Raw genomic sequence first — 55215 nt, forward strand, 5'->3', positions numbered from 1 at the left:
GGCGGCCCTGCTCAGGCCCGACGGCCTGCTGGCGGTGGTGACGCCGGCTTCAGCCCAGGCTGGCCAGGGCTGAGTCCACGTCCGCCTCGATGGCGAAGATGCTGGAAAAGCCCGAGATGTCGAACACCTCGCGCACCGAGTCCGAGAGGCCGGACAGCACCAGCCGATGGCCCTTGCTCCGTGCCGCCTTGGCGCCGATTAGCAGCACCCGCAGGCCGGCGGAGCTGACGTAGGGCGTCTCGACGAGGCTCAGGACGATCTTCTCGTTGTCCTGGACGCGGGCGGGCAGCACCGCCTCCAGGTCGCCGGCCGTGCCGGAATCCAGCCGGCCGGACACCGAGAGCAGGAGCACGCCGCCGCGGTTTTCTTCCTTGATCTGCATCTGGGGCGCCTCGCGTTCCCGCCGTCGCCGCGGCCGTTGAGATAATTCGCCGCGCGACTAGACTGGCAACCGTGAGTCCCCGCAAGGCCCCGGATCGGGCGAGCGATATGGAAGCCGACTTCTCCTATTCGCTCCCGGATGGCGGCGCGGGCCTCTCCGCGCTCCTCGACGCGTTCGAGGCGGCGCTGGCGGCGCGGGACGTGCCGCCCGCGGTCGCCAGTTCCATCCTGATCGCCGCCGACGAGATCGTCAGCAACGTGGTGGGCCATGGCGGCGCGTCCGCGGTGGAGGTCTCGGTCAGGATCGCCGGCGGCCAGGTCAGCGTCAGCGTCGTCGACGACGGCCCGCCCTTCGATCCGCTGGCGGCCGAGGCGCCCGACACCACCCTGTCGATCGAGGCGCGCGAGATCGGGGGGCTGGGGATTCACCTGGTTCGCAAGCTGATGGACCACGTCGACTATCGGCGCGACGGTAAGCACAATCGTTTGCGGTTTTCGAAGAGCTTTGCGCCACCCTCTCGACAGAGCGCCGACGAGCCATCCTAGGGCCCCATGCCGACACCCGCTGAATCTTCCCACGCCGGCGTACAGCCGGACGACACGCTGCAGGTCTGCGACACCGATTCCGAATACGGGCTCGGCGTGCGCACGCTGGTCCCGCGGCGCAAGGGCGAGGTGATCCACCGCTTCACCGGCGTGATCGGGCCCGAGCTCAAACAGCACAGCCTCCAGGTCAGCCCCGGACTGCACATCTACGACACTGAGATCATCGGCTTCCTGTCGCACAGCTGCGCGCCGGACTGCCGGCTGGACATGGCCGCCTCGCAGGTCGTGGCCCTGCGCGACATCCGCGCCGGAGACCTCCTGACCATCGACTACGCCGAGACCGAGGACGTGCTCTACCGCCAGTTCGCCTGCCATTGCGGCGCGCCCACCTGCCGCCACTGGATCACCGGGCGGGCCGAGGCGCCCAACGCGGAAGGCCGCACCTATCTCGCCGCGTTGAAGCCATGAGCGCCGCGCCGGCCGTGGCGGCGTCCGGGTTCTGGTGGACGCGGGACGACCTGGCCTATCGCGACGGGCGGCTTCACCTGGCCGGACGCGACCTGGCCGCCCTGGCGGCGACCGCTTCGGGACCGCTGCATGTCTACAGTGAGGCGCGGGTGCATGCGAGCCTCGCCCGGCTCCAGGCCGCCCTGGCGCAGACCGGCCTGCCGACCCGGATCTACTACGCCATGAAGGCCAACCGGTTCGAGCCGCTGCTGCAGAGCCTGGCCCGCGCCGGCCGCTGCGGCGTCGATGTCTGTTCGCCGGCCGAGATGGAGCGCGCCCTGGCCTGCGGCTTTGCGGCGGCGGACATCAGCTTCACCGGCACGGCGGTGTCGAACCGCGACCTGGACCGCCTGCTGGCCCAGCCGGACCTCACCATCAACTGCGACTCGGTGGGCCAGATCCGCCGCATCGGCGCGCGCGCGCCCGGCCGCGCCATCGGCGTGCGGGTGAATCCGGAGCGGGGGACGGGCTACGCCGGCGCCGAGAAGCTGACCTACGCGGGCGAGGCGGCCACCAAGTTCGGGATCTACCGCCAGCAGTGGCCGGAGGCCCTGGCCATGGCGAAGGCGCACGGCCTTTCCATCACCAGCCTGCACTTCCACGTGGGCTGCGGCTACCTCACCCGCGAGCTCGACGCCTGGGACGCGGCGGTGGGGGCGGGCCTGGCCTTTCTGGACGATCTGCCCGACGTGCGCACGGTGAACGTGGGCGGTGGCCTGGGCCTCCCGCACCGCGCGGGCGATGCGCCGCTAGACCTGTCGCGATGGGCGGCGATCCTCGCGCGCCGCTTTGCGGGCCGGGGCGTCACCGTCGCGGTCGAGCCGGGGGACTACCTCGTCAAGGACGCGGGCGTCCTGCTGCTGGGCGTGGTGGAGGTGGAGCGCAAGCGCGACGTCACCTTCGTCAGCGTGGACGGCGGCTTCAACCTCGCCCCCGAGCCCGCCTACTACGGCCTGCCCTGCGAGCCGGTGGCCTGCGCGCCCCGCAGCTTCGACGTCTCGACCTGGCGGCCCGTCACCGTGGCCGGCAACATCAACGAGGCCCTCGACGTCTGGGCCGCCGACCACCCCATGCCCGAGCTGCGCGAAGGCGACGCCATCGCCCTGATCAACGCCGGCGGCTATGGCGCGTCCATGAGCTCGAACCACTGCATGCGCGGCGACTTCACCGAGATGCTGCTTCCGGCCTGACGCCAAGCTCCCGTTAAGTGAATCGCGTGCTCATTGGCGCCCGGATTTCCCAAGGATCAGGCATGACCCTCCGCACCGCGCTCTTCGCTGCCGCCGCGCTCGCCCTCGCCGGCCCCGCCGCAGCCCAGGCAGCGCCGAGCTTCGAGTTCAACCTCGGCGTCGCCAGCGACTATGTGTTCCGGGGCGTGAGCCAGACCGACGAGGATTCGCAGGTGTTCGGCGGCGCCGACGTCTCGGCCGGGCAATTCTACGCCGGCGTCTGGGCCTCCAACGTCGACTTCGGCGACTCCACGGACCTGGAGTTCGACCTCTACGCCGGCTTCACCCCGACCCTGGGCGTGGTCTCGCTGGACCTGGGCGTCCTCTACTACGGCTACACCGACCAGGGCCCGGGGGCGGACCTCGACTACGTCGAGTTCAAGGCCGCCGGCAGCGTGCCCCTCGGCCCGGCGACACTGGGCGCCCAGGCCTACTATTCGCCGAACTATTACGGGGGCGTCGACCACGCCCTCTACTATGAGGTCAACGGCTCGTACTCGCCGACCATCAAGGTCTCGTTCAGCGCCGCCCTCGGCCGCCAGCAGGTGGACGGCGCCGGCGACTACACCACCTGGAACGTCGGCGTGGGCTATGCGCTCACCGATCACCTCGGCCTTGATCTGCGCTATCACGACACCGACAAGCACCGCTTCGGCGACATCTACGGCAGCCGGGCCGTGGTCAGCCTGAAAGCTGTGTTCTAGCGCCAAGGTCCAAACCCCATGTCGACCGAGACCCTCGCCCAGATCGTCGCCACGGTCGGCAAGGAGATCGCCGACGCGCACCGGGGCGAGGGCAAGGTCGCCGACTACATCCCCGCTCTGGCCAGGGTGGACGCCAACCGCTTCGGCCTGGCGGTGATCACCTGCGACGGGGAGATGGCCGAATACGGCGACGCCTGGCTGCCGTTCTCCATCCAGAGCATCTCCAAGGTCTTCACCCTGACCATGGCGCTCCAGCGGATGGGCGAGAGCCTGTGGGTGCGGGTGGGGCGCGAGCCGTCGGGATCCCGCTTCAACTCCATCGTCCAGCTGGAGGCGGAGGGTGGCGTGCCCCGCAATCCCTTCATCAACGCCGGCGCCATCGTGGTGACCGACGCGGTGCTGGCCGGCCGCACCCTGGGCGAGGCGGTGGACGACATCCGCGACACCCTGCGCCGCCTGGCCGGCGCCGACACCATCGATGTCGACAAGGAGGTGGCCACGTCCGAGGCCGCCACCGGCTATCGCAACTACAGCCTCGCCAACTTCATGAAGGGGTTCGACAACCTGCACAGTCCGGTGGAGGACGTGCTGCAGACCTACTTCCACCAATGCTCCCTGCGGATCACCTGCCGCCAGCTCGCCCGCGCAGGCCTGTTCCTGGCCAAGGAGGGCGTCGATCCCCTCACCGGCGAGGTGGTGATCAGCCCAGAGCATGCGCGGCGGATCAACGCCATCATGATGACCTGCGGCCACTACGACGCCTCGGGCGAGTTCGCCTTCCAGGTGGGCCTGCCGGGCAAGAGCGGCGTCGGCGGCGGCATCCTCACCATCGTCCCCGACGTCGCCGCCGTGGCGGTCTGGTCGCCCGGCCTCAACGCCGTCGGCAACTCCCAGGTCGGAACCCTGGCCCTGGAGCGCCTCGCCGCCCGCATGCGCTGGTCGGTGTTCTGAAGGCGCCTCATCCTGATCGTCATCCCGGGCGTAGCGCTCGCCAGAGCGCGGAGACCCGGGATGACGGAGGTGAGGTGCGAGGGTTGGCGTCCGCCGACGGTCGGTTTCGCCAGGTGGCTCTCGGCCTAGTAGCTGACATCCAACCTTGGACCCCGATGCGGACGTTCGCAACGTCGGGCCGGGGTGGACAGCGGGCCTTACGATATCCCGTTCACGTCTCTCGGGCTGACCCAACCGGGGCCGCAGCTACGTTGCGCTCGATTGAATGCTTCAAGGTCGTCATCCCGAAGCGTAACGGCGCCGTCACTGAACACGAATGGGATCGGTTGTGGAAATCCAACCCCTCCAACTTCTTCCGCATAGCCGCAGACCACCCCGTCTGCTCCGCCTTGAACCAGTGTCCTGACGGCAAACGTTGAGGCAGACCGCTCGCTCAAGCGTGCCTCAATCTGTTGTGCAACGTCGCTCTGATGGCGCTCTTTGGGCGTGCAGCCGCCAAAGCAGAGCAGGGCCGCAGTTCCGAAGAGGACCATTCGCATAAGCCCAAGCTAGCAGCAAACAGCCTGCCGCCAAGGAGACCTTGCCAACGTCTTCGGAGGGTCGAAAGCACCCACTGGCAGGACGTCCCGAAGCGACGGACACTTGGCCGGAAATGGACCACGCCCCGGGCCCCGGATGACGATTGCCGGGCCGCGCACACCTGAGCTCGCCCCCGCCCGCACCTGATCGTCCGACGGCCAGACTTCCAACGATGGTCGGGCAGGATGCCTTCATCGCGGTCTACATCCTGGCGAGCCGCCGGAACGGAACGCTCTACACCCGCCCGCCAACCGAGGTTGTGAACGTCAGAGACGGATGGCTTATGGACTTCGCCGCTTAGGCGCTACGCAAATCGCGGCGCACCCAAACGATACAACGCGCGCGGACCGAGACGTCGGCGTGACCGTCGAGCTCAAACACCATGAGATCCCGCTCAGGCATACCGGCTTCCCTCACCTGCTTGCCGACGATCGAACCCAATTCCGTCGCGCTGCGGTCTGCCGCGATAAACACAAATGAACCTGGCTGAGCGGGATAGTCACCGCGTTCGCTAGCCCAGTGATCGTCAATCTCAATACGCAGATTGGCGCCCTCGGAGCTGACGCGAAGCACGGTTGCCTCACGCAACCTTCCATAGATACTGAGCCAAGTGTCGCTCGTGGGCACATAGCCAGACGCGCCATAGGCTTCGAGGGCGGCGCGCAGTTCCTCATGGGGGAATGGCGTATGGTCGTACTCATCGACGAAGAGGCCAAACTCCTCTTCGAGAATCTGCGCGATCCGGGCCGCAGTTGTGGAGTCTTCCGCAACGACCCCATCAAGCAGGATGCCTTTTGAGCCATCGTCGTAAGTGACAACCGACCACACCAACATGGCGGACGGCATTCCGAGCTCTTCAAGCTCCGCTGACGTCATCGGCAGCTCCAGACATCCGCCATCAGCAGGCAGCTCCGGAATGTCCACATCTCCGTTTGCACAGCCCCAAGCGTCACCGGGGGACGAAAATATCGGCATGTCGATGCGAACCCGCATCCCAAGATGATCCGGGCGCTGGGTGAACGGTCCGCTAAGGCTCGAGCTACGTCACCGGCGCCGCCCCCCGAACCGGACCTTCGGCAGGTTGCCTGAGAGCGGACATCATAGATGGCCTTGGAGGGTGGATTGCGGTCGCTCACTGCGCCACTCTCACGGCGCACGGGGGACCATGATGAGCGAGATTTCCACGCCTTCCGGCGGTCGGTGGCGTTGGCAGAGTGCGGGCCTCAGCCTCCTTGGTGCTTGGGCTGGTGCTGGGCTGGCAGGTAAATGGTGCTACTGGCGAGGTCGTGCTTTGGACGGCCAACTTCCCTACCGTCTTCAGGCATACGCACCTGAGAACGCCCCTTACTACTGGTTCCAGCTGGTTGTGGCGCTGGTTTGGCTCTTGCTATGGGCGCGGTTCGTCTACACTCAGAGCAATGCTCAGTGGATCGCGTCGGCGATCCCATTTGCTTTCTTCGGCTTCTTCCTCTGGCAGCAACTGGGCGCGGCCCATGCGTGCTCGTTCTGACGACCGCTACCTTCTGAACGTCCGCTAAGGGTCGAAAGCACGTCTTGGCCCAGGCGCCGATCTCGGACGTTCAGGTCGCGACGGCGAGCCTTCGCCTCCGGACATCCGCCCTGGGATGACGAGCCCTACAAGCGCCTGGACGTGAACGCGCTCAGCGCCCCGTGAACACCGGCTCGCGTTTCTCGACGAAGGCCTTGGCCGCTTCCTTGTGGTCGGCGGTCTGGCCGCAGTGGACGTGGTGGGTGGCTTCCAGGTCCAGGCAGTCGTCCACGTCGCCGGCCATGGCGCGGTTCAGGTTCTCCTTCATGTAGCGGTAGGCGATGGTCGGCCCGTTTGCGAGCCGTCGGGCGATCTCCTGGGCGCGGGCCTGCAGCTCGTCGAACTCGCAGACCCAGTTGGTCAGCCCTAGCCGCAGGGCCTCGTCCGCCCCGATCCGGTCCGACAGGTAGTAGAGCTCCCGCGCCTTGGCCGAACCCACCAGCTGGGTCAGGAAATAGGTCCCGCCGTAGTCGCCCGAGAAGCCGACCTTGGCGAAGGCGGTGGTCATGATCGCGCTGGAGGCCATGATCCGCAGGTCGCAGGCCAGGGCCAGGCTGAAGCCCGCGCCGGCCGCCGCGCCGGGCAGGGCTGCCAGGGTCGGCTTGGGCATCTTGAACAGCTTTCCCGCGGTGGCGCGCTGGTTCACCCGCTGGCGGTGGATGGCCGCGTCGATCCCACCCCCATCGCCGCCGCCCTCGTTGCGGCTGTTCATGCCTTTCACGTCACCGCCGGCGCAGAACCCCTTGCCGGCGCCCGTCAGCACGATGGCCTTCACCGCCCCGTCCAGCTCGGCCCAGGCCAGGGTCTTGGCCAGGGCGTCGTTCATCTCGCCGGACATGGCGTTCCGCGCATCCGGCCGGTTGAGCATCAGCGTCAGCACCCCGCCGTCCAGGGTGGCGAGCAGGTCGGTCGTGCCGGTGTCGATGTCGGCCATGGCGGGGTCCCTCCGTTGTTGGTTGGCGCAGACGATAGGGCCTGGCCGCTTGACCGTCATCCGGGCGGCGCCTCTAGTTCGCGCCAACGAAAAGCGGGAGGACGACGATGCGGCTTCGGCAGATCGCCCTGGTGGGCCAGGACCTGGAGGCCGCGCGGGCGGAGATCGTGGACGTGCTGGGGCTGGGCGCCGCCTACGCCGATCCGGGCGTCGGCAAGTACGGCCTGCACAACGCCGTCTGGCCGGTGGGCGACACCTTCCTGGAGGTGGTCTCCCCGACCCGTGAGGGCACGACCGCCGGCCGGCTGCTGGAAAAGCGCCAGGGCGACGGCGGCTACATGGTGATCCTGCAGACCGACGACCTAGCGGGCGCGCGGGCCCGCGTGGCGGAGAAGGGCGTCCGGATCGCCGACCAGTTCGACGGCAAGGGGGTCTCCTTCACCCATCTGCATCCCAAGGACGTGGGCGGCGCCATCGTCTCGGTGGACTGGATGGAGCCGCGCGAGCGGTGGGAATGGGGCGGCCCCGACTGGCAGGCCAATGTGAACACCGACACCTCGCTGGAGATCGTCGGCGCCGAGGTCCAGGCGGACGATCCGCCCGCCATGGCCATGCGCTGGGGCGAGGTCCTGGGGCTGCCGGCGCGGCCGGACGGCCTCAGCCTTGCCCTCGACGGCGGCGAGATCCGCTTCGTGAAGGCTGAGGACGGCCGCGGCGAGGGCCTGCGCGCCTTCGACGTGAAGGTTCGCGACCCCGTGGCCGTCTTCGCCCGCGCCCAGGCCCGCGGCGCCGTGGACGCCGATGGCGAGGTGGTCCTCTGCGGGACCCGCGTGCGGCTCGTCGAGGGCTAGCAGGCTAGAGGAAGCGCGTGGCAGCGCGGACCTGGGCATGATTCGCGCCTTCGCAGCTCTCCAGACGCTGCTCCCCCGCATCTAGCGGGATGCCCGTGCGACCGAGCCCCTTTCCACGAGTTCGAAGTCGAGGGAAATATCCGTCGCCGCCTGAAATCCCGTAGGGTCCAGCAGCAGGGACACGGCAGCGGCGGCCATCTCGGCAATGGGCTGGCGCACCGTGGTCAGCCCCGGTCGCACGAGGGCGGCCGAGGGGCTGTCGTCGAAGCCCGCGACCGACAGGTCGGCGGGCACGCCCAGCCCAAGCTCGGCGGCGACGGCCATGACGCCCAGCGCCATGTCGTCGTTCGCTGCGAAGATCGCCGTCGGCGGTTCCTGCAGCGCCAGGAGCTGCGCGGCCGCCGCCTCACCGGACTGGAAGGTGAAGTCGCCCTCCGCCTCGAGCCGCGCGTCGCGCGCGACGCCGGCTGCTTGAAGCGCCTGCAAATGTCCCTCCCGCCGACGACGCGACGCCGGCCAATCGGGAGCGCCGACGAACCCGATCCTCCGATGGCCGAGCTCAAGAAGCCGTTGCGTCATCGCAAACGCCGCGCCGCGATCGTCCATGCGTACTGTCGCGCCCGGGGTGTCGCCCACTTCGGGCGAGATGAGGACGTAAGGGATGTCCTGTGCGGCCAGGGCAGCGATCGCCTGTGAACTGCGCGACAGGGGCGGCGGCAAGACGACCCCAGCGACACGCAGGGAGCGCAGCCGCAGCGCCACCTCTTCGCCGCGACCTTCCGGGATTTCGTCCACGATCAGGCTGTAGCCGGCCTCGCGGCAACGGCCCAGAGCGCCCTCCATGGCGGCCGCGATGTAGGCGTGCGACGTTCGCAGCTGTGGCGACGCGCGGACGGCGAAGCCCACCAGGAAGGTGCGTTGCCCGGAGAGCTGGCGCGCCATCAGGTTGGGGACGTAACCCACCATCTTCATCGCGCGATGGACCGCCTCGCGCTTCTCGGGTCGGACACCGCTCTCGCCGTTCACCACCCGCGCCACGGTCTTGAAGGAAACGCCCGCCAGCTTGGCCACTTCGATGATCGTCGGTGGTCTGTCGCGACGGGCTCTCGATGGCATGCGTCGGCTCTCTCCAGCGGGTCGCGGCCTACCTAATGGTGGGTAGTACCACCGCTGTCATCTCGCAATGTCGCACTCTCGGCGCGACCCCGTTGACAACGTTGTCTATTCGTTCGTACGCCGGCGGCCGCTACGAGGTGCGCCTGGCCCGCGACGCGACCGATCCCGGCGCGACGGCTTCCCCGACGCTCAAGGGCCGGTTGATCCGCGATCCCGGCGTCGCCTCACGCCCACGCTAGCCCCGGCTGTCAGCGGTTGCGGCCGGAGTTTCGGAGCGGAAAGTAGCGCCGCCCCGCCTTTTCGGCTTCGACCTTCTCTCGCGTGTCCGGAAACAGCCCGTGCATGATGTCCGGCGCGTCGCCTTTGCGGAGCCATTCGGCCGGGAAGTCGGCGGCCTCGCGGCCCTGCAGGTTCCGGAACACCTGACCCTGGGCATACTTCTCGGTGTAGGGCACCACGTGCTGGCCCTTGTTGTTCGCGAGGGCCGCGAACAGCCGCTTGCGCAGCTCCACCTTCTGCTCGAGGTAGGCCGGATCGTCGATGAGGTTGTTCATCTCGAGCGGATCCTTCTCGAGGTCGTACAACTCCTCGATGTCCCAGATCCCGTGGTACTGGATGTACTTCACCCGCCCGCGCTCGATCGCGAAGGTCGTGGGCGTCATCGGGAACGTCCATTCCCAGTAGTACTCGTAGATGAAATCGTTTTCCTTCCAGTCGCCCGGCTTGACCTTGCCGGTCATGACCGGAGCGACGCTTTGGCCCTCGAACTGCGGCGGCCGCGGGGCGCCGGCGAGCTCCAGGAAGGTGGGCGCGAGATCCAGGTTGCTGACCCGAACCGGGTTGACCACGCCCTTGGGCACGAGCCCCGGCGCATAGGCCACCATCGGCACCTTGATCGACCCCTCGTAGGCGTTGCGCTTGTCGATCAGGCCGTGGTCGCCGAACAGGAAGCCGTTGTCGCTGTAGAAGACCACGATGGTGTTCTTCTCGAGTCCGCTCTTGCGCAGGAACGCAAGGATCCGGCCCATGCTGTCGTCGACGCCCGTGACCGTGCGGTAGTACTCGCGCAGATACTCCCTGAACGGCGTGTCGCGGTTGTAGGCGAAGTCGACACCGTGCCAGCTGTTGCGCTGGTTGCGCACCCACATCGGCTTGCCGCGGTTGTTCTCCGGCGTGTCGGCCGCGCTGGCCGGCAATCTGATGTCGAGGTCCTTGTAGAGTTCTGCGTTGCGGTCGGGCCCCCGCGTGTCCGAGTGGACCGCCTTGTGCGACAGGTAGAGGAAGAACGGTTTCGACCTGTCACGGCCGTTCTCCATCCAGTCGATGGCGTAGTCCGTCAGCTCATCGGTGATGTAGCCCTTTTGCGGGACCGGCTTGCCGTCGACGTTCAGCGTCTGCCGCACGCCCGCGGCGACCTCCTCCTTCGAAAGGCCATCCGTGGGCAGGTAGCTGCCCTGGCCGAGGAAGCTCACCCAACGGTCGAAGCCGGGCCGCGGCGCGTCGCTGGACTGGCCCATGTGCCACTTGCCCACGAAGGCCGTCTGGTAGTTCGTGCCCTGCAGGTGCTTCGGGAAGAAGGTCAGCGCGGCTTCGGACGAATTGTTGTTGTCCACGACGCCGTGGTTGCGCGTCGTCTGCCCGGTCAGGATGGTGGCGCGGCTGGGCGAGCACAGCGCCGAGGTCACCACCGCGTTCGGGAAGTACGTTCCGTTCTTCGCCATGAAGTCGATATTCGGCGTCTTCAGGCCAGGCGTCAGGAAGCCCAGTGCGTCGTAGCGTAGGTCGTCGACCAGCACGAAGATCATGTTTGGGGGCTTCGCCGGCGGCGTTTGGGCCTTTGCATCGCCCCACCCCAGCGCCAAGGCCATTGCGAGCGACGCCGCGCCCGCCATGCGCCGCCATCCGCACGTTCGCCCGTCTGTCATTCCGCCTCCAGAGTGGTCGCGCGCCCGACGGAACCTGTTGTTCCCACCGCGACAGCCGCTCAGGAATACGAAATGAGACAACGTTGTCAAATCAACTATATTCGCGCTGGCGGTGGCGGGCCGCTCAGGCCAGGCGCTTGCGCCGAACCGCGTCAGGCTCTTTTCTCCGGATCCCCATTCCACAAGGCCGCGATGTCCCTGCTGTCCAGACCGAAGCCGCCCCGCCGCTCCAAGCTTGCGGGCATGAAGCTCCTCCGCGGCGGCGGCTTCACCATGGGGTCGGAAAGCCACTACCCTGAGGAGCGGCCGCGTCGACGCGCCGAGGTGGGCGATTTCTGGATCGACGAGCATCCGGTCACGAACCGCCAGTTTGCGGCCTTCGTCGCCGCCACCGGCTATCGCACCTTCGCCGAGATCGCGCCTGAGCCGCGCGACTATCCCGGCATGCCGCCCGAGATGGCGGTCGCCGGCTCGGCGGTCTTCATGCCCCCCGATCCGCCCACGGGGACCGACGATCCGTCACGCTGGTGGACCTTCGTCTTCGGCGCCGACTGGCGTCGCCCGCTGGGGCCGGACAGCGGCGTCGACGACATCCTCGACCATCCTGTGGTCCAGGTCGCCTATGGCGATGCGCTGGCCTATGCCCGCTGGGCCGGCAAGACCCTGCCCACCGAAGCCGAATGGGAGTACGCCGCGCGCGGGGGACGCGAGGGCGAGGCATACGCCTGGGGCGACGTCTTCGAGCCGGATGGCCGGCCGCAGGCCAACTACTGGCAGGGCGGTTTCCCGAATGAGAACACGCTGGCCGACGGCTATCTCCGCACCTCGCCCGTCGGGGCCTTCCCACCCAACGGCTTCGGCCTCCACGACATGATCGGCAACGTCTGGGAGTGGACGAGGGACTGGTACTCGGACACCACCGCCGAGCCCGGACCCTCCTGTTGCGCGCCGGCCCGCGCCCGCACCGTCGCCGAGCACGAGAGCTACGACCCGGCCACGCCGCACGTGCGCATCCCGCGCAAGGTCCTGAAGGGCGGCTCGCACCTCTGCGCCGAAAACTACTGCCAGCGCTACCGGCCCGCCGCGCGCCATCCGCAGCCGATTGACAGTCCGACCTCGCACATCGGCTTCCGCTGCATCGTGCGGCGCTAGCCGCCTCCGTCCACCCGCATCGCCGGAACTTCGGGACCGGGCTTGGGCGTATCGCCGGCCCGGGCGCCCTTGGGCCCATAGGGCACGGACGTCGCGACACCCTCCGCGCGGTCGTAGTAGAGCGCGGCCCCCCCCGCGACTCGACCGTCTCACGCGGCAGCGGCGTCTTCAGCTCGGCCACGGTCCTCCTGTGGGCCGGGTCGTCGACAAGGTTGCGGCGCTCCTTGGGATCGGCTTCGAGGTCGATAAATGTCGAGCAGTTCGACCGGCGGCTTCACCACCGCCCCGGCCTTGGCCTTGCCCAGCGCGCGGATGATCACCCGCGGGAGGCGCGCCGGTTCTGGGCATGCGAATTCCCCATCAAGGGCGCGGAGGCGCCGGCGACCGTCAGCCCGACGCGCCACGACTTGGCAACGCTGTCAGAAGGACGAAGCCCCGGCTCCGCTCGGCGCCGATCGGCTGATCAACTGTGCGCAGACCCATCCGGCGTCCGCGTCGTCGATCCTTCAGATCATCGGCCGACGACCTCGCGCCGACTATTCGGTCGACGAGCCTCCCGACCGCGTCACCAACTGAACCTCAGCGCCTCCTGGCAGAGGTGGTGGGCGGCTGCGCTGCTCCCGCCACGTCCGACATGGATGTTGCCGACGATCTCGGCGCTGGCCTGCGCCAGCGTGCGGGCCTGGGCGTCGGTCAAGTCCGCCCGGGAGGTCCGCCACCGCACGACGTACGCGGCGAAGCACCTGGCGAGCAGGTGGAGCGGAGTATTGGCGGCGAGGTCGGAGATCGTTCGCTGGAGCGTAAACCATTGCATCCCCACCGCTGTGGCGTCCGCCGCGTCCCGCATGCGCCCCCAGGCCTCGTCGACTGGATCCGCCGGCGCGGCGGGCGTGTGAATGGCCCGGTCGATGAGCGCGATGTTCACGAGGCGCACCATGCGGTCGCACGCATCCACCGAGACGGCGCGCGATGCGAAGTAGGCGTGCGCCACCCGCACAGCCCCCGCCGAGCGGTCCGCGCTGGCGAGAATGCCGCCGCGGCGTCCTTTCCTGAGCCAGAGGACGCCGCCGTCCTCCAGAAGCCGAATGGCCTGGACGACTACGGGGAGGCTGGCGGCATAGTGCTCCGACATGGCGTCGAGAACGCCCGCGCCGCCGCCTTGCGCGCCGGAGAGCCACGAGTCGAGGTCCGCCTCGATCCGGGCCGCGATGCTCTCGGCCCTCACGGCGCAGTGCGGCGCCGGGGGCGGGCGCTCGTCGGTCGCCAAGCGAACGAGGACGGCGCGTGCGAATGTGGCGGCCGTTCCGCGCTCGTGCTCGAGGCCGGGCGCCAGGGCTTCGAGCGCCTCGACGGCTTGGCGGCGCGCCTCGCCGCCGGGCAGGGCGCCCACGAACGCCTCGATAGCCCGCGCTTCGTCGCCCGGGGCCACGACGTAGCCCCCGGCCTTGCCCCGTCGAGCCTCGACCGCCCCGCGGGCCAGCAGTGTGCGGCTGGCCTGGCGCATGATTCGGCCGCTTGCCGCGAATTGCCGCGAAAGCTCCCGCTCGGTTCCCAGGCGATCCCCGCCGTTCAGGCGGGAGGCCGTGATGTAGGTCTCGATCTCATCGGCGAGCTCGATGCCTCGCGAGCGGGCGCGCCCGCCGTCGCCGACGATCTCCCCGAACAGCGTCCAGGACCGCGCCTGGACGGCCTGCGGCCGAAGCGGCCGCGCCGCTTCCAGACCGCTTGCCTTTCCGTCGCTCATCGCGCCGCCCCGTCTGTTATGTCACATAACATACTCTCGTCCGCATCGGGCGCCAAACCGCTCAAAAGCGATTCCTTTTTTCCCTTCCGCCCCGACCCCAGTCTCGCTGCCAGCAAGAGTCTCGGCCCGAGCCGAGCGAGCAGACCAAGAGGGGGAAGCCCATATGCGGCTCATGCTACTCGCCGGCGTGTCGTCGGCGGCGTTCGCCGTCGCGACGGCCGCAGCGGCCCAGGATCGGGCGCCGACCGAGCTGGGGGAGATCATCGTCACCGCCCAGAAGCGCGCCCAGAACCTGCAGGACGTGCCGATCGCCATCACGGCCCTGGAAGGCGATGCGCTTGGCGGCCTGCAGATGGCCAGCGGCGCCGAGATCGCGCGGCAGTCGCCGAACCTGAACGTCTCGGTGCTGGGCAACGAGGACCAGCCGAAGTTCGCCATTCGCGGCGTGGCCCAGTCGCAGTTCCAGCTCAACGCCTCGTCGCCGACCGGCGTCTTCTACGATGAGGTGTTCGTGAGGTCGTCCTTCCTCGGCGGGGCGCAACTCTACGACATTCAGCGCGTCGAGGTGCTGCGCGGGCCGCAGGGAACCCTGTTCGGGAAGGAGACCGTCGGCGGCGCCGTCAGCTTCATCACCAAGGCGCCGGTCTTCGGGAACGAGGGTTACGTCGCGGCCGAGTATGGCGACAACCAGGACTACCGCATCGATGGCGCGCTGAACGCAGAACTGGTCCCCGGAAAGCTGGCCGCGCGCGTCGCGTTCAATCTCGCGGAGAGCGATGGGTTCGTGAAGAACCGCTTTCCCGGCGGGCGCGACAAGTCGAGCATCGACAAGACCGCGCTCCGGGCCTCGTTGCGCTACGACGACGGCGCTGGTTTCGACGCGACCCTTCGGCTCTTCCTGACCCGCAGCTCGCCGGACGCCGTAGGTCCCATCACCTACGGCTTCGGGCCGGGCGGGACGAACGCCTTCGGCGCCGATCCGCGGATCGATCCCGCCACCGGCGCCCGGCTGTCGGCGCACGAGGGGGTCTACGACCGGCAAGGCCGCATCCGGGTTCGCGGGGACGGCGCCTACCTGACGCTGAACAAGGATCTTGGCGCGGTCACCCTGACGTCAATCTCCTCATACCTGGACGGCCACTTCCTGAACGAGGTGGACGGCGACGGGACCGGCGCGCCGCTTCTGCACCTCGATTTCGTCGCCGATGCGAAGGAGTACAGCCAGGACCTGCGCCTGGCCACGAACCTCGCCGGCCCGTTCAATATGATCGCCGGCCTGTACTACTTCCGCGACGAGCTCGACAGCGTGTTCCGGATCCTGCAGTTCGGCGGCGGCTTCACGGCGAACCAGACCTTCCGCCAGGTGCGGGACAGCTATGCCGCCTATGCCGACGGCACGTTCGAGGCGACGTCGAAGCTCACGATCTACGGCGGTCTGCGCCTGACGAAGGAGAAGGGCCGGCTCGACGATTTCCAGTCGATCATCAACATCCCGGGCCTGGGAATCCCGTCCACCGACCTGCGCTACAGCGAAACCAAGCCCAGCGGGCGTCTCGGCCTGCGCTACCAGTTCAACCCCGACGTCATGGGGTACGCCCAGTATGCGCGAGGCTACCGCAGCAGCGGCTTCAATGGCGGCGCAGTGGCCTTTCCGGGCGACCTGAACGTCGCCAAGCCCGAGTTCCTGGACGCGTGGGAGGCGGGGCTGAAGACCGAGCTTCTGGATCGCCGGGTCCTGCTGAACCTCGCCGCGTTCCACTACAAGTTCACAGACCAGCAGTTCATCAACTCGATCTCGCTGACCGAGACCCAGCTGGTGAACGCCGGCAGTGCGCGGCTGAACGGGCTCGAGGCCGAACTGACGGCCCGCATCACCGATCGCGTCAAAGTGAACGCCGGCGTCGGCTTGCTGGACACGAAGTACACGAAGCTGGTGCTGTCGGGCATCGACCTCTCCGGCAACCGGCTGATCGAGTCGCCGAAGCTCAGCCTCAACGTGTCCGCCGACTACACCGCGCCCGTGGGCGATGCCGGGGAGGTCCTTTTCCACGGCGACCTGGCGCACAAGTCGGGCCAGTACTTCAGCGCCTTCAACCGGGACACGTTTCCGGAGTCGTTGCAGTACGCCAAGGCGTTCACCGAGGTGAACGCGCGCATCGCCTATCGGGACCGCGCCGGCCGCTACGAGATCGGCGTCTGGGGCAAGAACCTCACCGAGAACGAGGTTCCCACCGGGGCGGGGACCGACCAGGGGACGGCGACGTTCTTCACGACGGTCCCGTATCCGCGGCGCTTCGGCGTCGACGCCAGCCTGAAGTTCTGACGATGACGGATGGCCGGAGCGCGGGCGGCCTGCGTGGGTCGCTCGCGATGCTTGTGGCGGGCCTGATCTTCATGGCGGCAGCCCTGGCGGCGGCGGCGCGGCTGCAGGCGCCACAGGGGGTCAGCGTCGAGGCGGTGCGCTTCCAGGGCGCGTCCGGCGCGCGGATGCGCGCGCTTCTCTATCGCCCCGCCTCGGCGACGCCGGAGACGCCCGCGCCCGGCATCCTCGCGGTTCACGGCTACCTGAACTCCGCGGAAATCCAGTCGAACTTCGCCATCGAGTTCGCGCGGCGGGGATATGTCGTGCTGGCGCCGGACCAGCGGGGTCACGGGGGCAGCGACCCGGCCGCCTTCTCGGACGGCTTCGGCGGGCCGGACGCGCTCGCGTTCCTCCGGCGCCTGCCGTACGTCGACCGCGACAACATCGGCCTTGAAGGCCACAGCATGGGCGGCTGGACGGTGCTCGCCGCCGCGAAGGCCTATCCCGACGGCTATCGCGCGATGGTGCTGGAAGGCTCGAGCGTGGGGCCGCCCTTCGCGCCGCCCGGCGACACCCGGTTCCCGCGCAATCTAATGGTCGTGTTCGGCGCGTACGACGAGTTCGGCAGCTTCATGTGGGGGCCGGAAGCGCCGGTCCGCATCGGCGCAACCCGTAAGGCGATGGCCCTGTTCGGCGTGCAGGCGCCGGTGGCGCCCGGACGCGTGTACGGCGATATCGAAGCCGGAACGGCCCGCGTGCTGGAGACGCCGCAGGCGATCCACGCCGGGATGCATCAATCGCCGGCCGCGATCGGCTTCGCGCTCGCGTGGTTCGGCCGCACCCTGGAAGGGGAGCGGTCGTTGGCGTCTCGGGACCAGATCTGGCCCTACAAGGAGGCGGCCACCGCGCTCGCGCTCCTGGCGACCGCGCCGGTGCTGATCGGCCTCTTCGGCGTGCTGCTCCGCGTGGCCCCGTTCGCGCCTTTGGCGCGGGACGCCGCCGCGCCGCCGCCGCCGGCCGGCTCCGGCAAGCGATGGACCCAGTTGGCGGCGGTCGCGGCAGTTCCCGTCCTGGCGTATCTGCCGGTCATGCGCCTGGCCGAGCAATGGCTGGGCGAGAACGCGGTCTTCCGGCAGACCTTCAGCAATCAGATTGCGGTGTGGTCACTCTTCAACGCGCTGCTCGCGCTCCTGGCCCTGAAGCTGGGCGGACGCCTGGCCTCTTCCGATCTGAGAGGCTTCTGGCGCGCGTTAGGGCTGGCGATCCTGGTCGCCGGAGGTCTCTATGCCGTCATCGGCGTGGCCGATGCCGTCGGCCACGTGGATCCGCAGTTCTGGATCCTGAGCTGGCGCCCGTTGGAGCCGGGCCGGTGGCGCGACTTCCTCGTCTATCTTCCGGCCTTCCTGTTCTATGCGGTGATGACGTTGAGGATGGTCGACGCGCTGCGCCCGCTGGCGTGGGGCCCCGCCTGGCGCGCCGTCGTCTTCACGGCAGGCGTCCTCGCAGCGCCGCTCGCCCTCTTCCTCGCCCTCCAGTACGGGACCTTGCTCGCCACAGGCGCGCTGCTCTCGCCGACAGAAGGCCTGCGGGTGATCGTCGCGATCCCACTGCTCGCGGCCATGGTCCTGGTTTCTATCCTGGCGGTCGCGACGACCCGCATGACGCGCGACACGCTGCCCGGCGCGCTCCTCTGCGGCGTTCTCCTCACCTGGTTCCTGACCGCGACCCAGGCCGTCGGCGGCGGCTGAGGCTTCAGACGTCATCCAGGAACGAGCTTTCGATCATGCGCGGGCCCGCCCTATCCCACCGGCGGCTCCAACCTCTTCGCCAGCTCGATCACCCGCGCCGCAAGCCCGCCCAAAAGCTGCGCCGGCAGGGCCTCCTTCAGCGCCCAGTTCTCGTCGAAGGTGCCGTGGGCGAACGGCACCAGCACCTGCTCCGTCGCCACCACCGTCTGGATGGTCCCCAGGATCTGGCGCATGTGGGTGATACCGCGCAGACCGCCGAACGGGCTGATCGAGGCGGCCATCAACCCCGCCACCTTGCCCCGGAAGGCGCTCAACGCCACCAGGGTCTCGCCGTCGGTCGGCCGCGACGCCCAGTCGATGGCGTTCTTCAGCACGCCGCTGACCGAGCCGTTGTATTCCGGCGTGGCGATCAGGAAACCGTGGTGGGCGCGGAAGAGGGCCTTCAGCTCCCGCGCCGCAGGGGGAAAGTCGGACACCTCCAGGTCGCCGTCGTAGAGCGGCAGGGCGAAGTCCTTCAGCCTGATCTCGGTCACCTCCGCGCCGCGCGCACGCGCCTCCTTCACCGCCAGGGCGAGCAGGGCCTGGTTGAACGATCCGTTGCGGGTGCTGCCGGCAAAAGCGAGGAGCTTGACGGTCATGAGAGTTCCATCACGCGGCGGAATCCGAGGGGACGTCTTCGCCGACGTCGGCGGCGAGGTTGCGGCCGACTTGGGTGAGGGCCTTGCGCAGGACGTCGATCTCAGCCGGGGTCAGGCCGGCCAGGGCCAGGGCATTGACCTCGGCGACCGCGGGCAGCAGCACCGCCTCCAGGGCCTGGGCCTGCGAGGTCAGGAAGACATGGACCTTGCGCCGGTCCTCGACGCTCTTCTGGCGAGTGACGAAGCCCGAGCGCTCGAGGCTCTTGAGCGCGATCACGGTGGTGGGCTCGCGCATGCCGACGCGGCGGGAAAGCTCGCGCTGGGTGAGGCCATCCTCTCGCCACAGCACCCGCAGGAACCGCCACTGGCCGCTGGAGACGCCATGCGGCGCCGTACGCACCTCCAGCGCCCGGGAGAAGGCCCGGAAGGCGATGCGGGTCAGATAGCCGATGCTGTTGGTCGGGTCGGCGTAGAATTTGGTGTCGCTCATACCTCGACCATTCCACCGCGGCCCGGGCGCGGCAATCGCCACCCCGGCTTCATTGACAGGCTTGGAGCCTCTGCCTACGCAATAGATAGAATGCTAATCTTTTGGAACCCCTCATGCTGCTTCCCGGCCTGCCGCTGCTGCCCACGACCATCGTCGGCAGCTATCCCCAGCCGGATTGGCTGATCGATCGGGAGGGTCTGAAAAGCCGGCTTCCGCCACGCGTGCGGGCGCAGGAGCTCTGGCGGATCAAGGACCCGCGCGAACTGGCCGACGCGCAGGAGGCGGCGACTCTGGTGGCGATCAGCGACCAGAAGCTGGCGGGCATCGACATCGTGGGCGACGGCGAGATGCGGCGGGAGAGCTATTCGAACCGCCTGGCCACGGCCCTGGGCGGGATCGAGACGGACCCGCCGGGAATGGCCATGGATCGCACGGGCGCCATGAACCCAGTGCCGCGGGTGGCCGGGCCGATCCGGCGTCTCGGGCCCATCGAGGCTCAGGATGCGGCGTTCCTGAAGGCGCGGGCGGGCGGGCCGGTGAAGATCACCATCCCCGGCCCCTTCACCATGACCCAGCAGGCGCAGAACGATCACTATACGGACGCGCGCAGCCTGGCGCTCGACTATGCGGACGCGGTCAACGCCGAGATGCGCGACCTGTTCGCCGCCGGCTGCGACATCGTCCAGCTTGACGAGCCCTATCTGCAGGCCAAGGCCGAAGAAGCGCGCAGCTTCGCCATCGAGGCGATCAACCGGGCGGTGAAGGGCGTAGGCGGGATCACCGCCCTGCACATCTGCTTCGGCTATGCGCACGTCCACCAGGGGGCGTCCAAGCCCGGCGGCTATGCCTTCCTCGAGGAGCTGGAAGCCTCGGACGTGGACATCATCTCCATCGAGGCCGCCCAGCCGAACCTGGATCCGCAGATCCTGCGCGAACTGCCGACCAAGCACATCATGTATGGGGTCATCGACCTGAACGACCCCAACGTCGAGGGCGCCGAGACCGTGGCCCAGCGCATCCGCCGCGCGCTGCCGTATATCGACGCCGAGCGCCTGATCGTCGCCCCCGATTGCGGGATGAAGTACCAGAGCCGGGCGGTCGCGTTCGGCAAGCTGAAGGCGATGTCGGACGGCGCGGCGATAGTGCGGCGGGAGCTGGCGGGATAGGCCGCGCCAAGCCGCCTCGTCCGAATCCACTGTTACGCCGTAAAAGGAGTTCCCACGCTTCACCGGAGAACACCTTCGAATGCCCGCCTCGCGTTTCGTCCCCTTGCTGGCCCTGACGCTCGTCCTGCTGGGGCCGACGCCCGTCTTCGCCGAGACCACGGCCGATCAGATGCTGGCCACGGCCCAGAAAATTCGCGCCAGCGTCGAGCAGCTGAAGGACAAGCTGCCGGCCGAACAGCAGGCCCAGATGCTCAAGCAGGCCGACGAGATCGAGCAACAGGTGCGGGAAGGGGCCTATGCCGGCGCGACTGCGCCGCCGAGGGAGCCGAGCCTGTCGGAGCGCCTCATGGCCACGCACGGTCGCCTGGAATGGCTATCCGCCGAGGCCGCCTGCGCCGGCTATACACTGGAGAACTATTCGACCTTCCGCTTCTCCAGCGCCATCAACGAACGCGACACCCATTGCCGCAACGCCTACGGCCACTGGGCGACCTACCTTCGCGTGACCCGCAGTGGCGAGGGGGAGGAGGCGGCGGAACAGGCGCTATTCTACTACGACGCGGCGGCGCGGCGGGCGGTGACGTTCTACGGGCGGAAGTGACATGCACAAGACCTTGCTCGCCTCAGCGGCCCTGGCGTTGAGCCTCACGCTCGCCGCCCCTGCGACCGCGCAGACCGACGCAGCGCTGCGCGTGGCCATCTTGCAAGACGATCCGGGGGCCATCGCCGGGGCCATCCGGGCCGGCGCCGATCCGCGCGCCGTCGGGGAAAACGGCTCGCCGCTCGCGATCGCAGCAATGTCGGGAAAGGCGCGCGCGGTGCGCGCGCTGCTCGACCTTGGCGCCGATCCCGCGGCCCCGGGCCCGAATGGCGGGAACGCCGTGAGCGCCGCATTCTTCGCCATGAACGGCGTGGCCTTGCTCGGGCGCGACGAGGCGCCGGAACCGGCCCGGAGGGCAGCGGCGCTGGACGTGTTGCGCGCGATCGCCGCCCGGGGCGTGGGGCTTGATGTCCTGATGCGGCTGGGGCCCACCAGCATGACGCCGCTGATGCAGGCGGCCGAGGCCGGCGCCGTGGACGTGGTGCAGATCCTCCTGCAGGCCGGCGCCAATCCGAACGCCGTCAACGGCGGCCGCTATTCGGCGCTGGACTATGCCGTGGACCGGGCGCCGTCGTGGGCCGCACTGCCCCAAGATGGGCGCGCGGAGATCGTCCGCGCGCTGCTAGCGAAGGGCGCGCGCAGAGATCGGGCGGGCGCAGACGGGGTTACGCCCCTGGCCCGGGCGCGCCGGACCGGGAATGCGGAGGTGATCGCCGCGCTCGAGGGTGGTTGAGCCTCAGGCCTCTTCCATCAGCCAGGCCGCGAGCAGGCCCGGTCGGAAATCTCCTGGCCGCGGGCCTGCGGGACGTCCCGCTCGTTCAAGGCCGCCAGGGCGCGCCAGCGGGCGGCCGACAGCTCGTGCTTCTCGCGCACATTGTCCAGGACGCAGGTTTCGGCGAGCGCGGTCGCTTCGGCGGCGCGCGTGTTGTAGGCGGCCGATTTCATGTCGCGGGTAAGCATCGCGTCAGCGCCCTCCGACGGGGGCCATCCGCGCAGCAGCGCGGAGTTTTGAGGCAGGTGGGCTCATGAGACCTCGCAGCGGCGCCGCGCCGAGAGGGATCGACCGCTTGGCTGGCGGCACGCGCCCGGCGGCGCTTGTCGTAGATGGGGTGTCGCGGCCCCGGTAGCCAGGGCGCCACCAACAGCTTCGCCATGCGTTTGCAGGGGAATGGACGCCTCGCCAGCCCCCGAACGTTACGAGGCCGTCGTCGTGGGCGCGGGCCCGGGCGGGCTCACGGCCGCAACCTACCTCGGTCGGTTCCGCCGCCGCGTGCTGGTGTTGGACGGCGGCCCCTCGCGCGCCACCTGGATCCCAGAAAGCCACAACACCCCTGGCTTCCCGCGAGGCATCGGCGGGGACGAGCTGCTGGCCCGGCTGCGGGACCAGGCGGAGGAGTATGGCGCCGTCATCCGCCCCGGCCGCGTGGAACGGCTCCAGCCCATCCCCGAGGGATTTCAGCTGGAGGTCGGCGGCGTGTGGTTCGAGGCGCCCACGGCCCTGCTCGCGACGGGCGTGGTCGATCGTCTGCCCGACGTGCCGGGTCTGGAGGCTGCGATCAAAAGGGGTCAAGTCCGCATGTGTCCCATCTGCGACGCCTATGAGGCCACGGGCGCGAAGATCGCAGTACTGGGCGCCGGGCCGCTGGCCCAGAGGGAGGCGGACTTCCTGCGCACCTACAGCCCGAACGTTACGGTCCTGATCGTGGGCGAGGCCGAGGAGGCGCCTTCCGACGCAGCGCGCATCTCCCTTTCCGACCTGCAGTTCGAGGGCGACCAGGTGCGGCTATCGGACGCCGGCGGTGAAACGCGCTTCGACCACCTGTACCTGGCCCTCGGCTGTGCGAGTCAGACTGCCCTCGCCCTCGCGCTCGGCGCCGGCCAGGACGACAGGGGCGACCTTGTGGTGGACTCGCACCAGATGACGAGCGTCGACGGCCTCTATGCTGTCGGCGATGTCGTGCGGGGCCTGAACCAGATCGCGGTGGCCGCCGGCGAGGCGGCGATCGCGGCGACGGCCATGCACAACCGCCTGCGCAAGGCCTGACCGCCGCGGCCATTCAGCCCCGTTCGGCCAGCCAGGCGGCAAGCAGGCGGTTGGTGGTCTGGGGCTTTTCCAGGGTGGGCAGGTGGCCGCAGTCGGGGACCTCCTCGAAGCGGGCATTTGGAATTTCGCCGACGATTTCGTCCACGTGGGCTGGGGTGGTGATCCCGTCCTGGGCGCCGCGGATGACCAGGGTCGGGACGCGGATCGCGCTCAGCGAGGGGCGGCTGTCCGGACGGGTCATGATCGCGCGCTGCTGGCGCAGGAAGGTCTCGGCGCCGGTGTCGGCGGCCATCCGGCGCACCACGGTCAACAGCGGCGCGTCTTCGCGGCGCGCGGGGTGGACCAGGATGGGGATACGCTCTTCCACCACCTCGACGAACCGGCCGTCCTCCACCAGGCGGATATAGCCCTGGCGACGCTCCGTCTGGGCCGGGCCGTCGTTGGGGGCCAGGGTGGCGATGAGCGTGAGGCTGATCACCCGCTCCGGCGCCCGGCGCAGGACCTCGAAGGCGGTGAAGCCGCCCATGGCGTGGGCGACCAGGTGAAAGCGGTCCGGCGCTTCATCCAGCAAGCGGGCCCCCATGCCTGCGATGGTCTCGTCCCGGGTGTGGTCGGCGAAACGCAGATCGTAGTCGTCGGCCAGGGCCACCGCCTGGGGCGCCCAGCAATCGACGGTGAGCAGCTGGCCGGAGGCGAAGACGGCGGTGGGACGGGGCATCGTTCAGACCACTTGGTTCAGGAGCGGCTCGCCGGCCTGCAGGCGGCGGATGTTCTCGAACGCGGCGGCCAGGCTGCGGTCGAGGGTCTCGGGCGTCAGCCAGGCTTGGTGCGGGGCCAACACCACATTGGGCAGGCCGAGCAGCGGGTTGTCCGGGTCCACCGGTTCGCGATCGAAGACGTCCAGCCCCGCGCCGCGGAGGTGACCCGAGACCAAGGCCGAGATCAGGGCTGGCTCGTCCACCAGCCCGCCGCGAGCGGTATTGATCAGGATCGCGCCGGGCTTCATGGCGGCCAGGGCGCCTGTGTCGATCATCCGCTCGGTCTGCGGCGTCAGGGGCAGGTGCAGGGAGACGATGTCGGCTGTCTCCAGCAGCTTTTCCAGGGGCACGAAGCGGCCGGGCAGATCCGGCTTGGCGCTGCGGGCGGTGTAGATCACCGAGGCGCCCAGGGCCTCCAGCGCCGCCCCAAGCCGCGAGGCCGAGCCGCCGTAGCCCACGAAACCCACCGTGCGGCCGCAGAGCTCGCCGACGCCGTCGATGAGATCGGGGTCCGGGGTCCAGCCGTGCCCCCGGCGGGTGAGCGGGTCGAGGTAGGACAGCCGGCGCAGCACCGACAGCATCAGAGCCAGCGCCATCTCGGCCACAGCCTGGCTGTTGGTCCCGGGCATGTTGGAGACGGCGACGCCCGCGGCGCGGCAGGCCTCCAGGTCGATGGTGTTGACCCCGACCCCCAACTTCTGGACCAGCCGCAGCCCTGGCGCGCCGGCGATCATCGCGGCGGTGACCGGCTTCAGCACATGCAGCAGGACCTCGGCGTCCGCGATTTCCCGGGCGAAGGCCGCGTCGTCGAACTCGTCGGCCACCACCGCCTCGACCCCCGCGGCGCGGGCATGGTCGGCCAGGGCCGCACGGAAGCCGGCGCTGGCGCGATAGTGCAGGACCGCCTTCATTCGAGCCCCGCCGCGACGCTTGCCGAAAATGCCGAAGGGCCGGCGAAGGCCGCGTCCGCGCCCATGGCCTCCTCGATCCGCAGCAGCTCGTTCCACTTGGCCATCCGCTCCGAGCGCGAGAAGCTGCCGACCTTGATCTGGCCCGCGTCCCAGCCGGTGGCGAGGTGGGCGATGGAGAGGTCCTCGGTCTCGCCGGACCGCGCTGAGACGATGGCACCCCAGCCGAGGTCCTTCGCCGCGTCCAGGGCGGCCTTGGCGCGGGTGACCGTCCCGGCCTGGTTCACCTTCACCAGCACCGCATTGCCGGCCTGGGCGGCGGCGGCCTTGCGGACCCGGTCGGCGTTGGTGACCAGGATATCGTCGCCGATGAGCTGCACCCGCTCCCCGTAGGCGCGGGTGGCGAGGGCGAAGCCTTCGAGGTCGTCCTGGCTGACCGGATCCTCGATGGACAGGATCGGATAGCGGCGCACCCAGTCGGCCACCCGCTCGACCATGGCCTCGCGGGCGAACTCGGCGCCGTCCAGGCCCAGGCGGTAGCGCCCGTCACCGCCGTCCAACTCGTTGGCGGCCACATCCAGGGAGATGAAGACGTCCTCGCCAGGGCGGTGACCAGACATCTCGATGGAACGCACCAGGACGCCGAGGGCGTCCTCGTTGGAGTCGAACATCGGCCACCAGCCGCCCTCGTCGGCGGCGCCGGCCAGGCGGCCAGTGTCCTCCATCAGCCGGCCCGCGGCGCGGAAGACGTCGGCGGTGATCTCGAACGCCTCGCGGATCGTGGCGGCGCGCGGCGTCATGATCATGAAGTCCTGGACGTCCGTCCGCCGGCCGGCGTGAGCGCCGCCGCCGAAGATCTGGATTTCGGGCAGCGGGATCCGCACGCGCCGGCCCTGCGCCAGGTGCGCCCAGAGCGGCAGGCCCTCCGCGGCCGCGGCGGCGTGCAGGGCGGCCAGGGAGACCGCCACCGTAGCGTTGCCGCCCAGCCGGGCGAGGTTCGGCGTGCCGTCGGCGGCGATCATGGCTTCGTCCAGCCCCGCCTGCTCCGCGGCGTCCCGGCCAGTCAGCAGTCGGGCGATCTCGCCGTTCACCGCCGCCACGGCCCGCTCGACGCCCAGGCCGCCGAAACGCTCGCCCCCGTCGCGCAGGTCGATGGCCTCGTGCGCGCCGCGCGAGGCGCCGGCGGGGGCCATGGCCCGGCCTGTCGCGCCGCCGGCCAGGGTCACCTCGGCTTCGACGGTCGGACGGCCGCGGCTGTCCCAGATCTGGCGGCCGCGGATCGCGGCGATGGTCGTCTTCATCTCGTCCCCAAAGCTTCCTTCCAGACGGCGGCCAGGGCCGCCATGGCCGGCGAGCCTTCCGCCAGCAGGCGCTTGGCCACGTCGCGGACGAACCCCTTGTCCTCCGGGGTCCGTACGTAGTCGGCGGGCGATTTGCCGTCCACGCGGGCCAGCAGGATCGCGGCGGTCAGCGGCGCGGCGCGGCCGTCGAGGTCGGCGGGGCTCTCCCAGTCGACCCCGGGCAGGTAGGCGCGCTGCAGGGCGTAGAAGGCGTCCAGGTAGGCCGGCGCGTGCTCGGGCTTCCATACGCACTTCAGCAGCAGGTGCGCCGAGCAGAAGGCGAGGTCGAAGGCCGGGTCGCCGTACCAGGCGCACTCGGCGTCCAGCAGCACCGGGCCATCGGGGCCGTGCAGGATGTTCTTGGGGCTGACGTCGCCGTGGACCAGGGCGATCCGCGCCGCCGCCGTCCGGTCCGCCAGCGGGATCAGGCGATGCGCGAGGGCAGGGTGGACCTCGGCGCAGCGGCGCAGGAAGGGGGCGAGCCGCAGGTCCTCGAACAGGGCCGTCGTTTCGAACCGCGCCGCGATCTCGGAGGAGCCCGCCGTGCCGGCGTGGATCGTGGCCAGCATCCGGCCCACCTGGCCGGCGAACCCGGCGTCGACCCGGCCGGCGGCCAGTTCCGACTTCCAGACGGGGTGGGCCTGCGGGTCGTAGAAGCTCATGACGAACAGGTTCCGGGACCTGTCTTCGAACAGGATTTCGGGAACCGCGGCCCCGGCGAACCGGCGGGCGGTGCGGAGCCATTCCACCTCATACTGCGAGCGTATGACCGGGGCGCGCCAGTCGGCGGCGACGCGGAGCTTGGCCAAGGCGCGCTTGACGCAGACGGGGCCGGCCGGGGTGTCCAGGCGGTAGACGTCGCTGGAGACGCCGCCGGTCAGGCACTCCAGGCGCGGCCGGGCGTCCGGCGGCAGATAGCCCGCCGCCTTCAGGGCCTCGACGATTTCGGTTTCCGATGGCACGGTATAGATAGTTAGAACCCTAAGCGAAATTGGTCCAGCGGCGCCGGGAAGCGTCAATCAAATTGACGCCCCACCTCGCCAGGCGTTTACTGGAGCCAACGAAGATCGGGCTTGCGCCCGACAGGAGGACGTTCATGGCCACCCCGACCAACCGCGAGTTCGACATCCGCGGCGTGAACCATCTGGCCCTGGTCTGCAAGGACATGGCGCGCACGGTGGAGTTCTACCGCGACGTCCTGGGGATGCCCCTGATCAAGACGCTGGACCTGCCGGGCGGGCGCGGCCAGCACTTCTTCTTCGATATCGGCAACGGCGACTCGCTGGCGTTCTTCTGGTTCCCGAACGCGCCGGAGGCGGTCCCCGGGATCTCGGCGCCGGCCGACCTGCCCGGCGGCGGCGACATCCGCTCGGCCCACGGCTCGATGAACCACATCGCCTTCAACATCCCCGCCGAAAAGTTCGACGCGTACGTGGAGAAGCTGAAGGCCAAGGGCGTGAAGCTGGGCGTGGTGCTGAACCACGACAATTCCGAGAGCCAGGTGTCCGCCGAGGTCACCGACGACGTCTTCGTGCGTTCGGTCTACTTCTGGGACCCGGACGGTGTGATGCTGGAGTTCGCCTCCTGGACGCACACTGGCTTCACCGAGAAGGACGTGGCGCACGAGGCGGTCGACGCCGAGGGACGGAAATCGCGCCCGGTGGTCCTCAAGGCCGAACAGGCTCTGGCCGCGAACGACGCCAAGGCGCTCGAAACCGCGAAATAGGCCGCCCCCGCAGACCCGCTCCCGTAGCGGAACCCACCGCGCGGGAGCCGATTGACAACAACCCTTAGCAATCTAATGATACGGGCATCGCCCATGCGGGAGGCGCGGACGTGTCCCTTCGCCGCCGATCTCATCATCCCGAGCTCCGCCGCGCCCCGCATCCGTCTGAAACCCGCAACTACCGAGGCGCGAACGACGCGTCCGCACGACCGTACCTAGAAGCCGCGCCTCGGGCTCAAAACGTCAAGTAAATTGACACTTGACGCCACTCGGCGCAGATATTCGCGACAACGTTCGACCAACAGAACGCCAAGAACCATTCCAGAGGGGGAAGCGGCGATGATCGCCCGTATTCTGCTATCCACGACGATGCTGGTGAGCCTGTGCGCGGGCCAGGCGATGGCCGCCGAGGCCGACGAAGCGCAGCCGACCCTGGGCGAGGTGGTCGTCACCGCCCAGAAGCGGACCGAGAAGCTGCAGGACGTGCCGATCTCGATGGAGGTCGTGTCGGGCGAAAAGCTCTCGGACTTCGCCACCAACGACTTCAAGCAGATGGTGAAGTTCACGCCGAACGTGTCGGTGGAGACCACCGCGGGCAACGACACCATCTACATCCGCGGCTTCGGCTCGCCGCCGGCCAACTTCTCGTTCGACCAGGCGGTCAGCCTCTACATGGACGGCGTCTACGCCGGCCGTAACCGCCAGGCCCAGGCGCCGTTCTTCGATCTGCAGCGGGTGGAAGTGCTGCGCGGCCCGCAAGGCGCCCTGTTCGGCAAGAACACGCCGGCCGGCGCGGTCAGCATCGTCTCGGCCGGCCCCACCTCGTCGTTCGAGGGCGGCGTGACCGCGCTCTACAACTTCGACCTCGAGGGGCCAGAAGTGTCCGGCTACGTCTCGGGCCCGATCACCGACACCCTGGGCGCGCGCCTGGCGGTGAAGCTCGTCGACCAGGACGGCTACATCAAGAACCTGGCGACGGGTAAGCACGACCCGGCCAACAAGATGGCCCTGGCGCGCCTGACCCTGCGCTATGCGCCGACCGAGACCTTTGACTACACCCTGAAGACCGAGTTCTCGGATCGCGAGGTGCGCGGCGGCCTGACGGTGTCGAGCCCGCTGACCACGGGCCAGCAGCCGCACAAGACCCGTTACCTGCAGCAGTCGGCCCTGGGGCCGGAGGGCACGAAGGCGACCTCCTGGCTGGTGTCGGGCACCGGCAACCTGTCGCTGGGCGACTTCACCCTGACCTCGGTCACCGGCTATTCGTTCTTCCGCTCGAACATCATCAACGGCTTCGACCAGACGATCCCGGGCGCGGGCGGGGCGGTCACGCCCAACAGCGTCTACAACAGCTATCCCGAGCACTTCCGGCAGTGGTCGCAGGAGATCCGCCTGCTGTCGCCCACGGGGCGGACGTTCGAGTACGTGGTCGGCGCGTACTACGACACCGCGCTCTACCAGCTGACCCAGCTGGGCGGGTTCAACATCGCCTCGCTGAACTACTTCGGCCTGCTCAACACCGAGTTCCGCCAGCGCAGCGAGACGATTTCCGCCTTCGCCCAGGGCACGTTCAACGTCACCGACGACCTGAGGGTGATGGGCAGCCTGCGCTACACCACCGTCGACAAGCGCGGCCACTTCTACGGCAAGCTGCTGTACGGGCCCTTCGCCCTGCGGCCGGTGAACACCGTGGCCAACGGCAAGATCAACAACGAGGACAACTGGGACCCCTCGGTCACCCTCCAGTACGACATCGCCCCGCAGATCATGGTCTACGCCACCTATGGGCGCGGCTCGAAGTCGGGCGGCTTCGTCTCGAACACCTACGGCACGACCAGCGCGACCTTCGCCTACAAGCCGGAGAAGTCCGAGAACATCGAGGCCGGCGTCAAGTCGACGCTGGCGGACGGGCGCGTGGTGCTGAACGTGTCGGTCTACGACACCAGCTTCAAGGACCTGCAGGTCTCGGTCTACAACCCGGTGATCTCGGCCTACCAGACGGGCAACGCCGCCAGCGCGAGTTCGAAGGGCATCGAGGGCTCGGCGGCGTTCTACCCGTTCCGCGGCTTCGACTTCACCTTCGCGGCCGCCTACCAGGACGCCAAGTACGACGACTATCCGGGCGCGGCGTGCCTGGCGACGCAGCCGATCACCGAATGCAACCCGGCGGTCCCGGCCAGCATCGCGGCCAACAACATCAAGGGCGCGCCGCTGCCCTACACGTCGAAGTTCAGCTTCAGCGCCCAGGGCCACTACCGGTTCGAGTTCGCCAACGAGATGGCGCTGGACACCACCATCGCGCTGCACGGCCGCTCGAAGTACTTCGACAGCGACAACCAGAGCCCGCTGTACGGCCGCCAGAAGGGCTACGCCAAGCTGGACGCCCGCATCCAGTACGGTCCGATGGACGAGCGCTGGCACGTGGCCGTGGTCGGCAAGAACCTGAACGACGAGCTGACCACCGGCAGCGCCTTCAACCTGCCCGCACCGATCACCGCCGCCCCCCGGGCGATCCTCTACCTGGAGGAAGGCCGCAGCATCGCGGTCGAGGCGGGGCTGAAGTTCTAGTCCAGACCAAGGCGGCGTGCGGTCCCTCCGGGCCGCCGCCGCCCGTCGCGTGTGCGCGGGGAAGCCGATGATCGACGTCCACTTCGTGCCGACGCCGAATGGGCACAAGGTCAGCATCATGCTGGCTGAGACCGGCCTGCCGCACCGCCTGATCCCGTACGACATGCTGGCCGGCGATCACCTGAAGCCCGAGTACCGGCGGGTGAACCCCAACCATCGCCTGCCCGCGATCCTGGACCACGACCCCATCGGCGGCGGCCCGCCGTTCGCCGTCATGGAGTCCGGCGCCATCCTGCTCTACCTGTCGGAGAAAGCCGGCGGCGCCTTCGTGCCCGCCGACCCGCGCGGCCGTTCGCTCTGCCTGCAGTGGCTGATGTGGCAGATGTCGGGGCTGGGTCCGTCCCACGGCCAGGCGCACCACTTCGTCCGCTACGCCCCCGAGGGCCAGGACTATGGCGTCGCCCGCTACACCAACGAGGCCAAGCGCCTGCTGGCGGTCCTGGACCGGCGCCTGGGCGAGGCGGAGTACCTGGCCGGAGAATATTCGGTGGCCGACATGGCGGCCTGGCCCTGGATCCGCGCCACGCGCGCCATCGCCCTCGGCCTGGAGCCCTATCCGAACATCGGCCGCTGGTTCGCCGCGGTCGGCGCGCGGCCCGCCGTGATCCAGGGCACCGAGGTCAAGAACGCGCCGAACCTGTCGAGCTTGCGGCCGGCCCTCACCCCAGAGCAGTGGTCCAACCTGTTCGGCGAGAACATGCTGAAGAGCAGCGAGGCGTGAGGCTCGTGCCCTGCTCCACGTCGCATCGCGGCGCGCGCCGCAGGCGCAACAGGTTCGAAACACCAAGACCACGAAGATCACAAAGGGCGCGAAGGGGCGGAGCCTCTTGGTGGCCTTCGTGTCCTTTGTGGTCTTCGTGTCTCATGGGCGCTGACGCGCCAAAGGACTCCGCCTCACCCGCCCTCGTCGTGGCCCCACTGGCGTTCGATCCGGCCATCCACATGGCGCACGGCCACCCAGTCGCCGCCGGGAAGGCTGTCATCCTCGACCATGTCGATCACCGCGGCGGCGATGTCCTCCGGCATGCACATGGCGTTGCTGGCCAGGATCGGGGCCATCCAGGGCGCGTAATCGCCATCCGCCCCCGTCTTCTTCAGGATCGGCGTCTTGGTCAGGCCCGGCAGGACGCCGCAGACGCGGACGTTCCAGCTCTCCTTCAGCCCGGCGCAGCAGCGGGTGAACATCATCACGCCGGCCTTGGTGGTGGCGTACATGGCGTCGGAGAAGCCCTTGCCCAGGGCGACCGTGGAGACGGTGTTCACGATGACGCCGCCGCCGCGGTCCGATGATCCATTGGAGGCGCTCGATCGGCGCCTCGGGGAACTGCGGCGCGCCCATCACGACCCCGGCGTTGTTGTAGAGCACGTCATAGCCGCCGGCCTCGGCCAGGGCGGCCATCCAGGCCTGAACGGCCTGGAGGTCGGCGAGGTCAACCGTCCAGGCGCGGACGCGGGTCTGATAGCCGAGCTCGTCGATGAGGCGCGCGGTCTCGCCCATGCCCGAGGCGTCCACGTCGGCGATGTGGATCACGCAGGCCCGCCGCTGGGCGAAGGCCAGGGCCGCGGCCCGGCCGATCCCCGCCGCCGCCCCCGTGACGACGCACGTACTGCCCTCGATATCCATGGCGTTCCATCCCTCCGTTCGTTTGGTCGCCAGCCTAGTCCGAGCAGAGCCGAAACGTAAACTTGATTGACACTACGGGACCCCGCCATAGGGTTGCCGGCAAGGCGCGAAACAGCGCCGAGAGGGAGCGACATGGACCAGGCCGCGACTGCCGCGATGAGCCCGCCCGCCGCGGCGCGGCCGGGCCGGAGAGTGGCGCTGCTGCTGCTGACCGCGGTGGGCACGGTCAATTTCGTGGACCGGCAGATCCTGTCGGTGCTGGCCGAGCCGATCCGCCAGGAGCTCCACCTCAACGACACCCAACTCGGCCTGCTGACCGGCCTGTCCTTCGCCCTGTTCTACGCGGTCATGGGCGTGCCGGCGGCGATGCTGGCCGACCGGGTGAACCGCGTGCGGCTGGTGGCGGCGGCCTGCCTGATCTGGAGCGGCTTCACAGGCGCCTGCGCGTTCGCCGGCTCGTTCTGGCAGCTTGCCCTGGCGCGGTTCGGCGTGGGGACGGGCGAGGCCGGCGGGACCGCCCCCTCGCTCTCGATCCTGGCCGACTACTATCCGCCGGAGAAGCGGGCGGCGGTCATTGGCCTGTTCACCGTCAACGGCCCGCTGGGCGTGTTCGTCGGCGCCAGCCTCGGCGGCTGGGCCGCCGAGCAGTTCGGCTGGCGCGGAGCGTTCATCCTCGTGGCCGGCATCGGCGTGGTCGCCGCCCTGCTGCTGGCGCTCCTGGTGCGCGAGCCGGTGCGCGGCGGGCTCGACCCCGGGCACGGCGCGGCCGAACGTCCGAAGGCGGCGAGTTTGCCGGCCACCCTGAAGGTCTTTCTCTCGCGTCCGACGCTTCGCCTTCTGCTGCTGGCCAGCGGCCTGTCGGCCTTCGTCAGCTACGGCATGCTGAACTGGATCCCGGCCTATCTGATGCGGGTGCAGGGGATGCCGCTCGGCGAGATCGCGCGCTGGTTCGGACCTGCCGCAGGGCTCTGCATGGGCCTGGGCATCTGGGGCGGTGGGGCGCTGGTGAACTGGCTCGGCAAGCGGGACCTGCGCGCCTACGCCTATGTGCCCGGGCTCGCGGTGCTGGTGACCGCGCCGACCTTGGCGCTGGCGGTGATGGCCTCGTCCTGGCAGACCTCGCTGCTGCTGATGCTGGTCCCGATGGTGTGCTGCACCATGTTCACGGCCCCGGCCCTGGCGCTGGTGCAGAACCTGTCGCCCGTGGGCGCCCGGGCCACGGCCACGGCGCTGGTTCTCCTGGCGTTCAACATCGTGGGGCTGGGGGGCGGCCCGCTGGCCATCGGCATGATGAGCGATGGGCTGTCCGCCGCCGGGCAGGACGCGCCGCTCAGGACCGCCTTGCTGTGCGCGACGCCCGTCGCCGTGCTGGCCGCGTGCGTGTACTTCGCCCTCTCGCGGGTGGTGGGCCGCGACGCCGAGGCCGTTCAGAGGGAGGCCGCCGCGTGAACGACCTGAAGGACAAGACCGCCTTCGTTACCGGAGGCGCCAGCGGGATCGGGCTGGAGACGGCCCGGGCCCTGGCCCGCCGCGGGGCCCGCCCCATCCTAGCCGACATCGACGGCGCCGCCGCCGAGGCCGCCGCCGCGGAGCTGCGGGCGGAGGGCGCCGACGCCATGGGCCTTTCCCTGAACGTCGCCGAGGAAGCGGATTGGGCGCGGGCGGGCGAGGCCGCCACCCGGTTCGGCCAGGTGCTCATCCTGTTCTCGAACGCCGGCGTCGGGGGCGGCTCTGGCGCGTTCGAGACCTATGACACCGAGGTGTGGCGGTGGGCCTATGCCGTCAACGCCCACGCCCACCTCTATGCCTGCCGCACCTTCCTGGGCGCGATGAAGGCGGCGGGGGAGCCGGCGCATCTGGCCGTCACCGCCTCGATGGTGGCCATCGTGCCGCCGCCGATCTCGGTGGCCTACATCTCGTCGAAGTTCGCGACCCTGGGCATCGCCATGGCCCTGCGCAACGAGCTGGCAGACACCCAGGTGGGCATCTCGGTGCTGTGCCCGGGCATGTCGGCCACCAACATCGTCGCCACCACCGCCAGGCTGCGGCCCGGCGCCGGCGAACAGGGCGCCGCGGCCCAGACCGCGCAGAACATGTCGGGCGTCCTTGCCTCCGGCATGTCCCCCGCCCGGATCGGCGAGCGGATGGCGCGCGCCATCCAGGCCGGCGAGTTCTTCGTCTTCACCCATCCGGAATGGAAACCCATGGCGGAGGCCGGCTTCGCCGAGATGCTGGCCGCGTTCGGCGAGTCCGCCGACCCGGCCTACGCCGGCGACGACATTGCCGGACTGGTGGCGGCCAACGGCGCCCGGCGCATGAACGTGGCGGTGAACCGATGATCGACCTGCACTTCGTCCCGACGCCCAACGGCCACAAGCTGTCGATCATGCTGCTGGAGACCGGCCTGCCCCACCGGATCATCCGCTACAACCTGCTGGCGGGGGAGCTGAAGACGCCGCAGTTCCTGGCGATCAGCCCGAACGGCAAGGCGCCCGCCATTGTCGACCACGACCCCATCGGGGGCGGCGCGGCCTATCCGATGTTCGAGACGGGCGCGATCCTAATCTACCTCGCCAAAAAGTCCGGCCAATTCCTGCCCAGGGAGCCGCGCGCCCGCTATCGGGCGCACCAGTGGCTGATGTGGCAGATGGCGGGCCTGGGCCCCATGCACGGCCAGGCGCACCACTTCATCCGCTACTGCCCCGACCCGCCGGCCTATGCCGTCAACCGCTACCTGACCGAGGCCAAGCGGCTATTGGCCGTGATGGACGGGCGGCTGGCCAAGGCGCCGTACCTGGCTGGCGACGAGTATTCCATCGCGGACATCGCCTGCTGGTCGTGGGTCCGCGCGGCCCGGGCCATCGACATCGAGATCGCCGACTATCCCGCCCTGGCCGACTGGTTCGCCCGCGTGGGCGAGCGTCCGGCGGTGCAGGAGGGCGCCTATGTGCCGCCCGACAACCACCAGCTCCAGTCCGGCTCGAAGAAGATGCCGGTGACGCCCGAGCAGTGGGCGCAGCTGTTCCAGCACGACATGCAGGGCCGGCCGTACGCCGCGCCCGACGCCTAGAGAGGAGACCGTCATGTCCGACGACGATGCGATGCGGGCTCTGGCCAAGCGCTTCTTCGACTGCGTGGAGGCGGGGGACATCGAGGGCCTGGTGGCCTGCTACGCCCCCGACGCCGAGATCTGGCACAACACGGACGAGCAGATCCAGGGGCCGGAGGACAACCGCAAGACCCTGGCCGGCATGGTCACGCGCATCCTGGACCGGGTGTACGACGATCGGCGCGTCGAGGTGTTCCCCGGCGGCTTCGTCCAGCAGCACGTGCTGCGCGGGACCCGCAAGCACGACGGCGAGCGGCTGGCGCTGCCGGCCTGTATCGTCTGCGCCGTGAAGGACGGGAAGATCACCCGTCTCGACGAGTATTTCGACTCCGCCCGCGTGGCCGAGTTCCGCAAGTTCGCCTGAGGAAGCCCATGCCCGTCCTGCGCCAGGTCCCGCGTTACGAAGTCACCTCCGAGGTCGTGAAGGCCTATTACGACCGCCTGTTCGGCCCCGACCGCGACCCGGTGGCGAGCCCCGGCACCGCCACCGGCACGCCCGGCGACTGGTGGACCGTGTTCGCCATCGCCCCGGACATCTTCAAGCACGCCGTGGACGGGTTCGCCGTCTATCGCCACCCGGATCGCAAGCTGGACCCGGTGCTGCGCGAGCTGGGCCAGACCCGCGCCGGCTGGGTGCAGGGCAGCCAGTTCGTCTTCTCCCAGCACTGCAAGTCGCTGCGGGGCCTGGGCGTCTCGGACGAGAAGATCGCGGCCATCCCGCACTGGGCCGTCTCGGACGTGTTCGACGAGAAGGAGCGGGCGGTGCTGGCCTATGCCGACTGCCTGACCTCGGGCGCCGGGCGCACGCCGCTGGCGGTGTTCGAGAAGCTGCGCACGTTCTGGGGCGACGAGGAGATCTTCGAGTTCACCTACATCACGACGCTCTACGCCATGCACGCCGTCATCACCCGGGCCCTGCGCATGGAGTACGACAACCGCGAGGACCCCATCGTCGAGGTGGCGGCGCCCGAGGGCTTCAACGCTTCGGACTTCCTGAGCCCGAACCGGTAGATCCGATCCCGGCGCCTTCGCGATCTTTGGGGTCTTCGTGCCTTGAACACAGCGCCTGCGGCGCTGTTCACATCTTCCAGGCCAGGGTCACGCCGTAGGTGCGCGGCGGGGCGTAGGGGACGACCACCTGGCCGTAGGGCGGAAAGCCGTTGGCATAGGTGGCGACCAGCTCGTCGGTCAGGTTCTTGGCCCACAGCGAGACCTCCCAGCGCCCGTCCGGCGAGGTGGCGGCGAGGCGGGCGTCGACATTGATGAACCCGGCCTGCTTCTGCCCGGCGACGTTCGAGGCGTCGAAGAACATGTGCGACTGGTTGGTGTAGTCGACGCGGCCCAGCACGCCCCAGCCCGCCACGTCGCGGCCGTACTGCACGCCCAGGTGCAGCTTGTGGCGCGGCGCGCGCGGCAGGTCGTTGCCGGTGTAGTCGGCCAGGACGCCGGCGGCGAAGCTCTCGAAGACGGCGTCGAGGTAGCCGAAGCTGCCGTCGATCTGCAGGCCCGGCGTCGGCCGCAGGATCCACTCCAGCTCGACGCCCTCGATCTCGGCGGTGGCGGCGTTGCCGACCGCCACGCAGCACAGCGGCACCAGCTGCGAGACCTGCAGGTCCTTGTAGTCGGTGTGGAAGACCGCCGCGTTGAGGACGAGGCGCCCATCCAGCCATTCGGTCTTGGCGCCGGCCTCGTAGCTCCAGGCGTATTCGGGATCGTAAGGCGTCGCCTGGCTGGCGGCCGAACCGCCGACCCCCTGGAAGCCGCCGCTCTTGAAGCCGCGGGTCGCCGAGACGTAGACGAGCGCGTCCGGAGTCGCCTGCCAGTCGAGGGCGAAGCGGGGCGTCAGCGCCTTCCAGCTCTCGCGGGCCCGCACGTCGTAGTCGGCGGCCAGGGGCGGCGGCTGGCCGGGCCCGGCGACCTTGCGCCCGATGAAACGGCCACGCTTGCGCTCCCAGGTCTGGCGCAGGCCGACGGTGGCCTCCAGCGTTTCGGTGACCCCGTAGGTCGCCTGCCCGAAGATCGCCCAGCTGCGCCCGTCGACCGCCTGCGGATAGGTGGCCAGGCCCCGCTGGGCGGGCGAGGGAAGGTCCTGCTGCGCGTCCTGGATGCGGTTGTTGTCTTCGTCCAGGAAGTAGACGCCCACCTGGCCCTTCAGCCGGCCCTGCAGGAGGCCGAACGCCAGGCGCGCCTCCTGGCTGAACTGGCGGTTCTTCTCGTGGTCGGTCTGGGTGTACTCGATCTGGTTGGGCGGGTTCACCGGGTTGGAGAAGAAGGGCGTTCGGAAGTTCAAGGTGCTGGCGCGCCAGGCGGTGATCGAGGTCAGCACTCCGACCGGCGTCGTATAGGTCACCTCGCCGCGGTAGGTCTGGAGCCAGCGGCGCAGGTAGCCGTCGATATAGGCGTTGGTGACGCGGGGATCGGGGTCGATCCCTGCGCAGTGGACGCCGCCCCGGATCGTCGCATCGCAGATGTTGTCGCGGGGAACGCCCCGCTGGTCCTGCTGGGTGAGGTCGGCGGCCAGGACGATGTCGAGGTCCGCGCCGGGCTGCAGGCGCAGGGCGGCGGCGGCGGTGCGCAGGTCCTGGTCGTCCACGCGGCGTCCGGTGGGCGCGTTGAACGCATAGCCGTCCCGCAGCTTGAGCGAGCCGCCGAGCGACAGGAACACGGTGTCGGAGAGCGGGACATTGCCGCGGGCGTTCAGGGTGCGCCGGTCAGGGTTGCCGTACCCGCCCGCGATGCGCAGGGACGGCTCGGCCGACGGCTTGCGGCTGACGAACTGGACGAGACCGCCCACGGCGTTCCGGCCGAACAGCACGCCCTGCGGGCCGCGCAGCACCTCCACCCGCTCCAGGTCCAGGGCGTCGATGTCGGGCGTGCCGCCGCGGCCGGCATACACCCCGTCCACGAAGACCACCACCGAGGGATCGCCCCCGGCGTTCTGGCTGATGCCGAAGGGCGAGCCGATGCCGCGGATCGCAGGGTTGGTCTGGATCGGGTCCACCGCCCCGACGGTGAAGCCGGGCGCCCGCAGCGCGATGTCCTGCAAACTCTCGATCGACTGGCGGCGCAGGGCGGAGGCCGGGAACGCGCTGACCGCCACCGGCGCCCGCTGGACGTTCTCCTCCACCCGCTGGGCGGTGACCACCAGTTCGGAGACGGCCTCGTGGGCCCGTTCCGCCGTGGCCGGTCCGGCCGCCAGGGCGGCGACGCCGAACGCCACCCACGAGACACCGTACGCCAGAGACTTCATCGCAACGCACTCCCCGCCGTGACCCTCGACCCGGCAAGGTCACCGAGGAGCCGCCGACCCCGACCCTGGAAGGCAACCCGGCAGGCGCCCCCTCCCGCGGATCGTCCGATCCATAGCCGACGCGGCATGGCTGCGAAACCGCCAGCGGCCCCGGAGGGATGACGCTTGCGTTTATGACCAATTCGTTCAATAGTGACGATATGGTCAGAAACGTGGAAACCCTCGACCGGCGCCGTGTGCGCACCCGCGCCGCCCTGTTGCGCGCCGGACAGAGCCTGTTTGCGGAACGGTCGGTGGACGGGGTTAGCATCGACGACATCGTGGCCGCCGCGGACGTGGCCAAGGGCAGCTTCTACAACCACTTCCCCGACAAGGACGCCCTGGCCCAGGCCCTGGCCGACCAGGCGCGCGCGTCGGTGGAGGCGATGGTCGCCCACGTGGGGGCCGGCGTGGCCGACCCGGCCGAGCGGGTGGCCCGCGCCCTCTGCGCCTTCGCGCGCCAGGCGGTCGAGCATCCCGAGGGGGTGCGCATGATGCTGCGCCTGTTCCACGGCGCGGCGATCCCCGATGCGCCGATGAACGCGGGCGTCCGCGCCGACATCCAGGCGGGGCTGGCGGCGGGCCGGTTCTCGGGCCTGTCGCTGGAGGCGGCGGTGCTGATGGCCGTCGGGACGGTCCAGATCACCGTGGCCCGCGTGCTGGATCACGACGCACCCGCCCAGGCCGCGGCCCTGGCGCGGGAGATGGCCGCCGCCCTGCTGCGCGCCCTGGCGGTCGATCCGGCCGAGGGATGGACCATCGCCGACCGCGCCGCCACCGACCTCTTCGCCCCCGCCTGAAACGGAGCCTCGCCATGCCTATCCTCCGCGCCCTGGTGGCCCTCTATGGCCTGCTGTTCGCCGGGCTCGGCCTCGGCTTCTGGATCGCGCCGCAGAGGCTGGCGCAGGGCTTCCACCTGGAAGCGGTGAACGTTCCGGGGCTGGCGACCCTGCGCGCGGATTTCGGCGGCCTGTTCCTGACGCTCGCGGTCCTCTGCTTCGCGGCCGCCTGGACCCAGCGCCGGTTGCCCGCCATCGCGGCGGCCCTGATGCTGGGCGCGGCGGCGGCGGGCCGGCTGATCGGCTGGGGCGTGACCGGCGACCTCGGGGGCCAGGCGGCGTCGCTGGGCGTCGAGGTGGTGGCGATCGTCCTCTTGGCGCTCTACGCCCGCGCCCTGGCTGCCGATCCCGCGGCGCGGCGCGGCGGAGGCCTCTGGTTCGCCGGAGCCGTGGTGGGCCTCGTCGCCCTGGCCAGCGGCGCGCTGCTGGTTCCGGGCGTGCAGCAGGGCCTGTTCCTGCAGGCCGCGACGGCGGGCGTCGGGCACAACAACAACGCGCTCATGAAGGACGACGCGCTGCGGGTGGTGCTGTGCGGCACCTCCGCTCCCCTGCCGAGCGACCGCCGGGCCAAGGCCTGCGTCGGGGTGATTGCGGGCGGCAAGCTCTACGTCGTGGACAGCGGGCCGGAGTCCACCGAGAACCTGCTGAAGTGGGGCCTGCCGCTGGACCGAGTGGGCGGGGTGCTGCTGACCCACTTCCATTCGGACCACATCGGCGACCTGGGCGAGTTGAACCTGCAGACCTGGGTCCAGGGGCGGCCCGGGCCGCTGGCGGTCTACGGCGGCCCCGGGGTGGAGCGGGTGGTCGCCGGGTTCAACGAGGCCTACGCCCAGGACCAGGGCTATCGCACCGCCCACCACACGCCGGCGATGATGCCGCCCGCCACCTGGCCGATGGTCGCCCGGCCCGTGCCGGTGGCGGCCAACGGCCCGCTGCCCCACACGGGCGTGCTGCTGGATGACGGCAAGCTCCGGATCACGGCGATCGAGACCAACCACGCGCCGGTCCACCCGGCCTACGCCTACCGCTTCGACTACAAGGGCCGCTCGGTGGTGATCACCGGCGACACGGCCAACTACCTGCCCCTGGCCGCCGCCTCGCGCGGCGCCGACATCCTGCTGTCCGAGGCGCTGAACCGCGAGATGATCGCCGACATGGAGCGGATCGCGCGCAAGGCCGACCGGCCGCGGGTCGCCCACATCATGGCGGACATCCAGAGCTATCACATCTCGCCCACCGAGGCGGGCGGCCTGGCCGACACGGCGGGGGTGAAGCTGCTGGTGCTGTACCACCTGCTGCCGGCGCCGGATAACTTCATCCTGCGCAGGCTGTTCACCCGCGGCCTCGGCGACGCGCGGCGGGGCGAGTGGGACCTGGCCGACGACGGCAGCCTCTACACCCTGCCGGTGGGCTCCACCGACGTCCGCATCGGCCGCATCCGCTAGCCCGGCGCGGGCCGCGCCTTGACCGCCCCGGCCGCGTCGGGGCAATCATCGGCCGTGGCGCCCGTGAGGGCTCAAAAGGGAATGCGGTGCGTGCGCTCGCGCACAAGGCCGCGGCTGCCCCCGCAACTGTAAGCGGCGAGCCGAAGACCAACACAGCCACTGGGGCCGAAAGGTCCTGGGAAGGCCGGTCCGAGGCGACGACCCGCGAGCCAGGAGACCTGCCACAAGCCGTGGTCACGCGCGACCGCGTCGGACGGGGTGCGCCGATGTGGATGGACCGGCTCCGGGGCTCCTCCGGGGGCGCCCATGTTCGTCGCGGTGACGTGTCACGTTCGCCGCGAGGTTTCGGCCCATGTCTTCCATCGTCTCACCCTCCGCCCGCGCCGGCCTGTGGTCCGCGGGTCTCGTCGCCCTGGTCGTGGGCGGCTCCTTCCTGGCCGGCTGTCTCGAGCCCCTGGTCGCCGTGGCGGTGATCGCCGCCGGCGCCCTGCCGCTCGGACGGGCGCTCCTGCTGACCGCCGCCGTCTGGCTGGCAGGCCAGGCCGTCGGCTTCGGCCTGCACGACTACCCGCGCGACGCCCAGACGATGTCCTGGGGCGTGGGACTGGGCCTCGCCGCCCTGGCCGCGACGCTCGCCGCCGCGCCGGCGTTGCGGGCCTTCGCCGGCCAGCCCGTATGGCTGCGGGGGGGCGCGGCCTTCGTGGCGGCCTTCGTGGCCAACCAGGTGGCGATCCTGGGCGTGGAGCAGGTGGTCACCGGCGCCTGCGAGGTGCGGCCCGGGGTCATCAGCCTCGTGGGCCTGGTGAACGGCGTCTGGCTGGCGGTCCTCCTCCTGATCGACGCCGCCGTGCGCCGCGCCGGTCCGAAGCTCCCGGCGTTCGGGCGCGCGGCGTGAGCGCGCTCCGGATCGTCTCGCTGCTGCCCAGCGCCACCGAGATCGTCGCCGCCGTCGGGATGGCCGAGCAGCTCGTGGGCCGCTCGCACCAGTGCGACTTTCCTCCGCAGGTACGCCACCTGCCGGCGCTGAGCGAAACCAAGGTCCGCCTCGACGGCACGTCCCGCGACATCGACCGCCGGGTGAACGAGATCATCGCCCAGGGCGTCTCGGTCTACCGCGTCGACGCCGAGCGCCTGCGGGCGCTGAGGCCGGACGTGATCGTGACCCAGACCCAGTGCGCCATCTGCGCCGTCACGCCGGGCGACCTGGAGGACGCGCTCTGCGAATGGACCGGCATGGCGCCGGCCCTGGTCTCGCTGGAGCCCAACGACCTCTCCGACGTCTGGGGCGACATGCGCAGGGTGGGACAGGCGCTCGGCGCGGACGCGGCGGCGGAGCGGGCCATCGCGGCGCTGCAGAGCCGCTTGGCCGCGATCCGGGAAACCGCCGGCCGCGCGGCCTACAGGCCGACCGTCGCCGCCATCGAATGGATCGACCCGCTGATGGCCGGCGGCAACTGGATGCCGGAGCTGATCGAGGCGGCGGGCGGGGAGAGCCTGTTCGCCACGCCGGGCCAGCACTCGCCCTGGCTGGACTGGCGGGCGCTGGCGGCGGCCGACCCCGACGTGATCCTTCTGCTGCCCTGCGGCTTCACCCTCGAACAGAGCCTGGCGGACGTGCCGCTGCTGCAGGCGCGGCCCGAGTGGGCGGCGCTCTCCGCCGTGCGCCGGGGGCAGGTCTATGTGATCGACGGCCACCACTACTTCAACCGCCCGGGCCCGCGGCTGGTGGAGTCCGCCGAGATGATCGCCGAGATCCTCCACCCCGACCGGTTCGCCTTCGGGCACGAGGGCCGAGGCTGGGTCAGGCTGTAGCCTTACGGCCGCAGCAGGGCCTTCAGCTCCGCGCCCGTCGCTGCCTCGCCCAGGCGGTCGAAGCGGCCCTCGGCGGCGATCTCGCGCGCGGCGCTGAGGAATCCGGCCCAGGCGGCCCGGGCGAGGGCGCCGCCGACGCTGATCCGGCGCACGCCCAGGTCGGCCAGCTCGGCGACGGTCAGGCCTCGGGTCCACATCAGGACGTTCAGCGGCTTCGGCGCCACGGCGCCGACCGCGGCGGCCACGTCGTCCGCGGTCCGCAGGCCGGGGGCATAGAGGCAGTCCGCGCCGGCCTCGGCCAGCCGGACGAGCCGGTCTAGCGTCTGGCGCAGGTCCATCTGTCCGATCAGCAGCCCCTCCGCCCGCGCCACCAGGACAGCGCCCGAGCCCTCGGCGTCCACGGCGGCCCGCGCCGCCTTTACGCGCTCCACCGCAAGCGCCGTCTCGTAGAGGGGCTTGCCGCTGTCGTGGCTCATGTCCTCGATGGACAGGCCCGCCACGCCCGCCTCCAGCGCCAGGCGCACGTTCGCCGCCACCGCCTCGGGCGCGTCGGCATAGCCGTTCTCGAAGTCGGCGTTCAGCGGCAGGTCGGTGGCGGCGGCCAGGGCCGCGAGGTGCGCCAGCATGTCGGCCAGCGGGACCTCGTTGTCGAGCCGGCCGGTCGACCAGGCGAATCCGGAACTGGTTGAAGCGAGGGCCTGGAAGCCCAGCGCCTGCAGCATCCGGGCGCTGCCCACGTCCCAGGGGTTGGGGATCACGAAGCAGCCGCCTTCGTGCAGCTTCCGGAATCGCGCGCGCTTCTCGGACGGAGTCGTCATCGGACCCTCCCATGGCAAGGCTTAACGCTGGAAGCTGAAGCAGGGAACGGGCGCGAAACGAATCGCGACCGAATCACTGACTCGCAGCGATTCAGCTTTCGTTCCCTACGACATATTGTATCTGAATCGCTTCGGCCCACAACGAAGCTTCATCTTCGGGCGCGACCGATTGGACTTCTTTGCGCCTCGCCTTGACGCGGAAGGGGGCCTTCCTCTATATCGCCCGCTCCCTGCGCGGACCTGGTCCGTCGCACATCCATTTCCACGCGAAGGTATTCGCTATGTCGCGCCGCTGCGAAATCACGGGTGTCGGGCCGATGGTCGGCCACAACGTGAGCCACTCGAACATCAAGACCAAGCGCCGGTTCATGCCGAACCTGGTGGCCACCACCGTTCAGTCGGAAGCGCTGGGTCAGTCGTTCAACCTGCGCATCACCAACGCGGCGCTGCGCACCCTGGACTTCCGCGGCGGCCTCGACGCCGTCCTGCTGAAGGCCAAGGACGAGGTCCTCTCGGCCAAGGCGCTGAAGATCAAGCGCCAGGTGAAGGCGAAGTTGGCCGAGCAAGCCGCGGCCTAAAGCCGTCACGCTCTGCGAATTCGAAGAGGCCGCCCCTCGCCGGGCGGCCTTTTTGTTTGGGTCGGCTGCCCGTGGGAATCGCGGCGGCGCCTTACGGACGCGTCCAGTCGAAGGCCAGCAGCAGGGTCCGCTGGCCGGTAGGCCGGCCGTCGTAGAACCCGAAGTTGTCGTCCGAGACGAGGTAGAACCGCACGCGGCCGTCTGGCTGCGGCGCGGCGGCGAGGCCTTCCAGGTTGTCGACGGTGAGCGGCCGGGTGATCTCCAGGCTGTCCACCAGCCGGCCGGCGCCGTCCAGGATCCGGAGCTGGACCACATTGCCGCGCAAGGGCGAGTAGCTCCGCAGCAGGTAGGCCAGCCCGCCGCCGGGCAGGTTGTCCATCGCCACCAGTTCCGAGCCGGCAAGATCGAGATCGCGGTCGCGGACACAGGTCGTCGAGATGCGGCAGACGAAGGTCCAGCCGCGGTCTTCCAGCCCCACGCGATAGGCGTCGGCGGCCACGTCCGGGGCGGCGACCAACGCCTCCATCCCCTTGTTGTCGGTGAACTTCACGTCGGGCTGCGGAACCCGGCGGGGCAGGGCGCCGCCCTTGGCGAACAGCAGGATGCGGTCGTGCTGCTCGAAGCTGACCAGGATGTCGCCGTTCGCGAGCCGGGCGATCCCTTCGGAATCGTACTCGCGCTGGCCGCCGAGGTAGAGGTCGGCGCCGGTCGTCTCCTTCAGGGCGATCATCGTGGCGTCCGCGAGGCCCGCCAGCCGGCCGCGGGCGTCCAGCACCACGCGGGCTTCCAGAAGGTCGGACTGGTCGCCCACCGCCAGCAGCCGCCCGTCCGGCGAGACCTTGAGGTCCGAAAGCCCGTGCAGGCGGCTCGTCTGGCGTGACGTCAGCACCAGGCCGCCGGCGTAGGTGAAATTCCCGATCCGCTCACGACCCGGATCCGTTGGATCCATGGGCACGGCCTCGGCGTCCACCTGGATCGCCGCGCCAACGGCCACGGGGTGCAGAGGCAACGGCGCCATCGGCGCCGCGCACGATCCCAGCGCCAGCGCAAGCGCCAGGCCGGCGATCCGCCTCAAGCGGTGGCCCTCCGCACTTCCTTGAAGGTCGAGCGCCGCGCCGGCCCTTGCGGGCCCTGGGTGTTGGGCGGCGGCGCCAGCAGGTTGGCGTTCTTGCGCGTGACCCGCCGCACCTCCTCGTCGAACAGGTCGGCCAGCTGTTCGACCATGGCGCCGGCGAGCTGCTCCACGTCCACGATGGTGACCGCGTTCTTGTAGTAGCGGGTGACGTCGTGGCCGATGCCGATGGCGATGAGCTGGACCGGGCTCTTGGCCTCGATCTCACCGATCACCTCGCGCAGGTGGCGCTCCAGGTAGTGGCCCGAGTTCACCGACAGGGTGGAGTCGTCGACCGGCGCCCCGTCCGAGATGACGAGCAGAATCCGGCGGGCCTCGGGCCGGCCGATCAGCCGCTGGTGCGCCCACATCAGGGCCTCGCCGTCGATGTTCTCCTTCAGGAGGCCCTCGCGCATCATCAGGCCCAGGTTGCGCCGGGCGCGGCGCCAGGGCGCGTCGGCGGCCTTGTAGATGATGTGGCGCAGGTCGTTCAGGCGGCCGGGCTGGGCGGGTTTGCCGGCCTTCAGCCAGTCCTCGCGCGAGGAGCCGCCCTTCCAGGCCCGGGTCGTGAAGCCCAGGATCTCGGTCTTGACCCCGCACCGCTCCAGGGTGCGCGCCAGGATGTCGGCGCAGACGGCCGCCACCATGATCGGGCGGCCCCGCATCGAGCCCGAGTTGTCGATCAGGATGGTGACGACCGTGTCCCGGAACTCGGTGTCCTCCTCCTCCTTGAAGGCGAGGGAGGCGGTGGGGTCGGTGATCACCCGGGTCAGCCGCGCGGTGTCGAGCAGGCCTTCTTCCAGGTCGAAGGACCAGGAACGGTTCTGCTGCGCCAGCAGCTTGCGCTGCAGGCGGTTGGCCAGGCGCGAGACCACGTTGGACACGCTGGCCAGCTGCTGGTCGAGGTAGGCCCGCAGGCGGGTCAGCTCCTCAGGGTCGCACAGCTCCTCGGCGGCCACGATCTCGTCGTGGGCGGTGGTGAAGACCTTGTAGGTGATCGCCCGGTTGTCGCCCGACGGGTCCGGACGCGCGGGCTGGTCGCCGTCGCCCATGTCCGGCGGCTCGTCGGTGTCCTCGGCGTCGGGGTCTTCCTCGGACTGCATCATCTGGCTGTCGGCGTCCTCGGCCTCGCGGGCCGTGGTCTCGTCGTCGTCCATCGCCGTCTGCTGCGGCGACTGGCTCTCGCCCTCGCCGTCGTCGTTGTCCTCGGAGGCCTCGGGATCGCCCTCGTCCTTGCCTTCGCTGTCGTCGTCGGGCTGTTCCGGCGCGTCCGACAGGTCGTCGCCCATCTCCAGGTCGCGGATGATCGCCCGGGCGATCCGGGCGAAGGCCTTCTGGTCGTGCAGCGTGCCTTCCAGCTTCGCGAGGTCTTCGCCGGCCTTGGCTTCGATGTCGCCGCGGAACATGTCCACCAGCGCCCGGGCGGTCGGGGGCGGCGGCTCGCCGGTCAGGCGCTCGCGGACCATCAGCGAGACGATCTCGGCCAGGGGCGGGTTCGCCATGGCCTCGACCTCGTTGTAGACCTTGCGCGCCCAGGCGTGATCCATCACGGCCTTCAGGTTGCCCCGGACCCCACCCATGGCGTTCGCGCCGATCGCCTCGATGCGAGCCTGCTCCAGGGCGTCGTAGATCGGCTGGCCGGCGCCCGACCGCGGCCGGGTCTTCGCATGGGCGGCCGGGTCGTGGTGGGCGATGCGCAAGGCCATCTGGTCGGCCAGGCCGCGGATGCGGGCGGCGTCCTCGGGCGTCAGGTCCCGCGGCGGGTGCGGCAGCACGGCCCGGTTGCCGGAAAGCTGCGGCCCCTCGCCCGAGTAGACGATCTCCAGGTCCGGGGTCTCGGCCAGCGAGCGCGCGGCATGGGCCAGCGCGCGCTTGAAGGGCTCCAGGGGGCTTTCCGGGTTCTTCGCCATATCAGTCGGTCATAGATCAGGCGTGACCCGGGGTGAAACAAGGAATCGTGTGTCGAGGAACAGTGAAGGTCCGCCCGCGTTTCCAGGCCGAGTTTTCGGACCGAGGAGAAACCTGATGCTCAAGTGGGCCCTGATCTTCGCGATCGTCGCCATCGTGGCCGGCGCGCTCGGCTTCGGCGGCATCGCCGGCGCTGCGGCCGGTATCGCCAAGCTGCTGTTCTTCGTCGCCGTGGTCGGCTTCCTGCTGTTCCTGGCGCTAGGCGTCTTCGCCGGCCGCAAGCTGACCGGACGCTAAGGGGTCAGGCCTCACCTCCCGCACCGGGAGGTGAGGCCTGCGCCTACTTCTTCGCCGCGTAGGCCTTGGCCTGGCGGCCCACCACCTCGACCAGGTCGCCCATGGCGATGTTGGCGTCGATGAGGTGCAGACCCCAGTCCTGGGCGACCACGCCGCCGGGGCCGGTCACGTCGCCGGCGATAACGTCCGTCCGCGGATCCGCGGGATCGGCGTTCACGCGCGCCTCAAGATAGTTGAAGCCGTTCTTCGAGACGCAGCCGCCGGTGATCAGGCCGGGGACGGACACGAACGGCGTCGTCGGATTCGGCTTGTCCTTCACCCAGGTCGGCGTCGCCGCCGAGGCGCTGGCGATTTCCATCCCGTTCGACAGGTACGCGTGCAGCTCCTTGCGCCCCAGCAGCGCGGCCGGGTTGACGCACGCCGCCTCCATGTCGGGGTTCGCCACCTTGCCGAAGCGGGTGTTGGCGGGGGGCGGGATGGTGTCGCGGAAGGTGACGTAGCTGATCGCGCAGCCGGTCTGGTCGGCGGACTTGCACAGCGGGATCGACTTGAACTGGCCGGTGTCCCCGCCCTTGGTCACCGGCAGGTTCGAGCCCAGGATCAGGGCCGACACCAGCTGCTTCTGGATGGGCTTGCCGTCGATCTCGGCCGGGATCAGCCGCTGGAGGAGGCCCGAGCCCTGGCTGTGGCCGATCAGGACCACGCCGCGGCCCTTGTTCTGCGTGGCCAGGTAGTGGTTCCAGGCATCGAGGACGTCGTTGTAGCCCACCTGACGCACGGCGGGGTCGGCGGCGCCGGGGATCGGCTTGCCCTCCACCATGGCCCGCAGGGCGGTCAGGGTGAACTGGCGGTAGATCGGCGCGAAGATCCGGCATTTCGAGCCGAAGCGGGCCAGCTGCTGCTTCACTACGTTCAGCTCTTCGGCGTTGGCGGTCATGTCCGAGACGACGCCGGGGTCGTTCGAGACCGTGGGGTAGACGTAGAAGCAGTCGATCGGCGCCTTGGGGTCGGCCTTGAAAGCTTCGATGCTGGAGGATCCGTCGGCCTTGACCACCGTGGTCGACAGGTCGATGGCGCAGGCGTCGCCGGACTTGCCAGGCCAGCACAGCCAGGCCTCGGGCTTGGCGTAGTCGTTCTTGGGATAGGTGGTCTGGGCCGCGGCGGGCAGGGCGGTCAGCCCCGTGGCGGCAAGGGCCAGAATGGCGAGCGATCGTAGCGTCATGGTCTCCCCCGGAAGGCTTCTGATTTTCGAATAAGCCGTATGATCATCGCCTGTCGGTTGCGCCAGGTCCAGCGCCCTTCATGCGCGCGGCGATTCGGGCCAAAGTCCCGCCCAGAGTTCGGGGATAGACAAGATGGCGTCCGATAAACCGGCCGGCTGGCCGGCCAGGATCTGGGCCGCGATCGGCGGTGGGCTGGTGGCGCTGGTGGGGATCCTGCTCCTCGTGGGCGGGGGCTGGCTGATCTTCCTCGACGGCTCGCCCTACTACATGCTGGCGGGCGCGGCGGTCGTCGCCACGGGCGTGATGCTGGCGCGCCGGCACCCCGCGGCGGGCCTCCTCTATGCGGCGGTGCTGGGCGCCACCCTGGCCTGGGGCGTGTGGGAGGCCGGCCTCGCGTTCTGGCCGCTTGTGCCGCGCCTCTTCGCCCCGGCGGTGCTGGGCCTGTTCATCCTGCTGGTGATCCCCACGGCGCCGAAGGCGGCCCTGCGCCATCAGTCGGGCCTGGCGGTGGGGCTGCTGTCCCTGGCCTGCCTGGGCGTGCTGGGCGCCGTGGTCCCCGCGACCTTCACCTGGGGCCAGGCCACCATTCCGGCCCAGGTCACCGGCGCCGCGCGCCCTGCCGAGACGGTGTCGGACTGGCGCTACTACGGACGCGATCCGGGCGGCTCGCGCTATGCGCCCGTCGACCAGATCAACCGCGAGAACGTCGACGACCTGAAGGTCGCCTGGACCTACCGCACCGGCGAGGCGCGCCACCGCGGCAGCCAGGACCAGAACACCCCCGTCCAGGTGGGCGACACGCTCTACGTCTGCACGCCCACCAATGTGGTCATCGCCCTCGACGCCGACACGGGCCGCGAGAAATGGCGGCACGATCCCAAGGTGAAGCCGCTGTTCTGGAACCGCTGCCGCGGCGTCGGCTACTGGGACGGGACCCAACCGAAGGTGGCGCTGTCCGGCCCGCCCGCGTCGCCCGCGCCCAAGGCTGCCGCGGTGGCGGCCAAGGCCGCGGTCCCGCCCGAGGCGCCGCTCTGCAGCCGCCGGATCATCTCCTCGACCATCAACGCCCAGCTCTTCGCGCTGGACGCGGCGACGGGCCAGCGCTGCCCGGGCTTCGGCAAGGACGGCATGGTCGACCTCACCGCGGGGGTCGGGCCGGTCAAGCCGGGCTTCTACTTCCAGACCTCCACGCCCACGGTGATCGGCGATCGCGTGCTGATCGGCGGCTGGGTGGTCGACAACCAGGAACTGGCCGAGCCCTCCGGCGTCGTTCGCGCCTTCGACGTGGTCACGGGCGAACTGGCCTGGGCGTGGGACCTGGGCGACCCGTCCATCGACAAGCTGCCGCCCGAGGGGAAGACCTATACCCGCGGCACGCCCAACGTCTGGTCGACGCCCGCCTTCGACCCGGACCTCGGCCTCGTCTACCTCCCGGTGGGCAACGCCACGCCGGACTATTGGGGCTCGCACCGCTCCATGGCGGCGGAGGGGTATTCCTCCTCGGTGGTCGCGGTGGACGTGGCGACCGGCAAGATGCGCTGGACCTTCCAGACGGTGCACCACGACCTCTGGGACTACGATGTCCCGTCCCAGCCGATGCTGATCGACTTCCCGGTCAAGGGCGGCACGGCGCCGGCCCTGGTCCAGCTGACCAAGCGCGGGCAGATCTTCGTGCTCGACCGCCGCGACGGCAAGCCGCTGACCCGGGTGGTGGAGGTGCGGGTGCCCGGCGGGGCCCAGCCCGGCGAGTGGGTCTTCCCGACCCAGCCCTATTCGGTGGAGATGCCCACCATCGGGGTCGAGCGGCTGACCGAGCAGATGATGTGGGGCGCGACGCCCCTGGACCAGCTGGCGTGCCGGATCATGTTCCAGTCGGTGCGGTACGAGGGCGACTTCACGCCGCCCGGCAGCGCCAAGCAGCCGTCGCTGCAGTACCCGGGCAATGCGGGCGGGATGAACTGGGGCTCGGGCGCCTTCGACGCCCGCCGCGGCCTGCTGATCGTCAGCGACGTGCGGATGCCCCAGATCGTGGCCCTGACCAAGAGCGACGAGCCCGGCGTGGCCCTGAGCCGGGCCGTGAAGGACCGTCCGCCGCCCAGCCTGAAGGCCATCCCTTACAAGGTGCGCAACCAGTGGTTCCTGAGCCCGGTGTTCGCGCCCTGCATCCAGCCCCCGCACGGGATGCTGACCGCGATCGACGTGCGGACACGCCAGGTGGTCTGGCAGGTGCCGGCCGGCACGGCCGAGGCCCAGGCGCCCTTCGGCCTGAAGTCGAACCTGCCGATCCCCATCGGCACGATCGGCATCGGCGGCCCCATCACCACGGCCGGGGGGGTCACCTTCCGCGCCGCTACCACCGACGCCTACCTGCGGGCCTACGACAACGCCACGGGCAAGGTGCTGTGGCAGGCGCCATTGCCCGTCGCGGCGGCGGGGACGCCGATGACCTACGTCTCGCCCAGGACCGGCCGGCAGTATGTGGTGGTCAGCGCGGGCGGCGCGGCCATGAGCCCGGCCAGCGGGGACTATGTCGTCGCCTACGCCCTGAAGTAGCCCTCAGCCCTCCAGGCTGCGCCGCAGGAACGCGAAGGTCTCCTGCAGGATCTCCAGCGTGCGCGGGGTCGGCCCGGTGACGTCGAAGCTGTGCGGCGCGCCGGGATTGTTGGCGACCGTCAGGGGGTAGTCCCGGCGCAGGGCCTCGGCCACGAACCGGTCCACGCCGGGCAGCAGCTCGGGGATCTCGTCGGCGCCGGCCCGGGCCAGGTACAGCGGCGCCTTGCGGCCCGGCTCGGCGAGCTGGCGCAGGGGCGACTGGGCGGCCAGGATCCCGGCCCCGTTGCTGGCGCGGTGCTGCGCCGAGCCTTCCAGGTCCATCATGGGGTAGTAGGCCACGAGGCAGCGCAGCCACGGCGGCGCATCCTTCACATAGGGCGCCAGCATCGCGCCGCCGGCCGAATAGGCGGCCAGGCAGATGCGGTCGGGGTCGATGTTCAGCTCGGCCGCATGGGCCCGCACGTAGGCCACGGCTGCGGCCACGTCGCTCGCGCCTTCGGCGACGCCCTGCGGGAAGCCCAGCCGGTGAGTGAAGGTCACGCCCACGAGGCCCTGAGCCGCCGTCAGCCGGCCGTATGAGGTGAAGGCCCCGATCTCCTTCATCGGCGCGCCGGGCGGGCCGCCGCCGTGGATGAAGATGACCGCGCCGCGCCGCTCGCCGGGCTTCAGCCCCTCCGGCCGATAGACGTCCATGGCGATGCGGGGATCGCTCCCGCCGGCGTAGGGCAGGTTCCTGGTCACCGCCACCCGGTCCATGCCGGGCACGGTCATGACCACGGTCCGCCGCGCCGCTGCGATCACCTCGGGCGGGATGGACGGGGGCTGGGCCACGGCCGAGCCTGCCGCCAGCGTGAGAGCCAGGGCCGCCAGCAAGCGCATCGCAAGAGGTCTCCGGTGAAGGTGGGCGGAGAGCTTATCCGCGCCCCGCGTCCTTCGCCCAGCCGGAGCCGACCAACAGGCGTTGCCGCTCCTACGCGACGCGGACCCGCGCGGTGCTCTCGGGCAGGTCCTGGCCGAAGGCGCGCTGGTAGAACTCGGCCACCGTGCCGCGCTCCAGCTCGTCGCACTTGTTCAGGAAGGTCATCCGGAACGCGAGCCCGATGTCGCCGCCGAAGATCTCGGCGTTCTGGGCCCAGGTGATCACCGTCCGCGGGCTCATGACCGTGGAGATGTCGCCGTTCATGAACGCATTCCGGGTCATGTCGGCGACCCGCACCATGGCGTTGATGGTCCGCTTGCCCTCGGCGCTCTGATAGCCGGGGGCCTTGGCCAGGACGATCTCGGCCTCCACGTCGTGGCTGAGGTAGTTCAGCGTGGTGACGATGGACCAGCGGTCCATCTGCGCCTGATTGATCTGCTGGGTGCCGTGGTAGAGGCCGGTCGTGTCGCCCAGGCCGATGGTGTTGGTGGTCGAGAACAGGCGGAAATAGGGGTTCGCCCGGATCACCCGGTTCTGGTCCAGCAGGGTCAGCTTGCCCGAGGCTTCCAGCACGCGCTGGATCACGAACATCACGTCGGGCCGGCCGGCGTCGTACTCGTCGAACACCAGCGCGATGGGCCGCTGCAGCGCCCAGGGCAGCATGCCCTCGCGGAATTCGGTGACCTGCTTGCCGTCCTTCAGGACGATGGCGTCCTTGCCGACCAAGTCGATGCGGCTGATGTGGCTGTCCAGGTTGACCCGGATCATCGGCCAGTTCAGGCGCGCGGCCACCTGTTCGATGTGGGTCGACTTGCCGGTGCCGTGATAGCCCTGGACCATCACCCGACGGTCGAAGGCGAAGCCCGCGCAGATCGCCCGCGTGGTCTCGAGGTCGAACTTGTAGGCGGGATCCACGTCCGGCACGTGGGGGTCGCGCTCGCTGAAGGCCGGGACCTTCATGTCGATATCCACGCCAAAGGTCTCGCGTACGTCGACCTCCCGGTCCGGCGTGAGCGTGATCAGCTTGTCTTCGGTGGTGTCGAAAGCGGCCATGACGGGCTTCGATTACAAGCTTGCCGTCGCGTACGCAAACAGGTGTTTTGTCCAGAGGCTGAGGAGGAACGGCCATGCTGATGGAAGCGCACAGCGCCTATCGCACGATCAGGGTCCAGCCGCGCGAAACTGGCTTCGGCGCCGAAGTGACCGGCGTCGACCTGTCCCGGCCGCTCCCGCCCGAGGTGCTGGCCGAGGTGAAGGCCGCCTGGGCGCGCCACGCGGTGCTGGCCTTTCCCGACCAGCCGCTCAGCCTGGACGCGCTGGAGGCGTTCACGCTGCAGATGGGCCCGTTCGGGGAAGATCCGTTCATCAAGCCCATGCCCGGCCGGCCCAACGTGCTGGAGCTGCGGCGCGAGCCCGACGAGAAGGCCCCGAACTTCGGCGGCGGCTGGCATTCGGACTGGAGCTTCCAGCCGGCGCCGCCGTCGGCGACCATCCTGCGCTCGGAGGTGACGCCGCCGGTTGGTGGGGACACCCTGTTCGTGGACGCGGCCCGCGCCTACGACGACCTGTCCGCCACCATGAAGGCCATGCTGGCGCCCTTGCGCGCGATCCATTCCGCCGGCCGGCCCTATGGCGCCAACGGCCTCTTCGCGCGCGAGACGCAGAAGCGGACGATGGAGATCATCTCCTCGCCCGAGGCGGACAAGACCCACCCGCATCCGCTGGTGCGCACCCATCCGGTGAGCGGACGCAAGGCGCTGTTCGTCAGCCCGACCTACACGGTCGGGGTCGAGGGGCTGAGCGACATGGAGGCCGATGCGGTGCTGGGCTTCCTCTACAAGCACCTGCTGCAGGAGACCTATCGCCTGCGCCACACCTGGAAGCCGGGGATGGTGCTGATGTGGGACAACCGCTGCACCATGCACTTCGCCGAGGGCGGCTATGACGGCCACCTCCGCGTCATGCACCGCACGACCGTGGCGGGCGAGGTTCCGGTCTGAGGCCTACCAGAGGGTCTTCGCCGCGCGGGCGGGCCACGCCTCGTCATAGGCCTTGCCGCCGACCTCGCCGGCGCTGAGCGCGGCCAGGATCTCGCCGGGCGTGGGGAGCGACGCGGGATCGACGTGGGCCGCGGGGTCCCAGATCCTGGAGCGCACCACGGCCCGGGCGCACTGAAAGTAGGCGCGCTCGACGGTGATGACGATGGCGGTCCGCGGCGCCTGGCCCTGCACGGCGAGGGAAGCCAGCAGGTCGGGGGCCGCGGAGATGACGGCTCGCCCGTTCACCCGGAACGTCGTGCCGGAGCCCGGGATCAGGAACAGCAGCGCCACGCGCGGGTCGCGGACGATGTTGGACAGGCTGTCGATCCGGTTGTTGCCGCGCCGGTCCGGCATCACCAGGGTCCGCGGCCCGTCGATCCGGACCGCCGCGCCCGCATCGCCGCGAGGACTGCAGTCCAGTCCCTCCGGCCCGACGGTGGCCAGGGCGACGAAGGGGGAGGCCTCGATCAGCGCCCGGTAGTGCGGGGTGATGTGGTCGGTCTCCTTGACCGTGGAAGCCGGCACGGGCGCGAGGTCGTAGATCGTGGCGAGCTGTTCGGGCGTCTCGATAAGCATGGCCGCGATCATGCCGCGGGCGCGCTACTCCGCATAGCGCGGCTTCAGCGCGATCAGGCCCACGAAGCTCAGCAGGGCGGCGGCGGCGAGGTAGAGGCCCACGGGGGCCAGCCCGCCGCGGTCGGCCAGCAGCTGCGCCGCCATGGGCGCGAGGCCCCCGCCGATGATGCCGCCCACGTTGAAGGCGATCGACGCGCCCGTGTAGCGCACCCGGGGCGGGAACAGGCTGGGCAGGAAGGCGCCGAGCGGGCCGTAGACGAAGCCCATCATCAGCAGGGCCAGGGAGAGCCACAGCCAGATCAGCGGCAGCGAGCCGGCGCCCATCATGGCGCCCATGACCGCGCCGACGACCACCGTGCCGACGCATCCCGCCATCAGCACCCGGCGGGGATTGGCCACATCCGACCACCAGCCGGCGGCCAGGATGCCCACCGCCAGGAACAGGATCGCGCCGAGCTGGACGGCCAGGAAGGTCTCGCGGCTGTAGCCCAGGGTCGTCGTGCCGTAGCCGAGGGCGAAGGCGGTGGAGAGGTAGAAGATGGCGAAGCAGGCCACCAC

General features: G+C 70.0%; 52 protein-coding genes, 2 pseudogenes and 1 riboswitch (1 of these 55 only partly in view). Of the genes and pseudogenes, 30 read left to right on the top strand and 24 right to left on the bottom strand.

The genetic code is table 11. The features are described from left to right. Nucleotides 1-49: 49 nt before the first annotated feature. Nucleotides 50-382, bottom strand: a complete 333-nt coding sequence (locus tag AX721_RS08510) for an STAS domain-containing protein (protein WP_068875585.1) — start codon at nucleotides 380-382, stop codon at nucleotides 50-52. A 107-nt stretch (nucleotides 383-489) separates the two neighbouring features. Between AX721_RS08510 and AX721_RS08515 the strand changes: the two genes are divergently transcribed. The 5 genes from AX721_RS08515 to AX721_RS08535 all read left to right on the top strand — a co-directional run bounded on the left by AX721_RS08515 (nucleotide 490) and on the right by AX721_RS08535 (nucleotide 4318). After that, nucleotides 490-927: an ATP-binding protein gene (locus AX721_RS08515; RefSeq protein ID WP_068875586.1), complete on the top strand. Its 438-nt coding sequence runs from the start codon at nucleotides 490-492 to the stop codon at nucleotides 925-927. A gap of 6 nt (nucleotides 928-933) precedes the next feature. After that, nucleotides 934-1395 carry an SET domain-containing protein-lysine N-methyltransferase gene (locus AX721_RS08520; RefSeq protein ID WP_068875587.1) on the top strand — a complete coding sequence of 154 codons (462 nt, stop codon included), beginning with the start codon at nucleotides 934-936 and terminating at the stop codon, nucleotides 1393-1395. Next, nucleotides 1392-2624 (top strand): diaminopimelate decarboxylase, encoded by a 1233-nt coding sequence (locus tag AX721_RS08525; RefSeq protein ID WP_068875588.1) that lies wholly within the window; start codon nucleotides 1392-1394, stop codon nucleotides 2622-2624. The genes AX721_RS08520 and AX721_RS08525 overlap by 4 nt, the downstream gene beginning before the upstream one ends. A 62-nt stretch (nucleotides 2625-2686) precedes the next feature. Continuing rightward, nucleotides 2687-3367 (top strand): TorF family putative porin, encoded by a 681-nt coding sequence (locus AX721_RS08530; protein ID WP_068875589.1) that lies wholly within the window; start codon nucleotides 2687-2689, stop codon nucleotides 3365-3367. An 18-nt stretch (nucleotides 3368-3385) separates the two neighbouring features. Next, nucleotides 3386-4318 (top strand): glutaminase, encoded by a 933-nt coding sequence (locus AX721_RS08535; protein ID WP_082765493.1) that lies wholly within the window; start codon nucleotides 3386-3388, stop codon nucleotides 4316-4318. An 876-nt stretch (nucleotides 4319-5194) separates the two neighbouring features. Here AX721_RS08535 and AX721_RS08540 read toward each other — a convergent pair. Continuing rightward, the gene (locus tag AX721_RS08540) at nucleotides 5195-5890 is read right to left on the bottom strand and encodes a hypothetical protein (RefSeq protein WP_156467080.1); all 696 of its coding nucleotides are present in this window, start codon (nucleotides 5888-5890) and stop codon (nucleotides 5195-5197) included. A gap of 172 nt (nucleotides 5891-6062) precedes the next feature. On the opposite strand from AX721_RS08540, the gene AX721_RS27310 reads away from it, so the two are divergent. Continuing rightward, the gene (locus AX721_RS27310; RefSeq protein ID WP_156467081.1) at nucleotides 6063-6407 is read left to right on the top strand and encodes a hypothetical protein; all 345 of its coding nucleotides are present in this window, start codon (nucleotides 6063-6065) and stop codon (nucleotides 6405-6407) included. A gap of 151 nt (nucleotides 6408-6558) precedes the next feature. Here AX721_RS27310 and AX721_RS08550 read toward each other — a convergent pair whose 3' ends face one another. After that, nucleotides 6559-7380: an enoyl-CoA hydratase gene (locus tag AX721_RS08550; protein ID WP_068875592.1), complete on the bottom strand. Its 822-nt coding sequence runs from the start codon at nucleotides 7378-7380 to the stop codon at nucleotides 6559-6561. 107 nt (nucleotides 7381-7487) lie between these two features. Between AX721_RS08550 and AX721_RS08555 the strand changes: the two genes are divergently transcribed. Then, entirely contained in the window at nucleotides 7488-8231 is a 744-nt protein-coding gene (locus tag AX721_RS08555; RefSeq protein ID WP_068875593.1) for a VOC family protein, read from the top strand. Nucleotides 8232-8312: 81 nt separating this feature from the next. On the opposite strand, the gene AX721_RS08560 is transcribed toward AX721_RS08555, so the two are convergent. Together AX721_RS08560 and AX721_RS08565 are read right to left on the bottom strand one after the other, a co-directional pair. Further along, entirely contained in the window at nucleotides 8313-9347 is a 1035-nt protein-coding gene (locus tag AX721_RS08560; protein ID WP_082765494.1) for a LacI family DNA-binding transcriptional regulator, read from the bottom strand. A gap of 248 nt (nucleotides 9348-9595) precedes the next feature. Next, a complete protein-coding gene (locus AX721_RS08565) occupies nucleotides 9596-11152 on the bottom strand; it encodes a sulfatase (RefSeq protein ID WP_197422508.1) in 1557 nt (518 codons plus the stop codon). A gap of 363 nt (nucleotides 11153-11515) precedes the next feature. Between AX721_RS08565 and AX721_RS08570 the strand changes: the two genes are divergently transcribed. Further along, complete coding sequence (locus AX721_RS08570; RefSeq protein ID WP_068875637.1) at nucleotides 11516-12424, top strand: formylglycine-generating enzyme family protein; 909 nt, start codon at nucleotides 11516-11518, stop codon at nucleotides 12422-12424. 565 nt (nucleotides 12425-12989) lie between these two features. Here the strand turns inward: AX721_RS08570 and AX721_RS08575 are convergent. After that, entirely contained in the window at nucleotides 12990-14168 is a 1179-nt protein-coding gene (locus tag AX721_RS08575) for a GntR family transcriptional regulator (RefSeq protein ID WP_068875596.1), read from the bottom strand. Between the two features lie 163 nt (nucleotides 14169-14331). On the opposite strand from AX721_RS08575, the gene AX721_RS08580 reads away from it, so the two are divergent. After that, entirely contained in the window at nucleotides 14332-16491 is a 2160-nt protein-coding gene (locus tag AX721_RS08580) for a TonB-dependent receptor (RefSeq protein ID WP_068875597.1), read from the top strand. A gap of 2 nt (nucleotides 16492-16493) precedes the next feature. Beyond that, on the top strand, nucleotides 16494-18218 hold the full coding sequence (locus AX721_RS08585; RefSeq protein WP_068875598.1) for a S9 family peptidase: 1725 nt from the start codon (nucleotides 16494-16496) through the stop codon (nucleotides 18216-18218). A gap of 50 nt (nucleotides 18219-18268) precedes the next feature. On the opposite strand, the gene AX721_RS08590 is transcribed toward AX721_RS08585, so the two are convergent. Then, entirely contained in the window at nucleotides 18269-18856 is a 588-nt protein-coding gene (locus AX721_RS08590; RefSeq protein WP_068875599.1) for an NADPH-dependent FMN reductase, read from the bottom strand. A 10-nt stretch (nucleotides 18857-18866) separates the two neighbouring features. Further along, the gene (locus AX721_RS08595) at nucleotides 18867-19346 is read right to left on the bottom strand and encodes a MarR family winged helix-turn-helix transcriptional regulator (protein ID WP_068875600.1); all 480 of its coding nucleotides are present in this window, start codon (nucleotides 19344-19346) and stop codon (nucleotides 18867-18869) included. 113 nt (nucleotides 19347-19459) lie between these two features. On the opposite strand from AX721_RS08595, the gene AX721_RS08600 reads away from it, so the two are divergent. The 3 genes from AX721_RS08600 (at nucleotide 19460) to AX721_RS08610 (ending at nucleotide 21846) form a co-directional block, all read left to right on the top strand. Then, the gene (locus AX721_RS08600) at nucleotides 19460-20512 is read left to right on the top strand and encodes a 5-methyltetrahydropteroyltriglutamate--homocysteine methyltransferase (protein WP_068875601.1); all 1053 of its coding nucleotides are present in this window, start codon (nucleotides 19460-19462) and stop codon (nucleotides 20510-20512) included. A 79-nt stretch (nucleotides 20513-20591) separates the two neighbouring features. Beyond that, a complete protein-coding gene (locus AX721_RS08605) occupies nucleotides 20592-21113 on the top strand; it encodes a hypothetical protein (protein ID WP_068875602.1) in 522 nt (173 codons plus the stop codon). 1 nt (nucleotide 21114) lies between these two features. Continuing rightward, complete coding sequence (locus AX721_RS08610; RefSeq protein WP_068875603.1) at nucleotides 21115-21846, top strand: ankyrin repeat domain-containing protein; 732 nt, start codon at nucleotides 21115-21117, stop codon at nucleotides 21844-21846. Between the two features lie 17 nt (nucleotides 21847-21863). On the opposite strand, the gene AX721_RS08615 is transcribed toward AX721_RS08610, so the two are convergent. Further along, complete coding sequence (locus tag AX721_RS08615; protein ID WP_068875604.1) at nucleotides 21864-22073, bottom strand: hypothetical protein; 210 nt, start codon at nucleotides 22071-22073, stop codon at nucleotides 21864-21866. A gap of 208 nt (nucleotides 22074-22281) precedes the next feature. Here AX721_RS08615 and AX721_RS08620 point away from each other — a divergent pair, with 208 nt between their 5' ends. After that, nucleotides 22282-23157 (top strand): NAD(P)/FAD-dependent oxidoreductase, encoded by an 876-nt coding sequence (locus tag AX721_RS08620; RefSeq protein WP_068875605.1) that lies wholly within the window; start codon nucleotides 22282-22284, stop codon nucleotides 23155-23157. A gap of 13 nt (nucleotides 23158-23170) precedes the next feature. Here the strand turns inward: AX721_RS08620 and AX721_RS08625 are convergent, their stop codons facing one another. The 4 genes from AX721_RS08625 to AX721_RS08640 are packed head-to-tail and all read right to left on the bottom strand — an operon-like array spanning nucleotide 23171 to nucleotide 27125. Continuing rightward, nucleotides 23171-23875: an alpha/beta fold hydrolase gene (locus AX721_RS08625; RefSeq protein ID WP_068875606.1), complete on the bottom strand. Its 705-nt coding sequence runs from the start codon at nucleotides 23873-23875 to the stop codon at nucleotides 23171-23173. Between the two features lie 3 nt (nucleotides 23876-23878). After that, complete coding sequence (locus AX721_RS08630) at nucleotides 23879-24826, bottom strand: 2-hydroxyacid dehydrogenase (RefSeq protein ID WP_068875607.1); 948 nt, start codon at nucleotides 24824-24826, stop codon at nucleotides 23879-23881. Further along, nucleotides 24823-26124 (bottom strand): phosphopyruvate hydratase, encoded by a 1302-nt coding sequence (gene eno / locus AX721_RS08635; protein ID WP_068875608.1) that lies wholly within the window; start codon nucleotides 26122-26124, stop codon nucleotides 24823-24825. Before eno ends, AX721_RS08630 begins: the two co-directional genes overlap by 4 nt. Continuing rightward, nucleotides 26121-27125, bottom strand: a complete 1005-nt coding sequence (locus AX721_RS08640) for a phosphotransferase family protein (protein ID WP_082765495.1) — start codon at nucleotides 27123-27125, stop codon at nucleotides 26121-26123. Before AX721_RS08640 ends, eno begins: the two co-directional genes overlap by 4 nt. 134 nt (nucleotides 27126-27259) lie before the next feature. Here AX721_RS08640 and AX721_RS08645 point away from each other — a divergent pair, with 134 nt between their 5' ends. From AX721_RS08645 to AX721_RS08655, 3 genes are all read left to right on the top strand, one after another. Continuing rightward, nucleotides 27260-27889, top strand: a complete 630-nt coding sequence (locus AX721_RS08645) for a VOC family protein (RefSeq protein ID WP_068875609.1) — start codon at nucleotides 27260-27262, stop codon at nucleotides 27887-27889. A gap of 339 nt (nucleotides 27890-28228) precedes the next feature. Continuing rightward, nucleotides 28229-30457: a TonB-dependent receptor gene (locus AX721_RS08650; protein ID WP_068875610.1), complete on the top strand. Its 2229-nt coding sequence runs from the start codon at nucleotides 28229-28231 to the stop codon at nucleotides 30455-30457. 67 nt (nucleotides 30458-30524) lie between these two features. Continuing rightward, on the top strand, nucleotides 30525-31238 hold the full coding sequence (locus AX721_RS08655) for a glutathione S-transferase N-terminal domain-containing protein (protein WP_068875611.1): 714 nt from the start codon (nucleotides 30525-30527) through the stop codon (nucleotides 31236-31238). Between the two features lie 173 nt (nucleotides 31239-31411). Here the strand turns inward: AX721_RS08655 and AX721_RS28565 are convergent. Both AX721_RS28565 and AX721_RS28745 read right to left on the bottom strand, forming a co-directional pair. Further along, nucleotides 31412-31789 (bottom strand): annotated as a pseudogene (locus tag AX721_RS28565) (SDR family oxidoreductase); the annotation flags it as partial. 55 nt (nucleotides 31790-31844) lie between these two features. Then, nucleotides 31845-32141: pseudogene (locus AX721_RS28745) on the bottom strand (SDR family NAD(P)-dependent oxidoreductase); the annotation flags it as partial. 132 nt (nucleotides 32142-32273) lie between these two features. Between AX721_RS28745 and AX721_RS08665 the strand changes: the two are divergent. From AX721_RS08665 to AX721_RS08685, 5 genes are read left to right on the top strand one after another with little or no spacing between them, the layout of a single operon-like run. After that, entirely contained in the window at nucleotides 32274-33590 is a 1317-nt protein-coding gene (locus AX721_RS08665; RefSeq protein ID WP_068875613.1) for an MFS transporter, read from the top strand. Continuing rightward, nucleotides 33587-34480, top strand: coding sequence for an SDR family oxidoreductase (locus AX721_RS08670; protein WP_068875614.1), 894 nt, complete (start codon nucleotides 33587-33589; stop codon nucleotides 34478-34480). Before AX721_RS08665 ends, AX721_RS08670 begins: the two co-directional genes overlap by 4 nt. Beyond that, the gene (locus tag AX721_RS08675; RefSeq protein ID WP_068875615.1) at nucleotides 34477-35211 is read left to right on the top strand and encodes a glutathione binding-like protein; all 735 of its coding nucleotides are present in this window, start codon (nucleotides 34477-34479) and stop codon (nucleotides 35209-35211) included. Before AX721_RS08670 ends, AX721_RS08675 begins: the two co-directional genes overlap by 4 nt. A gap of 13 nt (nucleotides 35212-35224) precedes the next feature. Further along, a complete protein-coding gene (locus AX721_RS08680) occupies nucleotides 35225-35614 on the top strand; it encodes a nuclear transport factor 2 family protein (protein ID WP_068875616.1) in 390 nt (129 codons plus the stop codon). Between the two features lie 8 nt (nucleotides 35615-35622). Beyond that, a complete protein-coding gene (locus AX721_RS08685; RefSeq protein WP_068875617.1) occupies nucleotides 35623-36261 on the top strand; it encodes a carboxymuconolactone decarboxylase family protein in 639 nt (212 codons plus the stop codon). A 67-nt stretch (nucleotides 36262-36328) separates the two neighbouring features. Here the strand turns inward: AX721_RS08685 and AX721_RS08690 are convergent, their stop codons facing one another. Continuing rightward, nucleotides 36329-38500 (bottom strand): TonB-dependent receptor, encoded by a 2172-nt coding sequence (locus tag AX721_RS08690; RefSeq protein WP_068875618.1) that lies wholly within the window; start codon nucleotides 38498-38500, stop codon nucleotides 36329-36331. 200 nt (nucleotides 38501-38700) lie between these two features. On the opposite strand from AX721_RS08690, the gene AX721_RS08695 reads away from it, so the two are divergent. The 4 genes from AX721_RS08695 (at nucleotide 38701) to AX721_RS08710 (ending at nucleotide 42635) form a co-directional block, all read left to right on the top strand. Beyond that, the gene (locus tag AX721_RS08695; RefSeq protein ID WP_068875619.1) at nucleotides 38701-39339 is read left to right on the top strand and encodes a TetR/AcrR family transcriptional regulator; all 639 of its coding nucleotides are present in this window, start codon (nucleotides 38701-38703) and stop codon (nucleotides 39337-39339) included. A gap of 14 nt (nucleotides 39340-39353) precedes the next feature. Next, nucleotides 39354-40823: an MBL fold metallo-hydrolase gene (locus AX721_RS08700; RefSeq protein WP_068875620.1), complete on the top strand. Its 1470-nt coding sequence runs from the start codon at nucleotides 39354-39356 to the stop codon at nucleotides 40821-40823. A gap of 38 nt (nucleotides 40824-40861) precedes the next feature. Continuing rightward, a riboswitch (cobalamin riboswitch) is annotated at nucleotides 40862-41064 on the top strand. Between the two features lie 111 nt (nucleotides 41065-41175). Then, a complete protein-coding gene (locus AX721_RS28265) occupies nucleotides 41176-41718 on the top strand; it encodes a hypothetical protein (protein ID WP_068875621.1) in 543 nt (180 codons plus the stop codon). Then, nucleotides 41715-42635, top strand: coding sequence for a cobalamin-binding protein (locus tag AX721_RS08710; RefSeq protein WP_068875622.1), 921 nt, complete (start codon nucleotides 41715-41717; stop codon nucleotides 42633-42635). Before AX721_RS28265 ends, AX721_RS08710 begins: the two co-directional genes overlap by 4 nt. Before the next feature lie 2 nt (nucleotides 42636-42637). On the opposite strand, the gene AX721_RS08715 is transcribed toward AX721_RS08710, so the two are convergent. After that, nucleotides 42638-43453 carry an oxaloacetate decarboxylase gene (locus AX721_RS08715; protein WP_068875623.1) on the bottom strand — a complete coding sequence of 272 codons (816 nt, stop codon included), beginning with the start codon at nucleotides 43451-43453 and terminating at the stop codon, nucleotides 42638-42640. 281 nt (nucleotides 43454-43734) lie between these two features. Between AX721_RS08715 and rpmB the strand changes: the two genes are divergently transcribed. After that, nucleotides 43735-44031, top strand: coding sequence for a 50S ribosomal protein L28 (gene rpmB / locus AX721_RS08720; RefSeq protein WP_068875638.1), 297 nt, complete (start codon nucleotides 43735-43737; stop codon nucleotides 44029-44031). A gap of 91 nt (nucleotides 44032-44122) precedes the next feature. Here rpmB and AX721_RS08725 read toward each other — a convergent pair whose 3' ends face one another. Then, nucleotides 44123-45106 carry an esterase-like activity of phytase family protein gene (locus AX721_RS08725; RefSeq protein ID WP_082765573.1) on the bottom strand — a complete coding sequence of 328 codons (984 nt, stop codon included), beginning with the start codon at nucleotides 45104-45106 and terminating at the stop codon, nucleotides 44123-44125. Next, complete coding sequence (gene cobT / locus AX721_RS08730; RefSeq protein ID WP_068875624.1) at nucleotides 45103-47052, bottom strand: cobaltochelatase subunit CobT; 1950 nt, start codon at nucleotides 47050-47052, stop codon at nucleotides 45103-45105. The genes AX721_RS08725 and cobT overlap by 4 nt, the downstream gene beginning before the upstream one ends. Before the next feature lie 115 nt (nucleotides 47053-47167). Between cobT and AX721_RS08735 the strand changes: the two genes are divergently transcribed. After that, nucleotides 47168-47347 carry a DUF1328 family protein gene (locus tag AX721_RS08735; RefSeq protein ID WP_068875625.1) on the top strand — a complete coding sequence of 60 codons (180 nt, stop codon included), beginning with the start codon at nucleotides 47168-47170 and terminating at the stop codon, nucleotides 47345-47347. Nucleotides 47348-47390: 43 nt separating this feature from the next. Here AX721_RS08735 and AX721_RS08740 read toward each other — a convergent pair whose 3' ends face one another. Continuing rightward, nucleotides 47391-48569 carry a DUF3089 domain-containing protein gene (locus tag AX721_RS08740; protein WP_068875626.1) on the bottom strand — a complete coding sequence of 393 codons (1179 nt, stop codon included), beginning with the start codon at nucleotides 48567-48569 and terminating at the stop codon, nucleotides 47391-47393. Nucleotides 48570-48702: 133 nt separating this feature from the next. Here AX721_RS08740 and AX721_RS08745 point away from each other — a divergent pair, with 133 nt between their 5' ends. Next, nucleotides 48703-51123 carry a membrane-bound PQQ-dependent dehydrogenase, glucose/quinate/shikimate family gene (locus tag AX721_RS08745; RefSeq protein WP_068875627.1) on the top strand — a complete coding sequence of 807 codons (2421 nt, stop codon included), beginning with the start codon at nucleotides 48703-48705 and terminating at the stop codon, nucleotides 51121-51123. A 3-nt stretch (nucleotides 51124-51126) separates the two neighbouring features. Here AX721_RS08745 and AX721_RS08750 read toward each other — a convergent pair whose 3' ends face one another. Together AX721_RS08750 and cobS are read right to left on the bottom strand one after the other, a co-directional pair. Beyond that, on the bottom strand, nucleotides 51127-52002 hold the full coding sequence (locus AX721_RS08750) for an alpha/beta hydrolase (RefSeq protein WP_068875628.1): 876 nt from the start codon (nucleotides 52000-52002) through the stop codon (nucleotides 51127-51129). A 91-nt stretch (nucleotides 52003-52093) separates the two neighbouring features. Then, on the bottom strand, nucleotides 52094-53095 hold the full coding sequence (gene cobS / locus AX721_RS08755) for a cobaltochelatase subunit CobS (protein WP_068875629.1): 1002 nt from the start codon (nucleotides 53093-53095) through the stop codon (nucleotides 52094-52096). 74 nt (nucleotides 53096-53169) lie between these two features. Here cobS and AX721_RS08760 point away from each other — a divergent pair, with 74 nt between their 5' ends. Continuing rightward, entirely contained in the window at nucleotides 53170-54042 is an 873-nt protein-coding gene (locus AX721_RS08760; protein ID WP_231733338.1) for a TauD/TfdA family dioxygenase, read from the top strand. A gap of 3 nt (nucleotides 54043-54045) precedes the next feature. Here the strand turns inward: AX721_RS08760 and AX721_RS08765 are convergent, their stop codons facing one another. Then, on the bottom strand, nucleotides 54046-54657 hold the full coding sequence (locus tag AX721_RS08765; protein WP_068875641.1) for a pyridoxamine 5'-phosphate oxidase family protein: 612 nt from the start codon (nucleotides 54655-54657) through the stop codon (nucleotides 54046-54048). A gap of 24 nt (nucleotides 54658-54681) precedes the next feature. Continuing rightward, a protein-coding gene (locus tag AX721_RS08770; RefSeq protein ID WP_231733339.1) for an MFS transporter crosses the window boundary here: on the bottom strand, nucleotides 54682-55215 show its 3' end. 747 nt of this gene lie beyond the right edge of the window; the window shows 534 of its 1281 coding nt (coding positions 748-1281); its start codon lies beyond the right edge, outside the window; the stop codon is at nucleotides 54682-54684.

This window comes from Phenylobacterium sp. CCH9-H3 (assembly GCF_001557235.1).
Taxonomy (GTDB): Bacteria; Pseudomonadota; Alphaproteobacteria; order Caulobacterales; family Caulobacteraceae; genus Phenylobacterium.

Coding starts and splice junctions, on each gene's coding strand:
- AX721_RS08570 (WP_068875637.1), top strand. CDS start 11,516: ATGAAGCTCCTCCGCGGCGGCGGCTTCACCATGGGGTCGGAAAGCCAC.
- AX721_RS08695 (WP_068875619.1), top strand. CDS start 38,701: ATGGTCAGAAACGTGGAAACCCTCGACCGGCGCCGTGTGCGCACCCGC.
- AX721_RS08700 (WP_068875620.1), top strand. CDS start 39,354: ATGCCTATCCTCCGCGCCCTGGTGGCCCTCTATGGCCTGCTGTTCGCC.
- AX721_RS08630 (WP_068875607.1), bottom strand. CDS start 24,826: ATGAAGGCGGTCCTGCACTATCGCGCCAGCGCCGGCTTCCGTGCGGCC.
- AX721_RS08585 (WP_068875598.1), top strand. CDS start 16,494: ATGACGGATGGCCGGAGCGCGGGCGGCCTGCGTGGGTCGCTCGCGATG.
- AX721_RS28265 (WP_068875621.1), top strand. CDS start 41,176: ATGTCTTCCATCGTCTCACCCTCCGCCCGCGCCGGCCTGTGGTCCGCG.
- cobS (WP_068875629.1), bottom strand. CDS start 53,095: ATGGCCGCTTTCGACACCACCGAAGACAAGCTGATCACGCTCACGCCG.
- AX721_RS08625 (WP_068875606.1), bottom strand. CDS start 23,875: ATGCCCCGTCCCACCGCCGTCTTCGCCTCCGGCCAGCTGCTCACCGTC.
- AX721_RS08690 (WP_068875618.1), bottom strand. CDS start 38,500: ATGAAGTCTCTGGCGTACGGTGTCTCGTGGGTGGCGTTCGGCGTCGCC.
- AX721_RS08555 (WP_068875593.1), top strand. CDS start 7,488: ATGCGGCTTCGGCAGATCGCCCTGGTGGGCCAGGACCTGGAGGCCGCG.
- AX721_RS08600 (WP_068875601.1), top strand. CDS start 19,460: ATGCTGCTTCCCGGCCTGCCGCTGCTGCCCACGACCATCGTCGGCAGC.
- AX721_RS08675 (WP_068875615.1), top strand. CDS start 34,477: ATGATCGACCTGCACTTCGTCCCGACGCCCAACGGCCACAAGCTGTCG.
- AX721_RS08715 (WP_068875623.1), bottom strand. CDS start 43,453: ATGACGACTCCGTCCGAGAAGCGCGCGCGATTCCGGAAGCTGCACGAA.
- AX721_RS08520 (WP_068875587.1), top strand. CDS start 934: ATGCCGACACCCGCTGAATCTTCCCACGCCGGCGTACAGCCGGACGAC.
- AX721_RS08745 (WP_068875627.1), top strand. CDS start 48,703: ATGGCGTCCGATAAACCGGCCGGCTGGCCGGCCAGGATCTGGGCCGCG.
- AX721_RS08605 (WP_068875602.1), top strand. CDS start 20,592: ATGCCCGCCTCGCGTTTCGTCCCCTTGCTGGCCCTGACGCTCGTCCTG.
- AX721_RS08575 (WP_068875596.1), bottom strand. CDS start 14,168: ATGAGCGACGGAAAGGCAAGCGGTCTGGAAGCGGCGCGGCCGCTTCGG.
- AX721_RS08610 (WP_068875603.1), top strand. CDS start 21,115: ATGCACAAGACCTTGCTCGCCTCAGCGGCCCTGGCGTTGAGCCTCACG.
- AX721_RS08620 (WP_068875605.1), top strand. CDS start 22,282: ATGGACGCCTCGCCAGCCCCCGAACGTTACGAGGCCGTCGTCGTGGGC.
- AX721_RS08735 (WP_068875625.1), top strand. CDS start 47,168: ATGCTCAAGTGGGCCCTGATCTTCGCGATCGTCGCCATCGTGGCCGGC.
- AX721_RS08615 (WP_068875604.1), bottom strand. CDS start 22,073: ATGCTTACCCGCGACATGAAATCGGCCGCCTACAACACGCGCGCCGCC.
- AX721_RS27310 (WP_156467081.1), top strand. CDS start 6,063: ATGATGAGCGAGATTTCCACGCCTTCCGGCGGTCGGTGGCGTTGGCAG.
- AX721_RS08550 (WP_068875592.1), bottom strand. CDS start 7,380: ATGGCCGACATCGACACCGGCACGACCGACCTGCTCGCCACCCTGGAC.
- AX721_RS08655 (WP_068875611.1), top strand. CDS start 30,525: ATGATCGACGTCCACTTCGTGCCGACGCCGAATGGGCACAAGGTCAGC.
- AX721_RS08760 (WP_231733338.1), top strand. CDS start 53,170: ATGCTGATGGAAGCGCACAGCGCCTATCGCACGATCAGGGTCCAGCCG.
- cobT (WP_068875624.1), bottom strand. CDS start 47,052: ATGGCGAAGAACCCGGAAAGCCCCCTGGAGCCCTTCAAGCGCGCGCTG.
- AX721_RS08765 (WP_068875641.1), bottom strand. CDS start 54,657: ATGCTTATCGAGACGCCCGAACAGCTCGCCACGATCTACGACCTCGCG.
- rpmB (WP_068875638.1), top strand. CDS start 43,735: ATGTCGCGCCGCTGCGAAATCACGGGTGTCGGGCCGATGGTCGGCCAC.
- eno (WP_068875608.1), bottom strand. CDS start 26,124: ATGAAGACGACCATCGCCGCGATCCGCGGCCGCCAGATCTGGGACAGC.
- AX721_RS08530 (WP_068875589.1), top strand. CDS start 2,687: ATGACCCTCCGCACCGCGCTCTTCGCTGCCGCCGCGCTCGCCCTCGCC.
- AX721_RS08665 (WP_068875613.1), top strand. CDS start 32,274: ATGGACCAGGCCGCGACTGCCGCGATGAGCCCGCCCGCCGCGGCGCGG.
- AX721_RS08590 (WP_068875599.1), bottom strand. CDS start 18,856: ATGACCGTCAAGCTCCTCGCTTTTGCCGGCAGCACCCGCAACGGATCG.
- AX721_RS08595 (WP_068875600.1), bottom strand. CDS start 19,346: ATGAGCGACACCAAATTCTACGCCGACCCGACCAACAGCATCGGCTAT.
- AX721_RS08560 (WP_082765494.1), bottom strand. CDS start 9,347: ATGCCATCGAGAGCCCGTCGCGACAGACCACCGACGATCATCGAAGTG.
- AX721_RS08580 (WP_068875597.1), top strand. CDS start 14,332: ATGCGGCTCATGCTACTCGCCGGCGTGTCGTCGGCGGCGTTCGCCGTC.
- AX721_RS08540 (WP_156467080.1), bottom strand. CDS start 5,890: ATGCGGGTTCGCATCGACATGCCGATATTTTCGTCCCCCGGTGACGCT.
- AX721_RS08645 (WP_068875609.1), top strand. CDS start 27,260: ATGGCCACCCCGACCAACCGCGAGTTCGACATCCGCGGCGTGAACCAT.
- AX721_RS08535 (WP_082765493.1), top strand. CDS start 3,386: ATGTCGACCGAGACCCTCGCCCAGATCGTCGCCACGGTCGGCAAGGAG.
- AX721_RS08740 (WP_068875626.1), bottom strand. CDS start 48,569: ATGACGCTACGATCGCTCGCCATTCTGGCCCTTGCCGCCACGGGGCTG.
- AX721_RS08565 (WP_197422508.1), bottom strand. CDS start 11,152: ATGATCTTCGTGCTGGTCGACGACCTACGCTACGACGCACTGGGCTTC.
- AX721_RS08750 (WP_068875628.1), bottom strand. CDS start 52,002: ATGCGCTTGCTGGCGGCCCTGGCTCTCACGCTGGCGGCAGGCTCGGCC.
- AX721_RS08515 (WP_068875586.1), top strand. CDS start 490: ATGGAAGCCGACTTCTCCTATTCGCTCCCGGATGGCGGCGCGGGCCTC.
- AX721_RS08685 (WP_068875617.1), top strand. CDS start 35,623: ATGCCCGTCCTGCGCCAGGTCCCGCGTTACGAAGTCACCTCCGAGGTC.
- AX721_RS08650 (WP_068875610.1), top strand. CDS start 28,229: ATGATCGCCCGTATTCTGCTATCCACGACGATGCTGGTGAGCCTGTGC.
- AX721_RS08525 (WP_068875588.1), top strand. CDS start 1,392: ATGAGCGCCGCGCCGGCCGTGGCGGCGTCCGGGTTCTGGTGGACGCGG.
- AX721_RS08510 (WP_068875585.1), bottom strand. CDS start 382: ATGCAGATCAAGGAAGAAAACCGCGGCGGCGTGCTCCTGCTCTCGGTG.
- AX721_RS08680 (WP_068875616.1), top strand. CDS start 35,225: ATGTCCGACGACGATGCGATGCGGGCTCTGGCCAAGCGCTTCTTCGAC.